The sequence below is a fragment of the Paenibacillus humicola genome (genome assembly GCF_028826105.1).
GTDB classification, from domain to species: domain Bacteria; phylum Bacillota; class Bacilli; order Paenibacillales; family Paenibacillaceae; genus Paenibacillus_Z; species Paenibacillus_Z humicola.
Genome location: NZ_JAQGPL010000002.1, coordinates 1 through 40,866, shown reverse-complemented (window position 1 = coordinate 40,866; position 40,866 = coordinate 1). Strand labels below are relative to the sequence as shown.

General features: G+C 45.5%; 35 protein-coding genes and 1 pseudogene. 9 read left to right on the top strand and 27 right to left on the bottom strand.

Translation table 11 applies throughout. From position 1 onward, the window contains the following. The first annotated feature begins 232 nt into the window (after positions 1 to 232). A complete protein-coding gene (locus PD282_RS27320) occupies positions 233 to 601 on the top strand; it encodes a helix-turn-helix domain-containing protein (RefSeq protein WP_274655635.1) in 369 nt (122 codons plus the stop codon). Between the two features lie 635 nt (positions 602 to 1,236). On the opposite strand, the gene PD282_RS27315 is transcribed toward PD282_RS27320, so the two are convergent. The 6 genes from PD282_RS27315 to PD282_RS27290 all read right to left on the bottom strand — a co-directional run bounded on the left by PD282_RS27315 (position 1,237) and on the right by PD282_RS27290 (position 5,935). Continuing rightward, positions 1,237 to 2,604 (bottom strand): IS1182 family transposase, encoded by a 1,368-nt coding sequence (locus PD282_RS27315; RefSeq protein WP_274655633.1) that lies wholly within the window; start codon positions 2,602 to 2,604, stop codon positions 1,237 to 1,239. 157 nt (positions 2,605 to 2,761) lie between these two features. Beyond that, positions 2,762 to 3,394 (bottom strand): hypothetical protein, encoded by a 633-nt coding sequence (locus PD282_RS27310; RefSeq protein WP_274655631.1) that lies wholly within the window; start codon positions 3,392 to 3,394, stop codon positions 2,762 to 2,764. 53 nt (positions 3,395 to 3,447) lie between these two features. Further along, positions 3,448 to 3,711, bottom strand: coding sequence for a hypothetical protein (locus PD282_RS27305; RefSeq protein WP_274655629.1), 264 nt, complete (start codon positions 3,709 to 3,711; stop codon positions 3,448 to 3,450). A 310-nt stretch (positions 3,712 to 4,021) separates the two neighbouring features. Then, positions 4,022 to 4,492, bottom strand: coding sequence for a hypothetical protein (locus PD282_RS27300; RefSeq protein WP_274655627.1), 471 nt, complete (start codon positions 4,490 to 4,492; stop codon positions 4,022 to 4,024). Then, positions 4,485 to 5,252: a ParA family protein gene (locus PD282_RS27295; RefSeq protein WP_274655626.1), complete on the bottom strand. Its 768-nt coding sequence runs from the start codon at positions 5,250 to 5,252 to the stop codon at positions 4,485 to 4,487. Before PD282_RS27295 ends, PD282_RS27300 begins: the two co-directional genes overlap by 8 nt. Before the next feature lie 110 nt (positions 5,253 to 5,362). After that, positions 5,363 to 5,935: a recombinase family protein gene (locus PD282_RS27290; protein ID WP_274655623.1), complete on the bottom strand. Its 573-nt coding sequence runs from the start codon at positions 5,933 to 5,935 to the stop codon at positions 5,363 to 5,365. Between the two features lie 512 nt (positions 5,936 to 6,447). On the opposite strand from PD282_RS27290, the gene PD282_RS27285 reads away from it, so the two are divergent. The 5 genes from PD282_RS27285 (at position 6,448) to PD282_RS27265 (ending at position 17,939) form a co-directional block, all read left to right on the top strand. Beyond that, positions 6,448 to 9,672, top strand: a complete 3,225-nt coding sequence (locus tag PD282_RS27285) for a S8 family serine peptidase (RefSeq protein WP_274655621.1) — start codon at positions 6,448 to 6,450, stop codon at positions 9,670 to 9,672. Between the two features lie 14 nt (positions 9,673 to 9,686). Next, the gene (locus PD282_RS27280; RefSeq protein ID WP_274655619.1) at positions 9,687 to 14,558 is read left to right on the top strand and encodes an RHS repeat-associated core domain-containing protein; all 4,872 of its coding nucleotides are present in this window, start codon (positions 9,687 to 9,689) and stop codon (positions 14,556 to 14,558) included. Positions 14,559 to 14,574: 16 nt separating this feature from the next. After that, positions 14,575 to 14,835, top strand: a complete 261-nt coding sequence (locus PD282_RS27275; RefSeq protein ID WP_274655617.1) for a CPCC family cysteine-rich protein — start codon at positions 14,575 to 14,577, stop codon at positions 14,833 to 14,835. 1,996 nt (positions 14,836 to 16,831) lie between these two features. Then, a complete protein-coding gene (locus tag PD282_RS27270; protein WP_274655615.1) occupies positions 16,832 to 17,599 on the top strand; it encodes a ParA family protein in 768 nt (255 codons plus the stop codon). Next, a complete protein-coding gene (locus PD282_RS27265) occupies positions 17,586 to 17,939 on the top strand; it encodes a hypothetical protein (protein WP_274655613.1) in 354 nt (117 codons plus the stop codon). Before PD282_RS27270 ends, PD282_RS27265 begins: the two co-directional genes overlap by 14 nt. A 757-nt stretch (positions 17,940 to 18,696) precedes the next feature. Here PD282_RS27265 and PD282_RS27260 read toward each other — a convergent pair. The 3 genes from PD282_RS27260 to PD282_RS27250 all read right to left on the bottom strand — a co-directional run bounded on the left by PD282_RS27260 (position 18,697) and on the right by PD282_RS27250 (position 22,379). Then, positions 18,697 to 19,794, bottom strand: a complete 1,098-nt coding sequence (locus PD282_RS27260) for a Ger(x)C family spore germination protein (RefSeq protein ID WP_274655611.1) — start codon at positions 19,792 to 19,794, stop codon at positions 18,697 to 18,699. Further along, positions 19,791 to 20,849: a GerAB/ArcD/ProY family transporter gene (locus tag PD282_RS27255; protein ID WP_274655609.1), complete on the bottom strand. Its 1,059-nt coding sequence runs from the start codon at positions 20,847 to 20,849 to the stop codon at positions 19,791 to 19,793. The genes PD282_RS27260 and PD282_RS27255 overlap by 4 nt, the downstream gene beginning before the upstream one ends. Positions 20,850 to 20,915: 66 nt before the next feature. Beyond that, a complete protein-coding gene (locus tag PD282_RS27250) occupies positions 20,916 to 22,379 on the bottom strand; it encodes a spore germination protein (RefSeq protein WP_274655607.1) in 1,464 nt (487 codons plus the stop codon). A 66-nt stretch (positions 22,380 to 22,445) separates the two neighbouring features. Here PD282_RS27250 and PD282_RS27245 point away from each other — a divergent pair. Beyond that, positions 22,446 to 22,894: pseudogene (locus PD282_RS27245) on the top strand (IS256 family transposase); the annotation flags it as partial. Between the two features lie 45 nt (positions 22,895 to 22,939). Next, positions 22,940 to 23,110, top strand: a complete 171-nt coding sequence (locus PD282_RS27545; protein WP_420832379.1) for an IS3 family transposase — start codon at positions 22,940 to 22,942, stop codon at positions 23,108 to 23,110. Between the two features lie 10 nt (positions 23,111 to 23,120). Here the strand turns inward: PD282_RS27545 and msrA are convergent, their stop codons facing one another. Next, entirely contained in the window at positions 23,121 to 23,834 is a 714-nt protein-coding gene (msrA, locus tag PD282_RS27240) for a peptide-methionine (S)-S-oxide reductase MsrA (protein ID WP_338045259.1), read from the bottom strand. 832 nt (positions 23,835 to 24,666) lie between these two features. On the opposite strand from msrA, the gene PD282_RS27230 reads away from it, so the two are divergent. Continuing rightward, entirely contained in the window at positions 24,667 to 25,242 is a 576-nt protein-coding gene (locus tag PD282_RS27230) for a cupin domain-containing protein (protein ID WP_274655603.1), read from the top strand. 275 nt (positions 25,243 to 25,517) lie between these two features. On the opposite strand, the gene PD282_RS27225 is transcribed toward PD282_RS27230, so the two are convergent. From PD282_RS27225 to PD282_RS27145, 17 genes are all read right to left on the bottom strand, one after another. Further along, positions 25,518 to 25,778, bottom strand: a complete 261-nt coding sequence (locus tag PD282_RS27225) for a helix-turn-helix domain-containing protein (protein WP_274655601.1) — start codon at positions 25,776 to 25,778, stop codon at positions 25,518 to 25,520. Positions 25,779 to 25,962: 184 nt separating this feature from the next. After that, positions 25,963 to 27,113 (bottom strand): IS3 family transposase gene (locus PD282_RS27220; RefSeq protein ID WP_274655599.1). Its coding sequence is split into 2 segments (ribosomal slippage): positions 25,963 to 26,858 and positions 26,858 to 27,113, totalling 1,152 coding nucleotides; the frame shifts between segments, so codons are not numbered across the junction. 61 nt (positions 27,114 to 27,174) lie between these two features. After that, complete coding sequence (locus tag PD282_RS27215) at positions 27,175 to 27,846, bottom strand: response regulator transcription factor (RefSeq protein ID WP_274655597.1); 672 nt, start codon at positions 27,844 to 27,846, stop codon at positions 27,175 to 27,177. Continuing rightward, positions 27,821 to 29,275 carry a sensor histidine kinase gene (locus tag PD282_RS27210; protein ID WP_274655595.1) on the bottom strand — a complete coding sequence of 485 codons (1,455 nt, stop codon included), beginning with the start codon at positions 29,273 to 29,275 and terminating at the stop codon, positions 27,821 to 27,823. The genes PD282_RS27215 and PD282_RS27210 overlap by 26 nt, the downstream gene beginning before the upstream one ends. 16 nt (positions 29,276 to 29,291) lie before the next feature. After that, entirely contained in the window at positions 29,292 to 30,479 is a 1,188-nt protein-coding gene (locus PD282_RS27205; RefSeq protein ID WP_274655593.1) for a glycosyltransferase family 2 protein, read from the bottom strand. A gap of 98 nt (positions 30,480 to 30,577) precedes the next feature. Beyond that, on the bottom strand, positions 30,578 to 31,393 hold the full coding sequence (locus tag PD282_RS27200; RefSeq protein ID WP_274655591.1) for a helix-turn-helix domain-containing protein: 816 nt from the start codon (positions 31,391 to 31,393) through the stop codon (positions 30,578 to 30,580). 244 nt (positions 31,394 to 31,637) lie between these two features. After that, positions 31,638 to 32,876, bottom strand: a complete 1,239-nt coding sequence (locus PD282_RS27195) for a relaxase/mobilization nuclease domain-containing protein (RefSeq protein WP_274655589.1) — start codon at positions 32,874 to 32,876, stop codon at positions 31,638 to 31,640. Next, entirely contained in the window at positions 32,843 to 33,178 is a 336-nt protein-coding gene (locus PD282_RS27190; protein WP_274655587.1) for a plasmid mobilization protein, read from the bottom strand. Before PD282_RS27190 ends, PD282_RS27195 begins: the two co-directional genes overlap by 34 nt. A gap of 176 nt (positions 33,179 to 33,354) precedes the next feature. Then, positions 33,355 to 33,711, bottom strand: a complete 357-nt coding sequence (locus PD282_RS27185) for a hypothetical protein (RefSeq protein WP_274655585.1) — start codon at positions 33,709 to 33,711, stop codon at positions 33,355 to 33,357. A 13-nt stretch (positions 33,712 to 33,724) separates the two neighbouring features. After that, positions 33,725 to 34,606, bottom strand: coding sequence for a transglycosylase SLT domain-containing protein (locus tag PD282_RS27180; RefSeq protein WP_274655583.1), 882 nt, complete (start codon positions 34,604 to 34,606; stop codon positions 33,725 to 33,727). Then, positions 34,606 to 36,462, bottom strand: coding sequence for a VirB4 family type IV secretion system protein (locus PD282_RS27175; RefSeq protein WP_274655581.1), 1,857 nt, complete (start codon positions 36,460 to 36,462; stop codon positions 34,606 to 34,608). The genes PD282_RS27180 and PD282_RS27175 overlap by 1 nt, the downstream gene beginning before the upstream one ends. After that, complete coding sequence (locus PD282_RS27170) at positions 36,437 to 37,093, bottom strand: TraC-like domain-containing protein (RefSeq protein WP_274655579.1); 657 nt, start codon at positions 37,091 to 37,093, stop codon at positions 36,437 to 36,439. Before PD282_RS27170 ends, PD282_RS27175 begins: the two co-directional genes overlap by 26 nt. 2 nt (positions 37,094 to 37,095) lie before the next feature. Then, positions 37,096 to 37,404 (bottom strand): PrgI family protein, encoded by a 309-nt coding sequence (locus PD282_RS27165; protein WP_274655577.1) that lies wholly within the window; start codon positions 37,402 to 37,404, stop codon positions 37,096 to 37,098. A 2-nt stretch (positions 37,405 to 37,406) separates the two neighbouring features. Beyond that, on the bottom strand, positions 37,407 to 38,288 hold the full coding sequence (locus tag PD282_RS27160; protein ID WP_274655575.1) for a conjugal transfer protein TrbL family protein: 882 nt from the start codon (positions 38,286 to 38,288) through the stop codon (positions 37,407 to 37,409). Positions 38,289 to 38,352: 64 nt separating this feature from the next. Next, positions 38,353 to 38,718 carry a hypothetical protein gene (locus PD282_RS27155; RefSeq protein WP_274655573.1) on the bottom strand — a complete coding sequence of 122 codons (366 nt, stop codon included), beginning with the start codon at positions 38,716 to 38,718 and terminating at the stop codon, positions 38,353 to 38,355. Positions 38,719 to 38,825: 107 nt separating this feature from the next. Continuing rightward, positions 38,826 to 40,652: a VirD4-like conjugal transfer protein, CD1115 family gene (locus tag PD282_RS27150; RefSeq protein ID WP_274655572.1), complete on the bottom strand. Its 1,827-nt coding sequence runs from the start codon at positions 40,650 to 40,652 to the stop codon at positions 38,826 to 38,828. A 1-nt stretch (position 40,653) separates the two neighbouring features. Then, a partial coding sequence (locus PD282_RS27145) for a hypothetical protein (RefSeq protein ID WP_274655570.1) occupies positions 40,654 to 40,866 on the bottom strand: 213 nt, incomplete at its 5' end.

Below are 40,866 nucleotides of genomic sequence, written 5' to 3'. Positions count from 1 at the left end.
TCGCCTCCTTTATTTAGATATTAAGGAACATATGCTCTCATTGAAGACTATAGGAAATATCAGAAGCTGTCTTTTTGTCCCACACGTGATAACCTTGTGTAGTGAGGGCTTCAGCTTCCTTTTCCTGATATTGTCTTACACTTTGGATTTTATTACATATTGCATTAACAGTCAATAATTTTTGCCGCTATTCGTTATCGAATATTTTGAGACCAAAGGGTGGGCTGTAAAGATGGAGAGGTATTTTGATGGAAATAAACTCAAACAGTTAAGAAAATCAAAAGGATTGTCTGGAAGGCAATTAGCTTCCATGGTTGATATATCGCAATCATATCTTAGCCAATTCGAAAACGGTAAATCAGTTCCGGATGTAAATATATTAGGTTCTATTTTAAGTAAACTGGGAGTGGACCTTTCGTCTTTCTTCGCAGGACAGGAGCCACTTCAAAATGATTCTCTCCACGCTAAATTACTTCAATTTATGGAGTCTTGCCGAAACCTTTCAATTGAAGAGCAAAAAGCTTTCCTAGAGCTGATTAATAAACTAATCGAGCTAGCCAAGACTATTGAACAGTCAAAAATTAATAAAGACGGATCATGAAAATACAGATCCGTCTTCCCAAACTGCTTCTCTCCCGATTTTAATAAAGTCATCATATTGCTTCCGATGACTTTACCCGTAATCCGGCCTCGAAACGGCGCTTGATATCATATCTAATCCTTTATGCCGCGGTATTATACAAATTGAACGAGCTGTTCCATAGGCCGTCTCGTTTTGGTCAGTATCAGAACAAACAAGTCTATAACTCCTCGTAAAAATTGGCAATGAACAAATGATTTGCGCCGGAAGCAGATAGGAGTCACTATCATCTACGTTTTGAAAACACCTAACGACCGCTAAACCCTTGAATAAAAGAGAATCAATGACTTTGGTCTCCTGTGATCTCTGAACAAAGCAGTTCTGTTTAATACTACCAAGCTTTCGACTATACTTGGGACATTGGGACATTCCATTATTGAGCTAAGAGTAAGAAAATACGCTAAGCCGGTCTAATCCGAAGGCTTAGCGTATATTTTCGTTAAAATGTTGGCGTTGCCCCATTTATAAAAAAAGAGCTGCCATGCAGCTCTTTCAGACTGTTTAGAAAAGCGGTTTCTTAGTGTTTCGATAGCAGACTCAGTGTCCCAATCCGACAAAAATTGGGGAACTAGCTGGCGGTAAACGTAGATCGCCCCCTACTTGGCCTTCTTGGCCAGGTGGAGGGCGATCTTCTTTATGTTCTGTGCAGTTGCCGTCATCAGTGCCTGTTCCTGGACTTTCGCTTTGCCGCGGAACCGGCAATAGCGAAGCCCGTGGAGCTCTTTGGCGTCCGCGAAGCTTCGCTCTATCGTCTGATACCGAAGGCGGTACAGATATTTACCTGATCGACTGAGTCGATTGAACCGAACCCATTCCTTGCTGTCCTCCCACACATGGCGCGTAATGACTTTCTGTTTATTCTTCGAGCGTGTGCAGGATGCTAGCAGCGGACAATTTTGGCAGATCTTCGGGTCCGACTTGTACTCCCGGTATCCTTCGCGGTTCGTGGTCGAATACTTTAGCTCATGCTTTTCCGGACAGCGATATACATTCTTCTCCGAATCGTACTTGAACTGCCATTTTTTCATAAGACCTTTAACCGGTGTGTAGGCGCGGCCGCCGATGACGGCAAATACGTTCATGTCTTGAAGCGCCTTGCAAATAGGAGCCGTGAGGTAGCCGGCATCCAACGCAACCGCCTCAAGCGTTTCTCCAAAACCGAACTTATCCACCTGGTGTTTCAAGCGCCCGACGTAGGGGACGGAATCATGAAGATTTCCCGCTGTGACATGGACATCCGTGATGATGTTGAACTTATGATCCACGGTGCGATGATCCAGGTAGAAGAAGCCTTCCGGCTTGCCGTCACAACGGACCATATAGCCGCTTTCGGGATCCGTGGTGCTAACCTTGATCTCCTTGGTTTCCGTCACCTCCTCCCGTTTGGCCAGCGGCTTTTTTCCATGGTTCCGCCGATCCGCCTCGATCGCTTTCTCCAGCTCCTCCACATACGCTTGCGGCGAACGCTCGACGACCTGTACCTGATGCTTGCGCTTGTTGGCGCTAGCTTTCAAGTGCGTCGAGTCCGTAATGAGTACCCGGCCGGCAACCATGCGGTTATCCATCGCGATTCGCACCACTTCGTCGAAGATATCCTGGAAGACCGTCGTTCCGGCAAACCGGTATTTCCGATTCCAGCTGATGGTGCTGTGATCCGGCGCTTTTTTAGAAAGACCAATGCCAAGGAACCACCGGTAAGCGAGATTGAGATTGATCTCCTGTTCGAGTTGACGCTCGGAACGAATACCGTACAGATAGCCAATGAACAACATCTTAAAGAGCATGACTGGATCGATGGAAGGACGGCCGTGCGTTTGACTGTAGTAGGGCCGTACTTTTTCGGAAATAAAGGAGAAGTCCAGATGGGCAGCGATGGTGCGAAGCAGATGATCCTCCGGTACGACATGTTCGAGACAAACCAATTCGTAGTCCAACTGAGGGTCGGGCTGAAAGGTGTATTGCATAAAGAACACCGCGCTTTCCGAATAAATAGGTATCTAAATTATACCATATTAACGCGGTGTCGTGTTAAAATTCATGAACAAAAACAAGACTGCCGAGACTTTCTCGACAGTCTGAAAGAGCTGCCATGCAGCTCTTTTTTATAAAACCAAATTTCTATCAGGTTTCTGGAAAATCAATATCAACAATATAAATATCCGCGCCTTCAATGTTGGTGGGACGATAAACAGAGAAAGAAACTCCACTATAAGCTGCGTTATAAACATCGGTATTATTATAGGTCGTTATTAAGCCCTTTTTATTTGCGGGTACACTCAGGTTAAATGTGTGGCTGTAGCTGTAAGTATAAGCATACGAAACTCCAATTTGTAACTGAAAGAATTTCTGAAAAGCGGCTGTAGCAGTTGCTGTAGCAGTTGTTGTATGCTGTCTTTGAATTGTAGTACTCATAGTTTGGGTGGCATTAGTATGGTTCGCCATAAATGTGTTTGTAAAATCATATTCTACATTCCCAAAATAACTGACGGAATTTGCTAAAGCTGAATTAACGGAATTGGACGAAAACGCTAAATCCTGTTGACGTTCTTGTTGGCGTTGCTTCATAAAAGCCAATGCTTTGGTATTGTCACTAAAATAAAACACTGGATAGATATTACCGGCTGAGTCAGTTGTGTACTCAACCTTATCAGGCTTAATAACAGATTGATTCGACGATGGTTCAGCAAATACCGGGACAGAGACAAGACCGAAAAACACAGCCGAGATAAGAAGCAAACTAAAAAAACGCTTCAAAGAAACACCTCCCAAATTTATGAAACTTTTGTTATTATATCGCTAAATGTAAACTATTTACTTAAAGAGTTGTTAAATTTTAAAAAGTGATAAATGCCAACTGCTAATAAAATAGCCCCCGTAATTTGGTAGGATAATATGAATGAGTTCAATAAAGCATTATATACGTTGGGATCGGTTCCACTATTGCCACTATTGCTTAAATAGAGACCCAATGTCTCATAACCATTACTTGCACTATTTTTTAAGATGAAATAGCCTAAAATTGAACAAATTAAAGAGAGTACTTTTTGGATAATAAGAAAAATAGAATTCATTTTAATTCCTCCTGAGTCTGGAATATTTCAATTTCAAATCGCAGTTTTAGAAAATCAAATAAAAAGTAAATGCGGTTATTTGAATGACATTGGAAGTCTAGTTCAATTGTTAAAATAAACAAGAAGACGCAAAATTACTAATAATTAGGATACGACATTTACTTTCTAGTGTCCACTAAATATTACATAAACATTACATTGCGTAAGTATTAATGTCTTAGCTTTGCAGCAGCGTAGCGCCTCTTTCAAAAAATACTTATCTTTTCCGCCTTTATTCTCATTGGAGCCTGTTAATCGAAAAACGTCTTATCTATAGTCCATTCTCTCTAAGAAAATTTTCAAGCAATTCATTAATCACTTCGGTTTTAAATCCCTTTTTACGATTCTTTGCAGCAAGATCAAAGCGTTTAATAAGATCATTCCGGATTAGGTAAGTTTGACGAGTAAACATTTCCTCTTTAGTTTTCTTAACAGAAAACTTTTCAAGAATAGATTCATATTCATTAATAGTTTTCTGAACAGTTTCATGTTCATGAATATGTTCAGTTTCCGTTTTAGTTTCATTAATATGAGTAGGTTCAGTTTCAGGAGCATGATTAGTTTTCTGAATATGACCAGTTTCAGGTTCAGTAACATGAATAATTTCATTAATAGGACTAGTTTCATGAATAGGTTCAAGTTCATGTTTCTGAAACTGTTCCTGCATATTGTCAAGAAAGGTTTGAGCACCATTTTTCCTGCCGCTTTTCATCCGATTCAAAATATCATTTTGTTTAGACACGGCTCATCAACTCCTCAATGAAAGGGATATAACCCTCCACAGCAGACGCCAATTCGGGGTTATCATTTAATCCGTATATGGGCAAACGTTTAGTCGCAGCTTTCCTTTGGATAATCGTGTTAAATCTCAATGATTCATACTCTTGGTCGACGAGAGTAATCATAGCCTTAGTGTCACTGGTCCTGGTGTCAACGATTGAAAATAAAATTCCACTTATACTTAAATCAGGGTTATCTTTATCTCGGACGGCTCCGCATATTTCTAAAAATTTGTCGATGGCGAAATAGCAAAACCTGCTCCCGTCAAACATAATAACAACATGCTCAGCCGCAGCCAGGGATGTTGTTGTAAGCTCAGATAAAGAGGGAGGAGTGTCTATTATTATGTAGTCGTATTCGTCCATTACCTTAATTAATGCATCCCTTAACACCAAGTTAGGGGTCGATCCTCTGTATTCCTGGTACAACCAGCGCGGAAGTAGTGAAAGGAAATCATTCGATGGAACCAAATCAAGATTATTACTTACCTTTACGATATACGGACGAACATCTGCTTCTTTGATAGCCTCTAGGATCGTTTTTTTGTCAAAGGCCTCACATATATCCTCTTCACCGGTCAAAAAGCTGGACAAGTTCCCCTGTGAATCCATATCAACGCACAATACTCTAGCCTGCTTAGAAAGCAAAAATGCAGAGATCCCTGCTGACGTGGATTTTGCACAGCCGCCTTTCGATATGCCGAAACATATTACTTTCGCCATTACCTAACCCCTTCCTGAATATGTTCGTTTTCATGTTCATTAATATATTCATGAAACTGTTCAGTTTTGTATCAAGACCAATTCCTTGAAATCACTTGAAACCTTGCCTTCTAGGCTTTCTTCTGATCTGATACTTTACGGGCTTGCAATGCCCGGTACAGGGTTCCTCGGTTTACTCCTGTGAGCTCCTGGATCTCTGCAATAGTGTGCGCACCAGCATCATACAGTTTTAAAGCTTGTGCGAGCTTCTTAGGATCAACTGGAGGCCTACCACCTTTGCGGCCTCTTGCTCTAGCAGCAGCAAGACCGGCTTTTGTCCGTTCGATAATAATGTTACGCTCAAACTCCGCGAACACGGCCAGCATTCCGAACAAAGCCTTGCCCGCGGCGGTTGTGGTGTCGATCTTATCACTTAAGCTCACGAACTCTACGCCTTGTTTTTGAACCTGTTCAAGAGTCGTAATCAGTTTGACGGTGGAACGTGCGAGACGATCCAGCTTGTATACTACAAACACATCACCTTCCCGTAATGTGTCCAACGCTTTGGCGAGCTCCAGACGGTCGTCTTTTTCGCCACTCTCCTTTTCCGTATAGATGCGCTCACAGCCGGCAGCCTTCAGGGCGTCAATTTGTAAATTGAGGTTTTGATCCTCCGTCGACACCCGCGCATACCCGATCTTCATTTTATCACTCCTACTAAGCTTATCCTGTTCCTTCATCTTACACTTTAACCCACCTTTTGTAAACTATGTTTTAGAGACGGTTTTAGTGATCGAAAATGCCTCGAATAAAGGAATAAAACAAAGGAAGAGGAACCGTCACTAATACGGTGGTTATATAACTTAACTTTGATCATTCAAGAGATAACCTTACTAATAGCTTTGGTAAAGAAAGAGAACGAGAAGACCGATAAACCGAATTAAATCCCGTTTTTAAAAAACTGCACTTCAGCCTCAGCCAACTAATGAGCTAGCGATAGATACCATGTATTGTTGGAAATAATGTTTCTGTCACCTCGCAAAATAATCCATGACTTTAAAAGCAGAAACAGGTTGGAACAGGGGGGCTTCCCAGTTTATATTGCCTTTAATGATGATTTTTCGTTTTATTTCGACAAATTATCCTAATGAATTATGTTGTATTTTGAACTATAGTAGTAATTGCTGGTAAAAAATATGGGGAGGGAATAGTACATATGTACAGTAAGTTGACTCAAAAGAGAGTCCTAAGAAACCTGATTTGTTTATTTACTATTGCGCTTTTATTACTTCAGGTCCAGGACGTTTATGCAGATTCAAGTCCAAGTAATGAAAACCAAGGACAACAAAGTAGTAGTTTACAAAATGGTGACCTTTCAACATCACCAAACACTGCAGAGCGGCGCGTTATTGTAACATTTAAAGATAAAGTGGATGAAGCCTTAATACACGGAAAAATAAAACACAAACTCAAACATATTGCATCCGTTTCAACTATCCTGTCTTCAGATGAAATTGATAAATTGAAGCATGATCCTGAGATTAAAGCCGTTGAAGATGATGTTCAAGTCAAAGTCGCCGAGCAAACGATGGATTGGGGAACAACGGTCGTTCAAGCAGCTTATTCATGGAACAATGGGTATACCGGCGCAGGAGTGAAAGTTGCCGTACTAGACAGCGGAATCAGCTTGAACCATGAAGATTTAACAGTAGCTGGCGGTGTGTCCATGGTCGATTACACCACTTCATACGACGATGATAACGGACACGGCACCCATGTTGCAGGGATTATTGGTGCTAAAAACAATGATGTTGGGACGGTCGGCGTCGCACCGGACGCTTCTCTGTATGCCGTCAAAGTTTTGGATGCGCATGGGACAGGCTATTTGTCTGACGTTATTGACGGTATTGACTGGAGTATCGATAATCACATGGATATTGCCAATTTAAGCTTGACCACAGCAGTAGACTCGCCAGCTCTACACGATGCGGTTGATCAGGCATATGCAAACGGGGTTCTAGTCGTAGCTGCCGCGGGCAATGCGGGAACAACCGACGGAACGGAAGACACCATACAATATCCAGCCAAATACAGTTCGGTCATTTCAGTCGGGGCTGTGGACCAGGGAAACCAAAGAGCATCGTTTTCCTCGACTGGAGGCGAACTCGAGGTAGTTGCTCCTGGTGTAGGCATTAATAGTACCGGTCTGAATAGTAGCTACGTTACCATGAGCGGGACTTCGATGTCTGCTGCATTTGCAACCGGCGAACTTGCCTTAATTAAACAAGAAAACCCCGCTATGATAAATGATCAATTAAGGGCTTTATTGGATCAACACGTATTGGATTTAGGACAAGCAGGAAAGGATTCTGTATATGGGTATGGTGTAATCAACTATAACTCTACGTCTGGCAGCCTTTCTTTAAACCAAGGGTCGACTGATACAGTTATTACGGATGTTTATGGCGAACCGAATCAAAATCTTTTGACTGCTGCTGGAACAGGTTCACATATTCTAGTGCGAGATTATTATGGTGGGAACACGGTAGATGAAACTTCATTATGGCCAAGCTTAGTTAATGCAAAATCTATAGCAGTAGGATATAATGTCAGCGATTCTTGTTACCAAAGGTACGTACTTTATACCAATAATACAGTGCAGTACACAGATTGTGCTGATCATTATGGTAATGGCTATTCTTATGATGATACTTCAAATTGGCCAAGTTTAGTGAATGCGAAATCTATAGCTTATATGTATCGAAATTATTATGGTACTTATGAAGCGTATCGTTATGTACTTTACAATGATAATACGGTTAAATATCGAAAATGGACTAGTTACATGGGAATAAATGGGCCGACTACTGATGATACAAGTTTCTGGCCGGATTTAACAAACGCCAAAGCGATCGCTTTTGAGCCTTGGTTTAATCAATATGTATTATACAACAATAATACTGTTATTTCAGATGATAGAGATGTAACATCTAATTTCCCTGATTTAGTAAATGCCAAGGCAATTGGGGCAAATGATATTTCTTCGTATCCATCAGATATAATCAAATACTATGCGGCTTATTTAGACGTAAATCCCTCTATTGCAACAAATAATACGAACCAAACAATTTATAAGAATTCATCTCCAACGACAATAACTCTCTCGGGAACTGTAAATGACCCGGACAATGATAATGTCACAATAAGCGCTACGATTGCCGGGCACACCAAAACGACAACCATAACCAATACAAGTTCCTCGAAACCGTGGTCCCTGCAATGGGATGTAAATACGGATAATGTTCCGGTGGGGAATTACTCGAACATTACAGTTACGGCAAATGATGGGTTATGGGGGAATGCAAGCACTACCTACACGGGAACCATCGTGGTCGACAATGTTCCAAACGTGCCAACCACACTCAGCCCAGGCAGCTCCTCGTCCTCATCACCATCTTTGGTTTCAGGGACAACTCCAACACTAAGATGGACGTTCTCGGATCCCGACGTTGGAGATACACAGTCGGCTTTTGATGTACGAGTTTATAATAGTTCGGGAAGTACACTTTTGTATGATACGGGATGGGTAAATTCTTCTGTATCGAGTTTTACGGTTCCTTCAGGCAAATTGAATAGGGGAACGGTTTATAGCTGGAGAGTTGCGACAAGAGATAGTCATAACGGTAGTTCCGCATCATTTGCTCCTTTGGTTTACATAAAAACCAATTCATTACCGACAACAAGCTTTACTTCCTACACAGATGGACAATTGTTGGGGGATAATATTTTGACCTTGAGTTGGACCTATGCCGATGCGGAGGGACAACCACAAGCCAGTTATCGATTGCAAGGATCTAAAGATAATTGGCAAACCATCGGATATGATACAGGTGTTATATCCGGGGCGGCAACGAGCCGAACCACCACTCCGTTACCGGATGGCACGTGGAGCTTTAAAATAACCGTTTCAGATGGATTGGAATGGTCGGCCGCGGCAACTCGGAATAATCTTATTGTTCCGAATGCCTATGAACCAAATGATACGAGCGCTCAAGCTTTCGCTATCAACTATAATACGGCCTACACCTCGGTAATCAACTCGGCCAGCGACATTGACTTTTTTAAATATGTGGCGCCAGAGAGCGGAGTCGATCAATTGACACTGAATGTCCCGACCGACAAAAATTACGATGTCTATATTTATGACGCCAATATGAAATTCTTGGCTGCAGGACTCGTGAATGCTGCTGGAGGAGCCGAAAATGTAATCTATAAAGTGTCTAGCGGCGCGACATATTACATTAAAATTGTTGGCGTTAACGGCGACAGCAGCAGCAGCTCATATAACTTGCAAGTCAATAAATTCAGCATGGAAACCAACACAACCTATCAATATGATGCGAATGGCAATATTATCAGTAGAACGACGTCGACCAATTGAGGAGGAATAGCGCTTTGCGACGCCAAACGACGACAACCGCAGTATGGGCCCGTTTACTCATCTGTACCCTTCTTGTAGCTATATTTCCGTTTTCCACCTTGAAAACGGCGAGCGCAGCAACGACTGCCGAGGCGAATAAAACCGTTCAAGGGGCTAAGAAAGAAGATTCCGTAGAAAAGAGAAAAGCCGGGTTGAAATCCCGATATGCGATTTCCGAAACGGAACTTCAAGCAATTCTGGATCAAGGGTACACCTTGGACGATGCTGAGGCTGCGCTTCAATACCGCAAAAATACGAAAGCCAGCTTGAGTGACAGCTTGGCTAAGGTGAAGCCGCGGCCAATAAACAATGCGCAAAAAGCAAAAAGTACCATTACAAGCGAACTGGGGACGACGGATTATGGATCTGCGGCGGTTAGCGCCGCGGATACCATTCCGGACTATAATTACGTCAAAACAAAACCGGATCAGGCACCCTTTACCGTTTCATTAGAACATGAGAACATCTCCACATTAAGTGGGGATTTATCCCTCCAAACCGATGAATTTTCCCTTCCCGGGAGAAACGGGATGGGTTTTACGTTAAGCCGGATGTACAATAGTTCGGATTCCCAGTTTGGTGATATGATTGTACAACAAGGGGTAAATAAGACAGTCAAACCCTATGAGGAACGCTTCTTTCCGATCGGCAAAGGATGGAGCTGGAATATACCGTACCTCATTTTTGCCGGCAGTGAAACGTACATACACCTTGGGGATAGCGGTGTCTACAAAATTGACGCCAACAATAAGCTGATCGGTTACCCGTGGCAGGATTTATCTTTTGCTCCTAGCAGTGCGGTTGTTAATGGACAGACGGCTGCTTATGTTTTAAAAAATACCCAGAACATCAGCCAATATTTTAACTCTTCCGGGAAGTTGATTCAAATTTCGGATGCTTATTCGAATGCGATCAATTTTACTTATACGGATAGTTTCATCTATGGCGATGGTGTGACCCTGTTAAGCAGCATAACGGATTCGGTTGGCAATACCATTCAAATGACCTATGATTTGGATTCAGTCGTTTTGACAAAGGGAAATCAAAGTATCACCTATTCTTTGATTAATCAAAATGGGGAGGAGTTATTATCGCAAGTCGTGGACCAGCTTGGACGTACGACGACTTACGATTACAGCGTGCGCGATGCCCAGTTTAATTTATCCTACTCAACAACATCTACTCCGGCAAGTAATCCTTATGCGCTGCTGACCGGCGTCACATATCCGACAGGGGGAAAAAGCGTCTTTACGTATGAGTCAAACCCTGTAACCAGAACGCTTGATAGCGGCGGTACGAATCAGGCTTACCGCATTGCGTCCCGTGAGGACCAAGTCACGTTAAGTGATGGGACTACCCAACATATCAACCATAAGGATTTCACGTACTCGGGGGACATGGGTAGCACTGCGGGCTCGATACCGTCGTTCTCGACAACCATTAACGACGGCTTGACCCAAACGACGTTTACCAACAAAAAAAATTATATCGATACAAATACACCGGCAGTCTTTTATAATACCGGCATCACACAGGTCGCCGTTCAAAACGGTGTAACGTATACGGCTCAAACGAATTACACGTATGACGAGACCAATCGATATCCGTATCCGCTTACGACGAGCGTTACGAAAACACAGTCTGACCAAAGCGGCAGTTACAGCACGACGACTTCTCAGGCATTCGATACTTACGGGAATGTGACCAATTCCGTTGATGCCATGGGCGGTACTGTTAGAAATGCCTTTGATGGTACAACTCACCTGCTTATAACTACAGCCAAGCAAATTAACGGAGACTCGCAATGGCAGTATACCCAGTATACGCGCAATGGTCAGGGGACAGTTACCAAGATTCAAGTGTATGCGGGGAACTCTGCCGGTCCTTCCGGAAATCCGCTCTCGGAAACCGACTATGAGAATATCGATCCTGCAACGGGGAATATTGGGCAAATTCGGGTGAAGAATGGCTCGCCTAATGATACGGTTACCGTCGTCCAGTACGATTCGGCTTACCAATACGCATTCCCGACCCAAACCATGACGACCGTGCATAATGTCGATGGCGCGGCTTCTTCCATTGTGCGCAGCTATTCGTATGATCCAACCAATGGGTCGTTGACCCAATATACGGATGGAAATGGGAACGTCACCAGCTACTCCTACGATATTTTGGGTCGCGTTACAAAAGCGGTCCATCAGGTCGACGGCAGTGCAACGTCAATTCACTATGATGATAGTTTGAATCAGATTGTTAGCACGGATGAAACTGGCGCACAAACGGAAACGAATTGGAATCCGCTTGGATTCAAGACGGATGAAGGCATTTTGGTCGACGGTGTGTATAAGTCCAAAGCCAAGTACGGTTATGATGCCTATGGGCGTCTGATCTGGAGTGAAGATGCACTCGGCAATCGGCAGACCTTTGGCTATGACGCTTGGAACCGTCAAAATACTCTAGCGTACCCGGATTTGGGCATCGCAACAACGAATTACAATGATATTGCGAATACCATGACGAGTATTGATCCCGAAGGATACGCGTTAAAAACGGTATATGACAAGCTGGGAAGAACCGTTCAAACGATTGAGACCAAACAAGGCGGTCAACCAACAACACTGGCCTCTTACACCTATGATAATGCGGGTAACGAATTAACAGAAATTATCGCTGGTTCGCCCCAGCAGGTGACGTCTTATTCGTATGACGCGTTAAACCGGTTAAAGAGTGTAACCAATGTCGGCGGCGGAGCAAATCAAACGACGTCCTATAACTACGACATGCTCGGGGACCTAACCCAGACTACATTTCCGGATAATCAGACTACGGCGAAACAATACGATGAGGCAGGCCGCCTGATTAAGAACACGGAAGCAGCTGTGGCCGGGAAAAATAACATCGAGAAGTATTATTACGATGCGAATGACAACCAAACCGGTTTAATCGACCGTAATGGAAATCGGTTCAAGTATACGTACAATGGCCGTGACTTTTTGATGAAGAAAGAAATCGTCGATGCAAGCGGAAACCCAATTCCCGGGGAAGAGACGATCAGCTTTAGCTACGATTTACTAGGTAGACGGCTTAGCATGACCGATAATACGGGAACGACCAGTTATGCCTATGATCAGGCAACCGGCACCTTGAGCGTAGTGACATTCCCGGACGGCAGCACGATGGATTACAGTTATGATTCGAACGGAAACCGCCTCTTGATGCGAGATCCTTTCGGGAGCAATACGTATTATCATTACGATTCGCGGAACCGAATGGATACGGTAGGAGACTCGCTCGATTTTACGAACGATTTTGAGGCAAAGTATCAGTATTACGGCGATGATCTTTTAAAACAAATTACGCAGCGTAATGGCGTGACTTCGGCTTATACGTATGATGGTAAGCAGGTCGGGACCCTTGTTGAGAAGAAGGCGGATGGAACAACCCTCAATAGCTTTAGCTATGCCTACGATATTAAAGGGAATATTCAGAGCCGAGTCGAAAACGGAACAACGAATAGTTTTACTTATGATGAATTAAGCCGAATTGCAACGTCCAGCCAATATAACGAGAACTATCACTATGATAGCCGCGGCAACCGGACGAGCATGACAACCAATCATCCGTTTGATCGTCCGGACAGCACAACGTCCATGGATAAACGAGACCGGTTAACCAGCGTTACGACAACCGGCGGTAAGAATGTAACCTATCGCTATAATGGCGATGGATTGCTATGGGAACGGACGGAAAACGGACAAACAACCCGGTACTATTGGGACGGCGATCAAATTGAAGCCGAAGCAACCGTTTCAGGAGGGGTGGCATCCCTAAAAGCCCGCTATATCCGTGGGCAGGGAATTGTTGCACGCGATGACGGACAAGGAAAAGCCTATTATGTTCAAAATGGCCATGGCGATATCGTCGATTTAATGGACAGCACAGGGAATACGAAACTCAACCAATACAGTTACGATATCTTTGGAAATATCGCGTCCGAGGCTGAGAACATACCGCAACCGTTTAAATACTCCGGGGAAATGCAGGATACCATAACTGGCCTTCAATATTTACGCGCCAGGTGGTATGATCCGAGTATCGGGCGGTTTATGGGTGAGGATACGTATGAGGGCCAAGTAGACAATCCGTTAAGCCAAAATCTTTACACGTATGTCGAGAATAATCCGCTGACGAATATTGATCCTTCGGGGCATTGGTGTACTTCAACAGATGGAAATTGGTCTCATCCAGGAACAACATGTAGTGACTCCAAAAATTGGGACGGCGCGGACTATCTTCATGATGGAGATGAAATAAGAAGTAACGGGGTAACAACTGGGATATATCTTGACACGGATGGTGTCTACGAAGACCATACTTGGACAGGAGATGTCTTCGACACCGTGGTTACTGGAGGAGTCGCGTTAGGGAATAAGACTGCAACGACAGCAGGCAAAAAAATTGCACAGATGCTTGGTAAAAAAGTAACTACTGCCGTTTCGGAAGAAATAGCCGATACTTTACTTTATAATGGGACTAGAGATGCTACCAGGGATTTTTTAAACGGAAAAGGTAAGAGCACACTCGCAAAACATTTCAATGACCATAAAGCAGAATTTGGATACAGGACTGAGCAACAATATTTGGCAGGGGCGAGAAATTTTTTAGAGAAGAAACCGACTGCCACAACAGAAGCATTTACTTCGGAGGGGGGTACATATTTCAGATATGACACTGCGACGAATGAGTTTGGCATAATCAATCAATATGGTGGTATTTCGACTTATTTCAAACCACTTGATAATATGTCGTACTGGCAAGATCAAATAGCAAAATATGCCCCTAAATAAAGAAAAGAGATGTGAAATGAAAAAAATACAATGTCCTTGTTGCGGATATTTTACGATTGAAAGTGAAGATGAGGTGATAGTAGAAATATGTGAAGTGTGTTTTTGGCAGTATGATGCCGTGGCCCATGATACCCCTGATATAAGTAAAGGTGCGAATTATATTTCTTTAAATCAGGCAAGAGAAAACTATAAAAAGTTTGGAGTTTGTAAGATAGAATTTCAAGATCAAGTTAGAGAACCTTTACCAGAGGAATTTCCAGAGAACAACTTGGATTAATACAACCTTTAGCCACCACATGTGAGCAGAACTCCATGTGGTTTTATTTTTTAAACAACAGTTTACATTATTTGAGTTCAGCCTCGATACTCAAATGAGCTCCAGCCCTACCCAATCTAACGAAGTATTACTTGAAGGGGAGTTGATGTTAGACTGAAATCTGGACACGGAGAAACCGGTTCGTGGCGAAGGGGTTTGGCTCAATTTGCGTTTGATTCTGCTGGCACTGCAACACCAAGAACCCCATCTAGGAGGGGATAAACAGGTCCACTAAATGTACATTCGTGCAAGGAAGACTAAAATACGTAAACGTATACGTAAGTGTCTACATTTACGTATACGTTTACGTATACGTTTACTAGATTAATAGATTCCAAGTGTGCTAGAATTACCCTAACAAACGAAAAGAACGCTCTCTGCTTTGGCCGGCGAGCGAGCGTTCCTTCGTTCGAGTGTTATACTCAAAGTTTGACACCTTACAGGCTCCTATGTTAGGACCTGTTCGGTACAATATTTGCATGCTCTAAGCATGCCTATTAGGTATTCCAATCTTACCATGGATTGAACCGAATGGGCAAGGGCATGCTTCCACCAAATTCAGGAGAAGTATGCCCTTGTATGCGTTTTATTCGGTATATGCTTCTTTTTTCTGGCTTAAACGGAGCTTACGGCTACCGGATCAGTCTGTCCTATTCAAACCAAATAATAAAACCGCATAAATGGGTCCACGAGCCATTTTGAAATTTTTTTGAAAATAGACCTTGTGGGGCTTAGTTTCCTATTACCTTTTTTCGGTTATGGTAAGCCGCGCTTTATTCAATGGTTTCAACGGCTCTTAGCGCCGAGTTCTACATACATTTCATGCCTCAAACTAATTTCATATCCCGGCGCTCGTTCCATTTTTTGAAAAATGGACATCGAGGGCTTAGTTTCCTATTGCCTTTTTTTCGGATTCTGAGCCAAGGTGAGCTTCGCCAGCTTGGTGGGAACAGGAGACCACGGTAAAAGACCTGCCCAATTCATGCGGCGTGCCGGTGGCTAGTGGGTTGGTGATTGTCGAGGGTTGTCGCGTTTTGGTCGCGGCCACTTGCGCCGTGCCAGGCGTGCAGTGAAGCTTCACGCTCGTCGTCTGCCTACCTAACCGGGGGCAGATAAACCGGCTTAAACGAAGTGCAGCCCGCGCCATGATGTGACTCCATCAAGGGCTGCGACCGTTCCGAATAGTACGTGGTACAGACTCGAAGGAACCTTGCTGGAAACCGTTCAAGGGAGAGTAGACCACGGTTTGAGAAGTCACTGAAAAAAGCTGTGGCAGCGGATTGGTCCATAGGAACCGTAACCAATCCGGAGCGAACGCGCTCCATAAATCAGTGGACCGTAGTCAAATGCGGTGTGGCAGAAACAACTCCTGGGAGCCGTTCCCCAAAGCGTGACGGCCGAGCCATTTTGTTTCTCCATCTTATCCCTGTTGGCCTTTTTATTTTTTAACTGGCCTTCGGGATAAGGTGATCTGTGTCCACCCCGCACGATCCATTCTGGCTCCAGCCTATGGGTACGTCAAGCGTAAAAGGTAAGTTACCTAGATAAATGTAAACAGATCACCGTTAATGTAGGGGTGGGAGTGGGGAGGCTGGTTTGATCTGTGACAACGCGATAGCGTTGTTTCCTGTTACTTTGTTTTGTAAAGATGCGTAAGTACTTTTAAAGCTTGATGAAAAAATGGTTGATGATGATGGTTCCGGTGGAGAACATAGCCGCGAAAGGAGCCGATGGTTTGGGGGCAACGCGGTTTTCGTTGTCCCCACTCCGAGGCGAGTGAGTGGAACCGGAGCGCTGGCGGAGGAGTGTTACTGACGTAGGTGCTCATTATTCTATAGAGTTTTTAATTTTACGTGTACGTAGATGTTTACGTATACGTACACGTTTATGGGGACAATGATTTTTTTTTCTGTTAGAATGCAAATGTATACGTAAACGTAAACGTTGGAGGTCGATCATGGCGAAGATTATTACGTTTGGGATCCAAAAGGGCGGAAGCTCGAAGACGACTACCTCGGGGATCGTTGCTTATTTGTTAAGTAAGGAATATCGGGTATTAGCGGTGGATATGGATTCGCAGGGGAATCTTACGGAGCTATTAACACAGAGGGATCCGTATGATTTTCAAGGGCATACCATATTCGAAGCCTTAAAGGAACAAGATGCTCGAAGATATATTCAGCGCATCACAGACAACTTACATATCATTACGGCCGACGATCATATCGCGCGTTTTTCATCCTGGCTGTATGGCACGCCATATCGCGGAAACATGTCTCTCGTTTTATTAGAAACGCTGGAGACGATACAGGAACAATATGATTTCATTATTATTGATACACCGCCGGCCCTTGGCGAACAAACGGTCAATGCGCTGGCCGCGGCGAATTATGTTGTGGCGATGTTTGAGGCTAGCAAATTTTGTTACTCAGCGTTAAGTCGGTTTTTGGAGACTTGTGTCCACGTCCAAGAGAAAGTGAATCGAGAGATGCAAATCGCGGGAATCCTTCGCTGTATGATCGACACAAGACGGACAGATAACAAAGCCTTGATCGAACTCGTTGAAGAGGAATATAAGGAACTTTGTTTTCAAACGGTCATCACCCGAACAGCTGCTACAGGACGTCTTTCCATCAATGGGTTTGAGGAGAATAATGAATTAAACCAGGCTGTCATTCAGTACCGGGAATTTGTAAAGGAGCTGATTGATCGTGTCCAAAAATAAGTTAGATGCAATCAAAGCAAAGGTTCGTCAGTCAGGCGGCACTAGTGTACATGCTCAAATTATCGATACCAGTATTATTGAAGAAGACCGAAAAACAATGACTTCTCCCGTTCAACAAAAAATTGATGAATACGTAGACGTAAACGTAGATGTAAACGTTCCGAAGCGCTCCGCTCGAGGGAAAAAGCAAAAGTTTGAAGAGCTACATGCGCGGCAAACGTTTTGGGTACGGAAGGATTTTGTTGAATTAATCGAACAAGAGTCCGAAGGAGCTCGAGGGGAAAAGACAAGAGTCATAAATGAGGCTTTAGAGGAATATTTCAGTAAACGTAAACGTTGATGTATACGTATACGTAAAAACAGCTTATGGATGTGCCCCACCATGAGACGAAATGAACAAGTGAGCCACGTCCATAGGGTTCGTTAAGAAATTACGAAGAGAACAATTATGGGGGCGTTTAAGATGTACCTTTGGTGTTCTCAATGTGAATGCGTATATTTAAAAAGGAAATGGACGCTTAACGGAACCTTAAAAAATGGACAATGCCCGAATGTTTCATGTGGTGCTAGGGAACATAATAATGCAATGGAGTGGAAATCATACGCTCTTGCGAATGGATACGATGAGGATCCGGTAGAGGGCAGATATTATCCAGCAATGAAATTATTCTAAATTGTGCCTGGCTGGCTAGAACATAGAAGAAAGCAGAGGTATTCAACAGCGGCGATAGTTTATTATGCTACTGTTTTTCTTTTAACGAAGCACATGCACCCTAACGGAACGTCAAGGTTTGTGAGAGGTTTAATGCAACGCTACTGGTTTTAATTAAAATAATGGTCTAAGTTTGGAAAGGATTTCGGCACATATTTGGTGTTATCCGTATTGTTTATCAGAAGAGGACATATTCCAGAAAAATAAGTGAAAATCCTTTCACGCACCTAATTATTTTCACCATATCGAATAATGATATCGTACTCAGGGCTCACAGCTGAAACGCCACAACCTTTTTGCTCTCCATGCAAAGTGGCTGATGAAGATACATCAAGACTTATCATATTCCTGTAGTTGAAATGGACATTCTATATTGTATGATTGATCATCCATGGTTGGAGTAGATATCGGTTAATGGTTGGATGTGGAGGTGATATTCGACGTGGACATGCATCTGTTCCCATTGTCTATCCCAATCATCAGAAGAAATGGGCCTTGAAAAGGGGGACTGAGTGAGTAAACCGATTTGCAAAGGATCCACCTTCCATTTCTGCATTTGTTTGAATAGTTCAGTTGTTTGTTTTTGCAAATAAACTTCGATTTTTGTCGAAAGATCCTCCATTCTTTCTGCATCAAATAAGTTGTACTCCCCGTGATATTCTTCGATACGGCTGCTTAGGTCCACATTTATAGAGAGGGAAGTATGATCGGCGTTCATTTTTTTTCGAACGTTTGCATGAATATTTCCCAAACTTACTGAGAGGCCCGGAATGGCCAGTGTTATCAGATTATGTTTTTTATGCATAAGTTGCAGAATATGATTATCGATTTGATTAATTACTGCAATTAGTTTATCCCCTTTGAAAAGAGCAGTACCTTCATAGACGAGATTGGTTTTATTTGCTCGGAAGACGGGGAGAACCGGGTAAGAATAGGTCGAATATAGTCTTTTCATGAATTGGTGAAGATTCATGACCGCAATTTCGCCCTTATCCTGTTCTTTGTAATGTTTAAGCATACGATAAAAATAGTAATCCAAGTTGTTTTGTTGTTTCAGGTGGTTTGTAATATAGGCTGTCAGATCACCGTCTATGATCACGAGGAATAGGCGCTGGGAGATGTCAGGGCTCAATAAGATGGAATTAAGTAACCAATCGATCCCTCTTTTTGCAATTTCCTTATTGATAAACAAGATGCGCATTTGCCCCAGTTTCAATTCACGGTAATAGTTGAAATTAAATTTCTCCCTTTCCTGTTTCAAAAGGCGGACCTGAAGGGAAAGCATCTGTTTATTTTCACTGGTCAAAGGAGGCACTAAAGTCGTTATTTTTATTTTGCCTTCATTTCCTTTGTCGATGGACCAGAAAACGACTGGTGCCAATTCTTCGATGATATTTTTTTCCGGAAGCGGTGAACAGCCGGTACTGCTTAGAACGACGGATCCGACCAGGGTGATGGAAATGGCGCTTTTTATGAATCTCATTCGAAATCCCGTCCTTTAGTTGTTCGTTTGGCCGTAGCCAATATGAGCGTTGGTAGAATCAAAAGGGTTGCTGCACCCATAATAATTTGCAGGGACAGCCATCGATTACTGAAGACAGATTCACCCCAGAATAGATGATTGACCGCCACGATGAGTCCAAAAACAACTGCGCAGCTTGCACTGAAACCGATTCGAGTCGTGCTTTTGTGGATGTTCCCTGTTACGATGCGTACGGCTCCGTAAAATAACAACAGGAAAAGGGAACATGCGAAGACATAATGAACCATGTGCACACAAATCAGAATGATGTCGATTCGCTCCAGCGCGGGTGATTGCAGGTAACGGATCATATTAATGACGGGATAGGGTTTACCCTTCAAATAATTCGAACCGAAAAACAATAAGGATGCAGTAAACAACAGGACATATTCGATAACTGACAGTGCATTAGCCAAGGATAAGGCCTTCAGCTTTTTCTGTTGGGAAGAAAACCATGGAATCAGACAGACCAGATATTCCGGCCCCGATAGGGAGGACCAGACGTAGAAAAGACCCTTCCAAACCTGTCTGTACCCGTTTGTGGGTATGATTGGATATAAGTCGTGAAGATCGGAATACTTGAAGAAGAGAAATGGCACGAATAAAAGACTCATCCAAACCGTGCAAAAAAAGGCGATGACAACAAAACGAATCGTCTTTTCAATTCCTTGAGACGCAAGATAATAGCCGATTAGGAAGATGACCAGCGCAATCCAGTCTCTCTGCATGGAAGGGAAAATGTATAGATGGACGAGTTCTACAAAACCCAGTATGAAGGCCGATAACTTGACGAAGAGGAAAGGCAATCCGATTGCAGCGTAAACATATACAAGTCGTCGTCCCAAAAGTTGGGTCCCGTTTGCGCCATCGCGTGAAAAAACTTTTGAAAGGATGATCAGGTTAAGCTGTGACAGGATGCCAGCGACGAGAATAACCCCAATCATGTAAGGCTGAACCAAATAGACGGGCATGATTAGAACGAAGTAAAGCATCTGCAGCCGGTTTGTCATAAACATGACATAAACCCCGCTGAATGTAGACGTTTTCTCGAATAATGAAAAGTGGGACATGATTCAACTCCTTTAGTCTCGGCGTCGTTTTTGCAAAGGATGTAAATATGCGGGACGTTTCCTCATCCAATGCAAGGGTCCGCGAATGAACAGATCGATCCAGTCCCTCCCGTAAAAGGGGGCAACTGGTGCTAAATAAGGCTGTTTAAGAGAAGACAGCCCGTTTAAATGAATAAGAAGGAGGATAAGCCCCAGAAAGATGCCAAAGAAGCCCAGTAAGGAAGAAAGAACCAGGAGAAGAAACTGAATAAACGCAGTAGCTTTTGTTACCAGGTAGTTCGGAGTCAGAAATGAAGCGATTGCGGATATGCCAACCAGAACAATCAGGACTTGACTGACGAAGCCGGCACTTACCGCTGCCTCTCCGACGACAATACCACCAATTACTCCCAATGTCTGGCCGGATTTTGTCGGCATTCGGATACTGGCTTCCTTGATGACTTCCAGAGTTAGCAGCATAAGAAGAGCTTCCCAGTAAGGCGTAAACGGCAATTTGCTGCGAGACTCCAATAGCACGAATAATATTTGCAAAGGAATCATCTGATAATGGAACGCGGTTAATGCCACATAAGATGGAATTAATATTAGAGACAGCAAGAAACTGAGATATCGAATACAGCGCAAAAAACTGGCGACCAGCCATCGGTTGATGTAATCCTCCGGTGATTGGAAAAGGTCAAATAACGTAATGGGACCGATAAAGGCAAATGAAGAATTATTCACCAAAAATGTGATTTTTCCCAGACCTAATGAATAGGCGCATACATCGGGGCGGTCCGTGTGCTGATATTGAGGAAACACGCTATGATAATTGTCCTCCATAAACGTGGCTACCTGCGAAGAGTCAAGAAACAAATCAAAATCGATGTTTTTGATTTTGTTTTTTGCAATGGAAATAAATTCGGGATTCGTCAATTTATCGATATATAACATGATGATGGTTGTTTGACTTAAAGAACCGAGGGTAAACTTTTCGGTCTTGACCTCGGCGAGCGGCAATCGTCTGCGTATTAACGTGATATTATCGTCTATTTGCTCACTAAAACTATCCTTCGGTCCGTAAAGGATCGATTCCGTCTGAGAAGTTTCAATTCCGCGACTCAACGGGTTTTGTAGTGATATGGCCACCCATTGATGATTTTGGACGTCGCAGACAAGGATGGACCCTTCGAACATGTTTTTTAGCGATTCTTCGAGTGTATCCAATGTCGAAATCTTGGCCTGACGGATACAAGTATCTAAGGAATCATTAAAATCGCGGAGCAGAGGAGCGATTATACATTCATTCAAACGTTCTTTATCGATAAGCGTCCTGACATACGCAATAACCACTTTTTGGCCATTGTCGGTTTGATGCTCGACTATATCGGCATCATACATACCAGACAACGCCTTTTTAAGTTCATCAAGTGTCAATTTCTGCCGATCACCTGCTTTTGTACGGGAAAGTTCACAATGCTTGCTTTTCCAGAACATATGTAGACTCCTAAATGAATAATATTGTTGTTATTATGATCAATATAACGAAAAATATTCCATTGGCTAAAAGACTTGTTTGCCGAGGAGATGCTTGAGGCCGAGATGGATACTCATCTAGGTTACGAGAAGCATGAAACGAAAGCCAAAACACACCAAATAGCCGAAACGGCAAAAGCAAGAAGACCGTCATGAGTGAGTATGGTGAGCAAGAGATCCAAGTGCCGCGCGACCGTCTGAGCGAGTTCGAGCCATTGGTGGTTAAGAAGCATCAATCGAACGTAACAGGCATTGAGGACCAGATCGTGGCACTCTACGCGAAGGGCGTGAGCACGCGGGAGATTCAGGATCACCTGCAGAACCTGTAAAGGATCGAGGTTTCACCAACACTCGTTTCCAATGTCACCAACAAGTTGCTGCCGCTTATCAAGGAATGGCAGAATCGTCCGCTGCAGGGCGTTTATGCGGTCGTCTTTCTGGACGCCATCCATTTCAAGGTCAAGCAGGACGGTGCCACACGGCCCAGTATTATAAAGTAAAAGGAAAACGAATACCGTTTATTGCTGCCGACAGATTCCCTTGCGAGAGAACTTGAATACTCCTACTGCCATAAGGGACAGAATCAGATCATCGATGAGGTCCACCGGTACATTAACTTTTACAACCACAAGCGGTTTCAGAAGAAATTAAACAACCTTAGTCCGGTGGAGAACCGAACTAAGGCTGCTTAGTGCTCTTATTTCATTGTTGTCTACTTGACGGGGCGCCACCGGCCTCCCGCTTGGGAAGGACCCAGTTGGGGCGCGGGAAGTGGCAGGTATAGCCGCTCGGATAGCGCTCCAGATAGTCCTGGTGCTCCGGCTCTGCTTCCCAGAAGTCGCCGACAGGCGTCACTTCGGTGACGACCTTGCCCGGCCACAGATCCGACGCGTTTACGTCGGCGATCGTCTCCTCCGCCACCTTTCTCTGCTCGTCGCTCGCATAGTAGATCGCCGAACGGTAGCTTGTGCCGATATCGTTGCCCTGACGGTTCCGCGTCGTAGGATCGTGGATTTGAAAGAAATACTCCAGGATGCGTCGGTAGCTTGTCTCCGCTGTATCGAAGACGATTTCGATCCCCTCCGCATGAGTACCATGGTTGCGATAGGTCGCGTTCGGAGTGTCACCTCCAGTATAGCCGACGCGAGTCGAGACGACGCCGGGAAGCTTGCGGATCAAGTCCTGCATTCCCCAGAAGCATCCCCCAGCGAGTACAGCGCGCTGATGCATGTTAAACCTCCTCAATCTGATCGAGATATTTGCCGTAGCCCTCGCTCTCCATATCATCTCGATGGATGAATCGGAGCGATAAGAATTGATGCAGTAGCGTAGACCACCGCGATTAGCCGGGCCATCCAGGAAGACGTGACCGAGATGGCTGTCGCCGTGAGTGGATCTAACTTCGGTCCTTATCATCCCCTGGGAGGTTTCCCGCAACTCGTTGTTGTTTGCGGAACGATCGGCTTCGTGAAACTTGGCCACCCAAAGAAGGACTAGACCCAAGCTGCATATCGGTGATCTCTCGAAGCTCCATGTCTAGAATGTCCCATATCCGCATTAGAAAGGCAATGTTTTTCCAACTAACTTAGAGCTTCGTGAGATCCTCAACCATTATACCCGCGGTATGCGTGACTCAAACCTGATGCTTTTTACTGTTGAACTAGTACATTTGCCGCGTCCTGACTTACCAGATCAGAGAGCAACTGGATACCTTGTCCGGATTTTGCGGGAGCCAACGTACTGCAAAAAAAACGCGCAAGGCCTAGATACGAGGTTGTGGATAGATGAAACCGATCTCACCGAGAAAACAGTAAGATGCTGGCACTGATGCCTCGTATTTAAAGTAGCTTCTTTGCGTAATTAGGGATATGTCGGATGACAAGAACATAGTAACATTGAGCCGCATAAGTTGCGGCTTTTTGTTTTAATGTTATAAAGTTCTTATCAAACTCGAATAACAAGAACTTTATAACATTCCCGACAAATACGATAAGCGGGATCAGCTGACGAGCATGACAAAGCGGAATTGCAGCAACGTGACATATACAATGGATAACTTTCAGCCGTTTACAAGTCCATCCAAGTCAAGGATAATATCGCTGCTGGAAGCATCCGTTTGACGCCTAATTATAAATACAGTAAATGAAAAGTATCTTGTTTATTTCCATTCTCGAATGACGCACGTGTATCTGGGCAAGTGAATATATTATGTAATCAATCTCCAATCCAGAAAGGCGGGATACTACGAATGTCATCCGACAGCGCCATGGATGCACTTAATTCTCCTTCTTTGAATCTATCTTTTGATTTAAGAACATCGTTATTATTCCAGCAAAACGCCCAAAACTTCATTCTTCAGCAATTCGCTAAGCAGTTACCCGTAATGCAAAGCCTTGGCTTACTCGACGTCTATCTGAGTAAAGGCCATAGCGTAGAGGCCCATTGGCACCCAAACGCATCCGAACTTCAATACGTAGTACAAGGAGAAGTTGCCGTCTCCATTCTTAACCCCTTTTCCCGGCAGATACTTAGTTACCGCGTCAAGCCCGCCCAGACGGCTTATATCCCGATGGGCTGGTGGCATTGGCAAACCGCGACGATGGATAACACCCATTTTGTGGCTGTTTTCGACAATAATGCCGCGCAAATCGTATTCGGGTCCGATATCCTTAGAAAGACACCTCCTGAGGTGTTCCAGATGATCTATGGCGTGAATGCGGCCCAACTTGCTGATGTGCTCAAGCCTATCGACCAGACAGTAGTCATAGGTCCGCCTGATTCAAGAGATATCCAATTGAGGATAGGCATGCAAGGCCGTTATTGAATCACTCTTCATAAACAATCTGGACGGAGAAGCAATCTTTTTTACGACTGACGTCACAAGTGCTTGCTTCTTCACATTTCGTATGCCCATAGAAATAGTGGAATCTCAAGTGTACCTCAGTCAATAAAATGGACAGGTAGAATCGAGAAAATCAAGCGGCAGATCGGTACGAACTCGCACTGGCTCGAATGACCTCCGTATGCTCGGCTTCCTGGTGCTAATCTTTCGATAATTGACCAAGCTATCCTCGTCGCACGATAAAAATAGTTGGGGATTTATCCCAGGCTAATAAAGTCCTCATCCAGCTCTTTTATATCGATCTCCAATGCTATGGCAATTTTTTTAATGTTCTCATACGTTGGATATTTTCGCTCTCCTCTTTCTATTCCTGATAAGGTTGGCTGGGGTACTCCGGATTTTTCAGCCAATTCGAGCTGGCTCCATCCTTTTTTTTCTCGCTGTTCACGGATCTTTAAAATAAAGGACTCCTCCTCTTTAATCTTTGTTCCAACGAAGAAGTTGGAATTCGATGACAAAAATCACCTCTATTCGATATTAAATGACGGTAAATTAATGGTATAAATATCCTGAAAAACAAGCGATACTCAAATTCGATAACAAATTTGAGTATCGCTTCATCGTATTAACTATGGTATAATTTTTAATGTTTTGGCTAGTTTGGACCTCAGTCAATAGATTGGACACATCAAACCGAGAGAATTACGCCGCCTTGCGGTACATATGTTCGTATTGATTGGGGGTAAAGTACCCAATGGACGAATGAATACGTTTTCCATTATAAAAGCAAGAAATGTACTCGAAAATCGCTCTTTTCGCTTGTTTTCTTGTTTTGAATTTCTCTAGGTAAACGAGTTCTTTCTTCAACACGCTGTGGAAGGACTCGATGCAGGCATTATCGTAGCAGTTTCCTTTACGACTCATACTTCCGATCATCTGGTATTTCTTCAGACGAAGCTGGTAATCTGCCGAAGCGTACTGGCTGCCACGATCCGAGTGATGTAGGAGCCCTGGAGCTGGCCGTTGACGGTTGTAGGCTTGGTCAAGCGCCGTGATCACGAGTTCTTTTGTCATTCGTTCATCCATGTGAAAGCCCACGATTTTGCGGGTGTATAAATCCATGACACTGGCGAGATATAACCAGCCCTCGTCAGTCGGGATATAGGTAATGTCCGTCATCCAGACCTTTTCCGGTGCGTCAGCGGTAAACGTTTGATCGAGCACATTCTCGGCTACAGGCAGATGATGATTCGAGTTCGTTGTCGCCTTGTATTTCTTCACGGTTCGGGATTTCAGGCCCATTCTTTTCATCGCCCGTGAGACCGTTTTTTCGCAGACCTGAACACCTTCCTTTTTCAACGTTTCCCAGATTTTCGGACTGCCGTACAAACGTCTCGAATCCAGGAAGATCCGCCTGATGTGTTGCTCCAGCTTTTCTCGATGCTTGGTCCGACTGCTTTTCTGCCGCCGGGTCCATTCGTAATAACCGCTTCGAGATACTTGGAATAAGGTGCACATCTTCGCGACACGGAGCTTGGAGCGGTGATCGTGGATAAACGGGTAGATCAGCGCCGGTCTTTTGCGAAGTAGTGCATGGCCTTTTTTAAGATCTCATTCTCCTCTTCCAGATCACGGATTCGTTTCTGGAGGTCACGCAGAGCTTTATCTTCCGGCTTTTGTTGTCCACTACCTGGAAACGCTTGGTTACCGTCTTGTTTAAATTCAGCGATCCAACGATAAAGCGTATTTTCATGCAGCCCCATTTCCCGGGCTACCTGCGCCACCGTTTTCCCTTCCTCTTGGATGAGTCGTACGGTTTGGATCTTGAATTCCTTGTCATATTTTTTCGTCATCTCAGACACCTCGAATTTGAATGCATTTATTGTCGCACTCTCGGTTCTCCGTGTCCAGATTTCAGTCTAGCATCAGTTCGACCAATTCATCAACATTTGTTTTTTTCAACCGCAGCCATTCTAGGTAGGGAAATTTCCCTTTCAGTTCTTTTGAAATTTGGTACGTATAATTGGAAACGGTTTGCGGTTCCAAGAACAACCTGGACGCGATTTCTCCTTTTGTGAGTCCCTCCGCATATAATATCAAGATCGTAAGCTGATGATTATTCAGCTTTTGTTTGATCTCCATTTCTCTTGTTTCCGAAAGTTTATGTAGAAACTGTTGTGCAGCCGAATGGTGTAAAAATTGCTTCCCCTGATATACATTTCGAATCGCATCAGGAAGATCTTTAAAGTAATATTTGGTGATATAATTATCTGCTTTCCCGACATTAAAAGCTTGTTCCATCACATCAACTTCCTCAATAGACGAAAGCATGATGATTTTTACGCTTGGATACATTTTTTTTATTTCAAAGGAGATATCTAACCCTTCCATTTGATGATTCGCGGTTGTCATTAAATTAATATCGAGGATGAGTACATCTAACTCATTTGATTGTAAAAAATCCAGTAAGCTTTTTTTATCTGTTACTACATTTGGAACATCAAAATCCCCCTCCCTCATTAAGAAAGCTCTTAACTGTTCCGCGTAGGACACTTCATCATCACAGATAAGCACTTTTATTTTCATTTTTGACTCCTAAAAACATTTTGTTTTTAACCCTTCTTATCTTTGGAAACGTAAGGGAAAAGGAAGTGCCAGTTTTTAAACGTTCGACTTTAATATTCGCTCGATGCTTTTCCAGGACAAGGTAGCAATAAGTCAAGCCGAGCCCATCATTTTGTTCTCTTTTCTTTGTGGAATAAAACGGCATGAAAATTCGTTTAAGGTCCTCTTTCGATATTCCATGTCCATTGTCCCTAAATTGAATGACGTATTCTTTATTGGACTCATATAGGGTGATTTCCAATATTCCCTTTCCTGGTTCCATCGCTTCAATTGCATTTTTAATGAAATTCGTAAACATTTGATCGATATGGACTCGATCACACCGGAAATTGGCCTCGCATGAATAATGAGTTATGCATTTCATGTTACTTCTTTCAAAGAGCATCCTCGTATTTTCTATCGTTGATTCCAGAATTGATCTTAGCGTATTTTCCTCAGGCACAATCTGAAAATCGATCGCATCCTGAATCCTACGCACCATTGTCATGATGTCATGGTTACTGAAAAGCACGCCTTGTAGATCTTTTTTTAATTCGTTGCTACTCCCGTCGATTTTACTGAGTACATTTTCAAGTATAAGCGTAGAAAAATTGATCTTATTTTTTATGCCGTGATTTAACATGGCTGCTAAAGTTGTTGCCGCAATAATTGTATTTTCATCCGCCTGCTTTTCAAGCTTTATCTTGACCCCAAAAAGGCCATCTCGAAATAAAAAAATCATATGAACCACAAAGGAATAAAAAATAAAGTAAGGCATTAAGTACATGTAGTCCCCTTTGGGGTATACATAAATCACTTTACAGATGAGGTTAATGTAGGTAGCTGCTAAAATCGTCGGAACTAACATGATACTGGTTTTCAAATAATGTTTCTTTCTTGCGCTATTCTTTTCTTTAATGGGAGCGTAAATCAATAAAAAAACAGCCGTTAATTCATACGGCAAACCCCAAAATATATAGACGTTATAATCTAGAAAAAGCTTATCAAAAAGGACCTTATCCTCTGAAAATGGAGTGGCTAAGTATAACATGATATTGGGAATCATCAATAGAACCGAAACGATCCATTGCAATTTACGGCCTTGAAGAACGTTTGAATAAATTAACGAAAACACGAGTATGCAATAGGGGAAACCAACCTGCGATATGAATGCGGTATAAATAATGGATTTCCAAAGAAGTAAGTACCCTAGTCCATCAGGCAAATGACCTGTTTGGGCCAGTTTAAGAAAGATATTCCGCTGTAATACAAGGGATATCCCGCCAATTGCCCCACAACAACCAAAGGCAATTGCCCAGCGAACGGTTAAATCCCTTGGATTCGCGATAAGATAAATAAAAATGGAAAACAGGAGAAGAAAGGATAGCAACAACATAGTAAACATAAACATTAGATTAGCCCCTACCTCAATCGAACTTCAGTTTATGAACCCGATGCCTGTGTTCCTTTAACTCCTCAAGCGAATAAAAGGTTCCTCTCCAATACATTCCGTTACGTTTCTCGGCTAGAAAAGCGGAGCGAGCTAGTACCCAAAGACATAACAGTACGGAAACGGGAAACAAAAGAATCTCAATTCCCTTATATTTCGCTAGCTTTCTCAATGAGTACCAATGTAGGACAAGCATAGAAAGAAGGGATAACAAATGAATGGCAAGAACCACGCCAGAAAGAAACCACACCATAACATAAGGCGCTATTGCCAAAAGTAATGTCCCTAGTACCGCTAAAACGACAAGCAAAAAGTTATATCGAAATCCAGCGTAAAAATTCTTTTCTAATCCTCGCATGGCTTGGTTAAAGTTTTCGTACCATTCCACTTCGATGTGGTCAATTCCAATTAGAAATCGTTGTTTTAGCTTAGCCCTTTTTACCATTACACCTAACTGCAGATCATCATCAGGAGCCATCGGTAGGCTTTGATGGGTACCTATTTTTCGGTAAGCTTCACGTGAAATGAAATTAAATGCACCGATCCCTAGACCGACTTTATGCTGAGTATCCTTGTTTGCTTTCCATGCTTGTAAAAAAAGCAAAACAAAAAATTGAAAGTAATGGACGAAAAGTTGTAAAATCAAGGATTTCGAAATGAGCCGCGGATTCAGGGTTAAATGGTCGACCTTGTTGGTTTGTACATAACTCATCACATCCTTTAAGGTATTGGATTCGAAAATCACGTCCGCGTCCGTAAACAATAAATATTCCCCATGGGAAGCCAAGTAACCTTGATACATCGCGTGATTTTTACCCAGCCAGCCTTCAGGTAAAGTCTTGATGTGAACAACTCTAATGCTCGACGGATAGGCTTGAGAAAAACGGTTTAGCTCGAGCTGTGTCCCATCTGTCGAACGATCATTGACGACAACAATTTCAAAATCAGGGTAATGGAGCTGCAATAACGTAGACAGTGTCTTTTTAATTCTTGGAGCCTCATCCTTTATGGCAATGACAATGGAAACCTTCGGATACCGTTTTAATGGCTTAGCCGCGGGAAGTTTCTCAACTAGCTTCCAACCCAAATACGAAGCGATTAAATTAAAGAACCAATACGCAAATGAAACAAGTCCTAGTCCAATTGCTGTTAGCTCAAAAAACATAATTTTAGACCCTTCTATGTGGATTTGGATTCATCAACGCCTCAACCTCCATTTTATCACGTTACCCAATGCCTTCCCGTTTATATCAAAAATTCCACTCATTTCAATGCTCGTCTTTTAAGTTTATACTGTTTGATTGCATCCTCATAACAGAATCGGAAGTACCCCACTGGATTTTGTACGTCAAGCTTCATCCGCACGCTGCCGTCTAAATTTCCCTGGCATGCCCGATCAAAATATAACCCGCAAGCGATTTCGATCACGGCTGGATCCAGACGCCCGTCGAACTGATTGATGAGCATGAAGTAAATCGCATTTATGTATTCAGGCCCTAAGGGTAGGCCATTCACAAAACAACTAGCCGGTACGTTCTTATGCAAGGATTCATAAATGGGATCCAGTTCATCCTCTGAATGAGATGATTCAGCTGTGGCGGCGATTTCGGCCGACACGCCCAAACAATCAATCCTTTTTAAATCATTCTTAGTTAATTCATTATTAGTATGTGTCGGATTTTCCGGCGACGGTTTTCCCGTCGACGGATTTTCCGTCTGCGGTGATTCACCGTGAACGGATTTTCCGTCCACGGTGGTTTCGGTGATGGGCCGCTCGTAAATGATGTATTCCATCGTTCCAAAACTGCCACCCTCACCTCGCAGTTGATGCCGGGAAAGGTAGCCGTTCGCCTCGAGTTCACGCAATCCAGCTCGAACTGCATCACGGCCATCGGTGGAACGCTTGATCAAATCTTTTTCATAGATCTGCCAATCATCTGGTTTAGACAGCAAATACGCGAGGAGCCCTTTTGCCTTCCAGGATAGACGGTCATCATTCAAACCGTATTTATCAATCATGACATAAGGATTCTCACGTTTATTCGTTCGGATGATCGTATTACTTTCGGATCTGGCCATGGTAAAAAAAGCCTCCTATGGTAGGGGCTTTCGTATTGCCTATCCGTAACGCCCATGATAAAATGAACGTAGCTGAATAAGGGCATACGAATGCCCGGTATGTGTACGATTAGGACGCCTTTGCCGCCAAGCTCTGGGCGTCTTTTTCGTTTATTGAGATCATTTTAACTCATTCAATCTATTACGGGAAGGACAAATCTACCAACCCGTTTTATGGCGGCATAGAATTTATAAGGACATTTGGTTAAAATCGGTCCTGCTCCTGGTCTTGCTGAACCGTGACCTCCTGTTTCAGTTGCCGGATCCGGCGAACCTGCTCCTGGCTCTTCATGTTGTCCAGTTCCCATTGAACCTGCTTGCCGATCTTCGACAATGACGCTAACGGGTTTGCAGCGTGACCAGCAGATACATCAGGACGCCCATGATCATGCTGATTAGGGAGATAATGATCGCTTGATAAAGCTTGTGGCTGAGCGGCACTTTGGTTTTCACTGCGACTTCGAGCCATCCTTTGGTCAGCTCCCCTTTGAGGGTGCTCACTTCCCGGGCTGCCTGGGCGAGCTGTTGATCTTTCTCCGTGGACGCCCGTTTGATGGTATTGCCCAGATGCATGATGGTTTGAATTAGTTCTTCTTCCTTCTTGTTCAGCCCGATTAGTGCCGTATTGATTTGATCGAGCAGTTCCAGCGTTGCTTGGTCCCTGAGCTCTGGTTGCTGCGCCAGCCGCGGGTCCTCGTTCATCGGCTCGATCACGGCCCGCTGCCTGTTTGCCATACTCACGCTCCAGCCCCTCCTTCGAGTACAATTCCCCTAAGTTTTTGCCCCGCACATACCGCTGTTTCTCCGGATGCAGGAAGCTCACGTTTTTGTTTTGGATCTTCATCTCAATGTTATACTGCTGTTTTAAATAATCTTTGAGTTCTAGCAGGCCTGACGTTTGTTTTAAGCCCGCCTCGATGCTGGTCCTTAGTTCATCCTTCCAGAGCCGTTCTCCGCGCTCTACGGCCTTGTATTCGGCCTGTGTTAAGCGTTCCTTCGACATAGGCTGTGCTTTAAGTTCGGCTAGCCCCTGCTCTCTGCAGAGCCTATTGGATTCTTCGCGAATGAAATACAGTTGCTTCCGGTCGGAGTGATATTTGCGGCCATCCTTGAACGACACGGCATTGATCACGATGTGATTATGAATGTGTTCTTTATCGGCATGCGTATAGACCACAGCTTCATGATTCGGTGCAATTCGTTCCACCAGCCGCTTCCCAATCTCGTTTGCCTGCTGGGGGGTCACTTCGCCAGGCTGAAAGGATTGAATGACATGATGCGCCTGTACGCCATCCGGTTTGTTAAACAGTTTCCGCGTGGCCTTAAATTGCGCTTTCGCCTGCTGGGGGGTGCAGTTGAATCCGTCTTGCTCCACCGCCCGCTTTTCACAGTATCGAATAAGCCGAGTGGCTACCTTGGTAGTTTGGAGCTTAATAGTTGCCAAAACCGCCCCAGCTCCCTTTGCACGCCTTCTAGCCCGATCACCTGCGCACCTTGGTTCGCTTTCTTGGCCAGCTGGTTAATATTTGTGCCGATTGCCCGCAGTTCATCCGCGATTGAAAATGCGCCATCCCGATCAATCAGCGGGGACTGTGGCTGTCTAATCTTCTGGTGTATCGCCAGTTCGCGTAGCAGTCCAGGCACGGTCAAGGAGACATAGCCAGCCTTTTTCCGAAGCTGCTCAAACTCATCGTCCGAGAGCCGAATGTGTACGTTCTTGTTCCGCTTGCGGTTCTCGCTTCCCAATCCTTCAAACCTCCCTTGAGCGCGGCGTAGGAGGAGGGAAAAGGGAGTGGCAAGATTCGCCTTGGCCACCCGCTGACGCGGTTGTCTGTCGGCCATCTTGTCGGGCTGCCGCCCGAGCCCGCTTGGTGGCTTCGCCCCCAAACCCCCGCTTACGCGCGTTCATGATTCGTTTTCGCTTATCCGTTATAGACGTACCGATCCCCGAGCTTTTCGATCTTCAGTGTTTGATTGATCTTCCCGTTTTTGGACTTCACAATCACGACATCTTCCCCAAGGAGATCTTTGGTGTCGGTAAAGGTGAAGTCATCCAGTTTATAGCCCGCGAAGTCCGGACCATAAGACGACACCGCATATTCGGCAAAGCTCGGCGCACTGATGACCGTCTCCATCGCCTTCACATCCCCATCAATCAGACTCTGAACGACAATTTTGGCCACGTCGATTTTGGTGACGGGCTTCGAGGCTGCGTGATGCCCGCAGCCTGCAAACATGACGCTACACATCAGCATGAGAAGTGCAAATTTCATCTTCATGTGAACACGCTCCTTAATACCCGTGATAGTCCCCCGAGATCAGGGCGGGGATGTTATAAGGCGATCCATACCGAGACTGAATGTAACGGATGGATGCAATCAGGTTATCAACCGGATTCCAAATATCGTCATAGCCGTCCATCTTGTAGGCGTCGAAGGTCGGCTGCATGAGCTGGCATAATCCTTTTGCCACCTGATACCCCCACTTCGCCGAATACCACACAGGATAAGGACCAACAGCGCCCGGATTCCCATGACTCTCCCGCATGACCAGCACCTGCAAAACCGGCTCCCAGGAAAGATTCCCGCCCGTCACCTGCAATGCGGTCCCAATGGCAGCCGTGATTTGCTCGGGCGGCAGGGGTACACCGCCCCTACCCCCTCCGGCCAACATCGCTGTGGCGTTGACTAAGGTGTACCGCTTGACGTCTTCGATCTGCTCGGGCTGCAGTTCGCCGCTTCGGACGAGTCCATCTAAAACATCATCTAGGGAAAGCTTCGTGTATACCGTTTGCGTATAGGAGCAGTCGTAGCTGTTGCCGTCTTGATCCGTACAGGTGCGCTGCATACGGATATGCTCCTCCTTCACGAACCTTTTTGCCATGGCGTAAGCCAGCGCAGTGCTGGACTGGTTAAAATCCTGCTGCAGGAGAACCGCGTCAATGGCCATGACTTCCTGCCAATTTATAGACACGTGATACTTGCTTTCGATTTGATCGGCTGCCCCGATGTAATCATCGAACTGGCTCTGATTCTCGCCCAGGGGGATATGCTTCAGCACGATGATCGGAGCAGCAAACCAGCACATGACCATCAACAGAAAAGCCATCCCGCCCCCTATAGCGAGTTTGAACAGGCTCTGTTTCGGCAGGAGCGAGAGCGCCCATACCGGCATTACCGTCCGCCCCCCTTGCCAAACATTTCGATTTCAAACGGGCTTGGCTCGACTTTCAGGTGAAGCCGCCGATCACCGGCTACAAAGAGCGCCTCCCCGCGCTTTCCTGCAGCCAACGTCTGAATTTCTTTTTCCGACAGGCTCATGAGTTTTGCCAGGGCTTCAATGTCTTTATCCCCTTGCCCCATGATGAGTTTATATACCGGGTTATCAATGAGCGCCTGACCGTACCGCTGCACGCTAGGATCCATAAAATCCACCATGTTATGCGTGATGACCATCAGCCCGCCTTCGTATTTCCGTATCCGCTTGGATGTATTCCGAAGGAACTGCAGCGCTTGCGGCGTTTCCGGATCCACCAGCAGATAAGCTTCATCCACGGCCAAAATCACCTTTTGCGTACGGTCTTCGGCAATTTTATTCCATGCCCAGCCAAGCACATTAAAGAATTGAGAGCGGCGTATTTCCTCGTTGGATTCCAGCAGCTGGTGGATATCGAGCACAATAAAATCCGAATCGGCTTGAATCGTCGTTTCGCCGGACCAGAGCGCTTGATCTGCCCCAATGGCTGCCGAACGGAGCCGTGTTGCTAAGAGCCGCCATTCCGGTTCTTCTTGTTGCTGTGCCCGCTCGACAAGGTGATCGTACAGATCCGTCATCGTCGGCCACTGGCTGTTCGGGATGCTGGCTGGTTCTGTTTCCCACGTAATCCCCTTCTGGCTGTAAACGTGCTCCAAGGCGATTTCGAGAAACCCTTCTTCCATCTGGCTCAATTCTTTCAGATACAGCCGAAAAAACGTTCGGAGCGTCTGAAAGTGGAACGCGAGCGGCCCGCGGTTGCCCGCCTGCGTATACATGTCCTCGTCGTCCTCATCATCGAGTGGCACCGCGCGGACCTGCAGGGGGTTAATGCGTCCTTTGCTTGCCCCGCCGCAATCAATCCAGTCCCCCCCGACATTCTGACATAAATCCCGATATTCTCGTTCCGGATCCAGAATGATGATCTTCGTTCCTTGCGCAAATTCATTCAGCAGAATCTTTTTGACCGCCGTCGATTTTCCCACGCCTGGACGGCCCATGACGGTCATATTGGTGTTTGTTCGGCTCGCATCCCGCTGCCAGAAGTCGACCAGCACAATGCCGCCGGATTTATCCGTACCGAGCAGGATGCCTTTTCCGTCATTCAGTCCGGAGTACACAAACGGGTAAGCGGCGGCGATCGTTTCAATCGGCATATTCCGCGCACCAAGGTGCTCCATTTCGGCAGGTAACACCCGCCAAGGGCCAACGGCCTTCAAGCCTTCTTCCTGGTTAAACATCGGCACCCTGCCGCGCATGCTTGCGGCGGCGATGATCGATTCGACTTGTTTCGTGCGCTGCTGCAGCTCGTCGGCATCTTCCGCATTAATGAGCAACACAACCGTCAGATAACACACTTTTTGCTGCTCATTATCAATCTTTCTCAGCAGGTGTTTGGCGTCTTCGTACTGCTGCTCGGTGCGCTGGATGACCGCCGGATTACCCCCGGTTTGCAGCTTGGCGGATAACTCCCCCATCGTCACGTTGATGTGCTGCACGAGCCTATACGGGTCTGTCGGCGTGGCGTGGATCGATACCACCACATCCGGAAGCGTCGAGATCCGGGAAAGCCACGCATCCCCTACCCGGGCGGGGTAGTCTGTAATGACAATAACCCGCTGATACGTTTCCCCGTTTTGAATCGATTTGGTGTTAAAGTGAATGGCCGTGGGGCTAATCAGATCGAGGAGCCCCGCGAACTCCGGAGACAACGTCCCTTGTGTTTTTCGCCTGAGCGGACTGGTCTTCGTTTTAGGTAAAGGCAATGCTTTTTCCATCCTCTGCATCCCTCCGGTAGATGGGTGAAAGCCCGATATTGCTTTGGGGTGAACGCTCGTAGGCCGCGTGACTGTGATTGCAGAAAATAAAGAGCAGTTCCCTTAGCTCGTCATCGCTGCAAACATGGCTGGGGAGTTCCGCATCATTCAGCAGGCTGGCGAGCTCCCGGACCCTTTCGTAGACCATCTGCTGATCCATATTGTTTTTCCTATTCGTGTTCTGCCGGTCAATGAGCACATAAAACTCGCGTTCCAGCGCTTTGCCGTTCATCGACATGGCTGCCGCCTGAGCCATGTAATCCGTCAGCAGCCGCGCTTTTATCCGGTTCATTTCATTCTGTTTCCTCTCACTCAGCCGGTGAATGAAGGCATCCAGATCCACAGGACGGGCAATCGACATGATTTGATAGCGCATTTCAATGCCGTTTAGGACTTCTTCCAGGAGCTTAATCTTCCGAATCCGTTCCATTTCCGTGAGTAGAAAAATGTTGACCGGCGTTACCCGAATAGCGGCCACATGCGCGCCGTCTTTACGGTGTATAAGCCCGCCATGAATGTCCTGGATTGGAAACCAGGCCTGCGTGGAGAGCGACGTTTTAGAGGCGCCTGAGAGCCGTTTAAACCCTTTCATCCTTACCGCCTCCCGGATCCGAAAATATACAGATATCGCCTTGGTTTGGACTGATAATGCCGGAAATCCCGCAACAGATCGAGCGCGTTTTTGCCCGTTCTAGGATCGGTTCGGCCGATAAAGAAGCCGATCCCGCCGCCAAGCCCAATTAAGCCAATCGAAAACACACTCTGCATGAGGACGAACACGAACCCGCCCGCGATCAGCCCGATGCAAACGCCCGCAAGCATAATAAAGAGCTCGCGCCAGCCAAAACCCGTGACAAACTCAAACCGACTTTTCACGTTCTTAGGCACGATGTAATTGGCCATTTTTAAACCCCTCGCGTAAAGATTTTGCGCATGATGACCATCGAGCTGGCGGACCGTACCGCGCCAGCTGCGGCCCTGCCAACGCCGGTTGAGTAGATATATTGCTTCAGAATCGACGGGGATTTGTACGTGACCCATAGGCAGCCGCAAAAGAGAAATAAATTCAGCATCGGAATATTGTCAAAACTGCCGTTTAATAACGCGAAAAAGCTAACTTTGATCAAAAACATTTGTATGGCCTGAGCCAGGCACACATTAAGCAGTTCACGCCACCAGCTGCCGAATAGCTGACTGTTCGGATTCGTCGCACCTAAGGCCATAAACGGCCCACTGACCGCAATGACGGCCAGCTCCGCGGCCCGGATAAAAGCCTGAATGACGATGATCAGGAAGAACGCCGCTCCCACCAGGGCCCCTAAAGCCACAAACAACACAAAGTTATTGGCTTGCAAGGCGGTGGTAAACGCGTTCTGAAACTGAGTGCCTGCGCCTTGCAGATCCACGCCAGGCAGCGCGGCAATATCGCCGGTAATGGTATTGCCGAGCTGAAAAATCCACGTCACGAGCCAAGGGACGCCTGCGATCAGCGCGGCGGCTTGTGTCGTTCGAAAGAGTAAGCCTGCCGGATCCGCGTCGGGATCCCCATCTAACCGCATGATGTAGGTCATCCAGGCTTCATAGGCAACTTTGGCCGCCAGCACACTCCCTGCAAGGATTTGCGCGTATAAAATGGCCGAACCCACCACAGGTAGATCAAGCACTTTGATGGCAATCCCATTTACCGCCGTTAAAAAGCTTAGAAAAAGGTTGATCGCGTCTTGCGCCAGCTCCTTAAAATAATTGACTACGGCATCCGTAATGAGCTTTGTAATCCAATCGTTCATTAACTTCCCACCCTTTTGCTTGGAATTGAAGAGCCGGGGAAAACTCCCCGGCCCGCCGTGTTCATTAGGAACCAGAGGGAAAGTATGTCAGCAAGACCGTTACCAACCCACTGGCGCACTCTGCAATTGCTGCGCCGACTGCTACGTTTTTCATTTTCCGGTTTCGGTCGGCAATGGCTCCCGGGTCGCCGTCCGCCATCGATTTCATCCAGCCGTGAAACCCGATCATGAGCGTGGCTGAGACGGGGACCAGGATTAACACCCATTTCAGCGCATCCTGCATCAGTTTTTGCGCGCCCACCACGATATTCGGTTCAGCTCCCGCCGCGTAAGTCGGCATCGAGGCTGCCAGGACCGTCAGTGTCAATACTCCAAACAGATAACCTGTGCGTTTTACATTGAATTTCCCTTTGAGACTGAACTTTTTCATCTATTTTTGCCCTCGCTTTTTTTGTTATTGGATTGGACCTTAAATTGGCTTATACTTAGAGCTAACCCTGATTTTCTTTTCCTCCATGCGTGGAGGCTTTTTTGTTTTTATATCGCTTCTTCATTTTCAAAGGCTTCCTCGTCATCTACTGAATCCGCAACATTTGGTATATAGAGCGGCACCTTTTCAATCATCCTCGGTTCATCACCTCCAAAAGGGGTAAAATCATCATTCGCCGGCCAGTGCGAGAGATCCGGAAGCGGCACCTTGGCGGGGTACTGCCGGGATGGAATGACAAGTGAAAACTCTTGCGGCCAGCGTCTGACTTCATCGGGGGTCAGCAGTTCCCTTCGAGCAAGACCGGAAGAAAGCCCTTTTGATAAATCGTTACTTCGGATCGTTGTGGATGTATTTGTCGTTTCGATGGTGTAAGAGCCGCATTTTTGGCTGATTTCCCGCATCGTCTCCAGGCTGTTTGTCAGCAGGTACACCCACAAATGACAGCTGTCTTCAATCGTGCCATGCGTGTACGGGTAAGAGGCTTTCAGCTGCTGCAGGTTCTGCACGATCAAATTCCAGCGGATCCCCCGCCCGCCTGAAACGGTTATTTTGCTGTCAAAGTCCTTAATCGGAGGCAGCTGGCCAAATTCGTCGAGCAGAAAATTTACGCGAACCGGCAGCCTGCGGCCGTTTTCATTGGCTAATTCCACTAGCGCTTGATAGGTTTGGTCCACGTACAAAGCCGCCAGCGTATGCCGCGTTTTATCTTCGTCTGGAACCATTAAGAATACAGCTGTCTTTTCTTTGCCTACGTTTGCGAGTACATGATCTTGGTGTGCGGTTAAATAAGCGATGGATGGATCTGAGAAGAGTCTAAGAAGTGATGAAACGTTGGTGTAAAAGCTACCCCTCGTTCGATCCGGAGCAAGTCTGGCTGTCGCGAATGCATCACGTGCGGGATGATCTTTTGGTAAGGATGTAAAATAGGCGTTCAGCGGCACGTGGTCTACGATTGCGTTACCCACGCGCACCTTTACCGGCTCGCCAAGTTCGGCAAGCATCTTATAGGCCGATGTCATGTGCTTTTGCGCATCGTCGGGGGCTTCGGTCGCGACGGCCAGCGCCAAGGCGGCAATAACGGATTCTGCCCCATCAAGCCAGATCGGTTCCCCTTTCTCACTGCCCGGCTTTTGATGCGCAAACATATGCGCCATACTCCAAGCCTGTTGAGCCGCTCTTGCGGTATCGCCTTGATGCAGCGCATCTACGATAGGCGCTAATGGGTTCCAGCGATTCCCCCTTCCCGGCTTTCGGAAGTCCAAATAAACAACGTTATAGCCCATTTTATTTAAGTAGCTCGCTGATAAATCATAAAGCTCACCTTTAACGTCTGACAGCACCATACTTTCGCCAGCGTGTGCCATCTGCCATATGGTTGGCAGCACGACGCGTCTGGATTTCCCCGAGCGCGTGGTCCCGATGATGAGCGCATGCAGATCATCCCCTACAACCCAAGCTGTTTTTTTCTTGGTGTTTGCACCAAGCACGAGCCCGCCGCGGTCGCTCACGGTTCCCATCGGCCACACGATCATGGTTTTACTGAGCTCTTTAAGCGTCTGGAACCGGCTCGAACCGTATTGGCCATTCCCAGCTGCGGGTGGCCCGCCAACGCCGTTATTTCTTGTATTGGCCGGGATTTCCCGCCAAAAAAACGATACAATGAATACAAGCAATAACGGTTGCAGGACCAGCCAAATCTTTTGGGTTCGCGGATCATGAAGTACCAGCTGCCAGGACTGCAGTAGATCCAAGCCTTTGAGCCACGCCAGCGGGATTCGCGAAACCTCCATGCCAGCCAAAAAGTAATGCGGCAGCCATGCGATTGACGGAAATAAGAAGAAATCAATCAGCAGCAGGAAAGCCAGCGTGATCATCCTAGTTTTCATATTCCTGTCGCCTATCGCCTCCTTTCAGAAGGCTTTTGATTTCTTCGAGCGAAGCACAGATTTTCTGGCCATGGGTCGTGTAAAACTCAACCGCCTGGTTCACCAGCTCAGATTTGTTCTTGTAGCCATCCCAAACCGCGGCAGCGTCAGAGGATAGTTTTAGCCAGGCAGATACTTTGATTTTGGTTTCCGTGATCGGCAT

Excerpts from the sequence above, each read along its gene's own strand:
- PD282_RS27185 (WP_274655585.1), bottom strand. The coding sequence starts at position 33,711 with ATGAAGATGAAATTTGCACTTCTCATGCTGATGTGTAGCGTCATGTTT.
- msrA (WP_338045259.1), bottom strand. The coding sequence starts at position 23,834 with ATGATAAGGACCGAAGTTAGATCCACTCACGGCGACAGCCATCTCGGT.
- PD282_RS27290 (WP_274655623.1), bottom strand. The coding sequence starts at position 5,935 with ATGAAGATCGGGTATGCGCGGGTGTCGACGGAGGATCAAAACCTCAAT.
- PD282_RS27270 (WP_274655615.1), top strand. The coding sequence starts at position 16,832 with ATGGCGAAGATTATTACGTTTGGGATCCAAAAGGGCGGAAGCTCGAAG.
- PD282_RS27250 (WP_274655607.1), bottom strand. The coding sequence starts at position 22,379 with ATGTTCTGGAAAAGCAAGCATTGTGAACTTTCCCGTACAAAAGCAGGT.
- PD282_RS27205 (WP_274655593.1), bottom strand. The coding sequence starts at position 30,479 with ATGTTTTTTGAGCTAACAGCAATTGGACTAGGACTTGTTTCATTTGCG.
- PD282_RS27210 (WP_274655595.1), bottom strand. The coding sequence starts at position 29,275 with ATGTTTATGTTTACTATGTTGTTGCTATCCTTTCTTCTCCTGTTTTCC.
- PD282_RS27285 (WP_274655621.1), top strand. The coding sequence starts at position 6,448 with ATGTACAGTAAGTTGACTCAAAAGAGAGTCCTAAGAAACCTGATTTGT.
- PD282_RS27315 (WP_274655633.1), bottom strand. The coding sequence starts at position 2,604 with ATGCAATACACCTTTCAGCCCGACCCTCAGTTGGACTACGAATTGGTT.
- PD282_RS27155 (WP_274655573.1), bottom strand. The coding sequence starts at position 38,718 with ATGAAAAAGTTCAGTCTCAAAGGGAAATTCAATGTAAAACGCACAGGT.
- PD282_RS27160 (WP_274655575.1), bottom strand. The coding sequence starts at position 38,288 with ATGAACGATTGGATTACAAAGCTCATTACGGATGCCGTAGTCAATTAT.
- PD282_RS27305 (WP_274655629.1), bottom strand. The coding sequence starts at position 3,711 with ATGAATTCTATTTTTCTTATTATCCAAAAAGTACTCTCTTTAATTTGT.
- PD282_RS27165 (WP_274655577.1), bottom strand. The coding sequence starts at position 37,404 with ATGGCCAATTACATCGTGCCTAAGAACGTGAAAAGTCGGTTTGAGTTT.
- PD282_RS27215 (WP_274655597.1), bottom strand. The coding sequence starts at position 27,846 with ATGAAAATAAAAGTGCTTATCTGTGATGATGAAGTGTCCTACGCGGAA.
- PD282_RS27150 (WP_274655572.1), bottom strand. The coding sequence starts at position 40,652 with ATGATCACGCTGGCTTTCCTGCTGCTGATTGATTTCTTCTTATTTCCG.
- PD282_RS27175 (WP_274655581.1), bottom strand. The coding sequence starts at position 36,462 with ATGGAAAAAGCATTGCCTTTACCTAAAACGAAGACCAGTCCGCTCAGG.
- PD282_RS27180 (WP_274655583.1), bottom strand. The coding sequence starts at position 34,606 with ATGCCGGTATGGGCGCTCTCGCTCCTGCCGAAACAGAGCCTGTTCAAA.
- PD282_RS27200 (WP_274655591.1), bottom strand. The coding sequence starts at position 31,393 with ATGGCCAGATCCGAAAGTAATACGATCATCCGAACGAATAAACGTGAG.
- PD282_RS27295 (WP_274655626.1), bottom strand. The coding sequence starts at position 5,252 with ATGGCGAAAGTAATATGTTTCGGCATATCGAAAGGCGGCTGTGCAAAA.
- PD282_RS27230 (WP_274655603.1), top strand. The coding sequence starts at position 24,667 with ATGTCATCCGACAGCGCCATGGATGCACTTAATTCTCCTTCTTTGAAT.
- PD282_RS27170 (WP_274655579.1), bottom strand. The coding sequence starts at position 37,093 with ATGAAAGGGTTTAAACGGCTCTCAGGCGCCTCTAAAACGTCGCTCTCC.
- PD282_RS27275 (WP_274655617.1), top strand. The coding sequence starts at position 14,575 with ATGAAAAAAATACAATGTCCTTGTTGCGGATATTTTACGATTGAAAGT.
- PD282_RS27320 (WP_274655635.1), top strand. The coding sequence starts at position 233 with ATGGAGAGGTATTTTGATGGAAATAAACTCAAACAGTTAAGAAAATCA.
- PD282_RS27255 (WP_274655609.1), bottom strand. The coding sequence starts at position 20,849 with ATGTTTATGACAAACCGGCTGCAGATGCTTTACTTCGTTCTAATCATG.
- PD282_RS27260 (WP_274655611.1), bottom strand. The coding sequence starts at position 19,794 with ATGAGATTCATAAAAAGCGCCATTTCCATCACCCTGGTCGGATCCGTC.